This is a genomic window from Streptomyces sp. NPDC046925 (assembly GCF_040644915.1).
Classification (GTDB): domain Bacteria; phylum Actinomycetota; class Actinomycetes; order Streptomycetales; family Streptomycetaceae; genus Streptomyces.
This window is the reverse complement of sequence record NZ_JBEYWZ010000006.1, coordinates 225,813-280,837: the sequence shown is the minus strand read 5'-3', so window position 1 is coordinate 280,837 and position 55,025 is coordinate 225,813. Positions and strand designations below refer to the sequence as shown.

Below are 55,025 nucleotides of genomic sequence, written 5' to 3'. Positions count from 1 at the left end.
GCTCACGAAGGCCCACGAAGTCTCCCCCAAGCCGCCCCCCGGAGCCACTGTCGGTGACCCCACTTAGTATGGCTTGACTGTCTTTTGAGGCTGTCTTCCAAGGGGGGAAGCGCTCCATGCCGCGTCTCGTACGGCCAGCAGCTCTGGCCGCCGCAGGAATACTGCTGGCGGGACTCACCGCCGGCTGCGGCGGCTCCGGCGGGGACAAGGACGACGCGAAGCCCGCGCCGACCGGCCCCGAGCAGTCGCCGAGACCCGACCCCTCCTCGACCCTGCCCGCCTCGCTCACGACCCAGAAGCTCGACTGGGGCGGCTGCAAGGCGGTCGGCGAGGATCCCGCGCCCGGCCCCGAGTGGCAGTGCTCGACCCTCAAGGTCCCCCTGGACTACGAGAAGCCGGACGGCGAGACGATCGACGTCGCGCTGATCCGCACCAGGTCCACCGGCAAGGGCGAGCGCATCGGTTCGCTCCTGTTCAACTTCGGCGGGCCGGGCGGCTCCGGCGTCTCCATGCTGCCGTCCTTCGCCGACATGTACGACTCGCTGCGCGGCCGGTACGACCTGGTGAGCTTCGACCCGCGCGGGGTCGGCGGCAGCGAGGGCGTGCGCTGCCGCAGCGACAAGGAGACCGAGGCCGCGCTGGGGTCCGTCGACATGACTCCGGACACCCCGGCCGAGGAAGCGGCGTACTTCAAGGACGCGGCCGAATTCGGCGCGGGCTGCGCGCGCGACGCGGGCCAGTTCCTCGGACATGTCTCGACGGTCGAGGCCGCGCAGGACATGGACGTGATGCGCCAGGTGCTGGGCGACGAGAAGCTGCATTACATGGGCGTCTCGTACGGCACCGAACTGGGCGGCACGTACGCCCACTTGTTCCCGAAGAAGGTGGGGCGCCTGACTCTGGACGCGGTCGTCGACCCGTCCGCGGACTCGCTGGGCCACGCCAAGAACCAGGCGCGGGGCTTCCAGCGCGCCCTGGAGAACTACCTGAAGTCCTCGGGCCAGGACCCCAAGGCGGGCTCGCAGAAGATCGTGCGCCTCCTCAAGCGCCTCGACTCCGAGCCGCTGCCCGCATCGGGCGGCAGGAAGCTCACCCAGTCCCTGGCGACCACCGGCATCACGGTCACGCTCTACAGCAAGGACAGCTGGCCGGCCCTGACCAGCGGTCTGGAGCAGGCCGAGAAGGGCGACGGATCGGAGCTGCTCCGGCTGGCCGACGCGTACAACGAACGCTCCGCGTCCGGCCGTTACAGCACCGCGAGCCACTCGCAGCGCTCCATAGCCTGCCTCGACGCCAAGGACCGGACGACGCCCGCGCAGGCGAAGGCGCGGCTCGGCGAGTTCCGGGAGATATCACCGGTGTTCGGTGAGTTCATGGGCTGGGACACGGCGGGCTGGTGCCATCAGTGGCCGGTGGACGGGCTGCACGACTCCCCCGACGTGAGCGCTCCGGGCGCGGACCCGATCCTGGTCGTCGGCAACACCGGCGACCCGGCGACGCCCTACGAAGGCGCCCGCAAGATGGCGGACGAGCTGGGCAAGGGGGTCGGTGTCCAGCTGACCTGGAAGGGCGAGGGCCACGGGGCGTACGGCAGCGGCAGCGACTGCGTCGACGACACGGTCAACGCCTACCTCCTGAACGGCAAGGCACCCCAGGACGGCAAGGTCTGCGAGACCTGAGGCCGGGTCTTTCCTCGCAACGAAAGGGGGCCCGCACCTCTCGGTGCGGGCCCCCTTTCCGTTCAGGCGCTACGCCTAGTAGACCGGCTTCTCGGGCTCGATCTGGTTGACCCAGCCGATCACGCCGCCGCCCACGTGCACCGCGTCGCTGAAGCCCGCGGACTTCAGCACGGCGAGGACCTCCGCGGACCGGACACCCGTCTTGCAATGCAAGACGATCTTCTTGTCCTGCGGAAGGCTCTCCAGGGCGGTGCCCATGAGGAACTCGTTCTTCGGGATCAGCTTGGCGCCGGGGATCGAAACGATCTCCCACTCGTTCTGCTCGCGCACGTCGATGATCTCGATCTTCTCGTCCGCGTCGATCCACTCCTTGAGCTGCTTGGGAGTGATCGTCGAGCCGAGCGCCGCCTCCTGCGCCTCGTCCGACACGACGCCGCAGAAGGCCTCGTAGTCGATGAGCTCGGTGACGGTGGCGTTCGGGCCGCAGACCGCGCAGTCCGGGTCCTTGCGGACCTTGACCTGGCGGTACTGCATCTCCAGGGCGTCGTAGATCATCAGGCGGCCGACCAGCGGGTCACCCACGCCGGCCAGGACCTTGATCGCCTCGGTGACCTGGATGGAACCGATGGACGCGCACAGCACGCCGAGCACGCCGCCCTCGGCGCAGGACGGGACCATGCCGGGGGGCGGGGGCTCCGGGTAGAGGCAGCGGTAGCACGGGCCGTGCTCGCTCCAGAAGACGGACGCCTGGCCGTCGAATCGGTAGATCGAACCCCATACGTACGGCTTGTTGAGCAGCACGCAGGCGTCGTTGACCAGGTATCGCGTGGCGAAGTTGTCCGTGCCGTCGACGATCAGGTCGTACTGGCCGAAGATGTCCATCACGTTCTCGGCTTCGAGCCGCTCTTCGTGGAGGATCACGTTCACGTACGGGTTGATGCCGAGGACGGAGTCCTTCGCCGACGCCGCCTTGGAGCGGCCGATGTCGGCCTGGCTGTGGATGATCTGGCGCTGCAGGTTCGACTCGTCGACCTCGTCGAACTCCACGATGCCGAGCGTGCCGACGCCCGCCGCGGCGAGGTACATCAGCGCCGGTGACCCGAGGCCGCCGGCGCCGACACACAGCACCTTGGCGTTCTTCAGCCGCTTCTGCCCTTCCATCCCGACGTCGGGGATGATCAGGTGGCGGGAGTACCTGCGGACCTCGTCGACGGTGAGCTCAGATGCTGGCTCGACCAGGGGTGGCAGCGACACGGAGACTCCGTTGGTCGGTATGTGGAAACGGTTGTTCTGTCCGTAACACTGCCACGCCCCTCTTCATTCCGAGACACCCGTTCCGATGCGCGAGACGATTTCGTCCCAGTACCCGGGCAGTGACTCCCAGGGGTCGGCCGCGCCTCCCACGTCCACCCGGTCGGTGAAGTAGATCGTCGAGGCGCCCTGCCAGCGGGCGATGCGCAGCGCCTCGTCGAGATGGCCGCGCGGCATCCCGTGCACGAAGTGGCAGAAGCGCTCGGGCGGGTAGTCGGCGGTCCACTCGGCAACCTGTGACCAGCGGTAATCGCTCCAGGGGCCGGTGAAGGTCACCAACTGGTCGGCGGATTCGGCGTATCCGGGATACGGATGGGTGCCGTGCCCCAGGACGATGTGGGCGTCGTCGCAGAGCGCCCGCAGCGTCGTGACCGTCCTGCGCACCTCGGGGAGCGCGGCGCGCTCCGTGGGACAGCGGTCGAGGGAGAACCCGTCGACCTGGTACCAGTCGAGGTAGCGGTGGGCGTCGGAGACGAGCTCACCGAAACTGCGCGCCCCGTACGTCACGTCGAGGTGACCGAGAACACGTACGCCCGCGTTCCGCAGCCGCCCCGCCGCCTCCAGGCAGTGCGGGTCGGGGCGGTCCCCCGGCCCCCTGCTCACGTTCAGGACGACCCAGTCCAAGGGGGTACCGGGTCGGGTCAGTTCGGACCATTCGCCCGGTGCGACGAGAGGGTGCGCGAAACCGGGGATGCCGAAGCCGAGACGTACGTCGGTGTGTGCGGTGCCTGTGGCTGTGCTGGTCAGATGCGGCATGCCGCCTCCATCCAGATGTCGGCGAGTGATTCTTCGAGGTTGATCCGGGGGCGCCAGCCGAGCCGGTCGCGCGCGGTGCGCACGTCCGCCTGCTGCCAGCTGCCGCAGCCGTCCGGGTAGGGGTAGGCGGCGGGGTTCCCGTGGTCGGATTCGGTGCGGGGGTGCCCGATGGATTGCCGCAGGGCCCCCTGGTCGAGCTCGTGCAGGGCTCCGCCGTACCCGGCGACGCGCGCGAGGACGGCGGCCGCGTCACGAAGTCGTACGGCACGGCCCGCGCCGATGTTCACGATGCCCTGGGCGGCGGAGAGCGAGGCGGCGTGCACGGCGCGTGCCACGTCGCGTACGTCGATGAAGTCCCGCTGCACGCCAAGGCCCCCGAGCTTGAGCTCGCCGTCACCGGACTGCATGGCGCGCCGCATGGCCTCGGCGAGCCGCCCGAGCGGCGAGCCGGCCGGCGTGCCGGGCCCCGCGGGCGAGAAGACCCGCAGGACGACGGCGTCGAGCCCCGACCCGAGGACCAGCTCGGTGGCGGCGAGCTTGCTGACTCCGTACGGTCCGCCGGGCCTGGGCACGGCGTCCTCCGCGGTGGAGGACCCCGGCTGGCTGGGCCCGTACTCGGCGCCGCACCCGAGCTGCACGAGGCGCGCCCCGCATCCGCTGCGGCGCAGGGCCTCGCAGATCGTGGCGACGGCGACGGTGTTGTGCCGGGTCAGCTCGCGGGCACCGCCGCGGGTGGCGCCCGCGCAGTTGATGACGACTCCCGGGTGCACCGCGTCCAGGAAGCGGGTGAGCGCGCCGGGGCTGCCGCTCGCGAGGTCGAACCGTACGTCCGAGTCGTCTCCGCGGCCGAGCGCGGTGAGCTGCACCGCAGGGTCGGCGAGCAGCCGGTCGGCGACGAACCGGCCGAGGTATCCGTTGGCTCCGATCAGCAGCACCCTCATCGGGCGGCTCCCGGGTCGGTTGCGCGGATACTGGTGGTGCTCATCTGGCTGTCTCCTTCAGGGGTTTGCCGTAATTCACGGGGTAAGGCCCGCGGTGTCGGCCCCGCGGGAGAGATGGTGTGCGAGGGCGTGGCGTCGGGTGAGCCGCGGCCTGCGGCGGGCACACTCACGACGTTCCGCCCGCGTGCGCGGAGGCCCGGCTGAGGACCCGCAGGGAATGGAGCAGCAGCACGGCCGCGGCGGCGCCGCACGCGACGACGGGCACGGCGCCCGGCCCCCAGGCCCGCACCGCCCCTTCCACCGGAGCGGCAAGCCACGCGCATCCGGGCAGCCGCCCCGCGAACACGCAGGCGACGGAGCCCGCCTCCACGGCACCGGCGGCGCCCAGCATCAGCGAGGGCGCCCGCGTGAAGCCGTACGAGGAGAGCAGCCGGGAGAGCAGCAGCAGCGCTCCGAGGGCGCCGGCCCCGGCGGATACCGGCACTCCGCGGACGGCCGCGGCCCCCGCGAGCAGGGCGGCCAGGGCACAGAGGTAGAGCGCGAGCACGCCCAGGAGCAGCGGCCTCACGGAGGCGGTGAATTCGGTGAGCCCCCGGCTGAGCGAGAGCCTCCTGCGCGCCCCCACGGTGAACAGCCGCACGCACCACACCGCGGGCGCCACGGCGAGCGCGAGCCCCAGCGCGGCGGCGGTCGACGGCGCCGGGGGCCCGTCGGGACCGCCCGAGACGGCGTCCAGCAGGAGCCCGTCGCCGAAGAGGGCGTACGCGACGAGAAGGCACGCCCACGCGCGCGTGCCCGGCAGAACCTGGTGCGTGGAACGCAGCGGGCCGTGCCGGAGGACCACCCGCAGCGCGACGGCCACGGCGAGCGCCCCGCCGAGCCATACCGCGAGCCGCGCACGCCCCTCGCTCAGTTCGAGGCCGGCGATCGCGAGCCCGCACGCCGCGCCCGGAAGCAGCGCGAACAGCGCCCAGCCTGCGGGCACTTCGGGTGCGCCCTGCGAGGGAAGCGCCACAGGGACGGCGCGTTCCTCCTCGTCGCGCGGCACGCGCGCGTACATCTCCTCGGCGAGCGCGAACACGTCCCGGTGCCTGAACCGCGCGGCGGTCCTGTCGGTCACTCCGTGCGCTTCGAGGCCTGCGGCGATCTCCAGCGGGTCCACGGCCCGCTCGCACAGTTCCTTGTGCCGGTGCATCAGCGTCTTCACGGGGTCGGCGCCACCGCGCCGCGCGGGCTTGGCGCCGGACCCGGTGCCGGAAGCCGCCGACCGCCAGGCCGCGGGCTCCCGTACGAGGGCGGCGTCGGCCACCAGCTCCTCCGACCGGACGTCCCAGCCGCCGGGGCTCCCCGGAGCCCGTGGCGCGTCGATCTGCTGTTCCTTGCTCATACGCCCGCCTCCTTCAACTGCTCCGGTGCGTCGGTCTCCTGCGCCCAGCTGGGCGCGCCCGTGTCCCCGCCGCCCGCGGCCGCCGCCCCCGCCCAGCGGCCCGGCATGCGGGCCTCCGCCGGGTTGCCGAACGGCACCGGCTCGCCCGCGTCGTCGAGCGTTTCCCTGCGCACCGGGCAGCGCGAGACGATCTCCAGGTAAATGCCGCGAAATGCCTCGATGTTCTGCTCAACGGTGAACAGTTCGAGCGCCCGCGCACGCGCCGCCGCCCCCAGCCGTTCGCGCCGCCCCGCGTCGCGCAGCAGCGCCACGCACGCCTCGGCGAGCGCTCTCGGGTTGCGCGGCGGCACCACGAGCCCCGTGCCGCCGATGACCTCGACGACCGCTCCGACATCCGTGGAGACCGTCGCGCGCCCGCAGAACATCGCTTCGATCAGGCTGATCGGGAAGCCCTCTATGACGCTCGACAGGACGACCACGCTGCCCGCGGCGTACGCGTCTTCGAGCTCGGGCGCCCCGGGCGCGCCGATCTCCTCGAAGGACACGGGGTTGTCGCCGACGGCGTGCGCGCCCTGTGCCTCGTCCGGGAAGAGCTGTGCCGCGAGCGCCTTGCAGTGCGCGAGGTACGCGGCGGCCTCCGGGCCTTCGGCGGGGGCCCCGACGATGCGCAGCCGGGCCTTCGGCTCCTCCTTGCGGACGTCCGCGAAGGCGTGGAGCAGGGAGATCAGGTCCTTGGCGGGCTCGATGCGTCCGACCCAGAGGAGGGTGTCGGGGTCGCCGGGGTCCTCGCGCTCGCCGACCTCCGCGAAGCGGGACGCCTCCATGCCCGGATACACCGTGCGCAGCTTCGTCCGCTCGGCCCCGCACCGCTCCTGCCAGCGGCGGGCGTGCGTGTTGCCGGGCGTGACGACCGTGGCCTTGTCGTACACCTCGGCGGCGAGCCTGCCGTGGAAGGAGGTGAGCAGCGCCCGCGCCGGCGCGCTCAGGGCCTCGTCGCCGGTCGCGAGATAGTGCGCCCGCAGCTGCACGCCGTACTCGGTGACCAGGAGCGGGACTCCGGAGAAGTGCTCGGCGAGAAGGCCGGGGAGCGCGGCGGGGCCGCCGGACGTGGCGTGGCACAGGTCCACCGCGCCGAGGCCGTCGTCGCCGTACCAGTCGAGGGAGAGCGGCCGCAGCGCTCGCTCCAGGAGGCCCGCCACGACGAGCAGGTCGGGCACCCGTGCGGTGCGCGCGGCGCGGAGTGCGCCCGGCGCGCGGCAGGCGCTCTCCAGGACGCGCACGGCCGCTTCGGAACGCAGGGCGCCGACGAGGCCGCCCTCGTCACGGGCGAGTTCGGCGAGGCCGTAGAGCGCACTGCTGAAACGGTCCGCCAACGCGCTGGAGGTACCGGGGGCGGAGTCGCACACCGCCGAGGCCAGTTCGCCGAAGCACTCCGCGAAGCGCCGCCGCGCCCGCCGTCCGTGCCGGGGTGCGGTGACGGTGCCCGCGGTGTCGTCGACCGTCCACAGGGGCGCCGTCAGCACCCGGTTCACCTGGGGCGGCAGCTCGATCCAGCCCTGTGCCTCCTGCCGCTCGCTGCGGCTGAGTGCGTAGACGTCGAATTCGTGCTGCCCGAGCCCGCGCACGAGCCGGTCGCACCAGAGCCTGGCGTCACCGCTCACATACGGATAGCCACCCTCCGTAAGCAGTCCGATGCGCACGCGTACACCCCCGATCTCCCATATGGAGAGCCGCCGTTGGACCAGCGGCTCGCAGCGGGACGAACGTATGCGGACATGAAGGTGGCGTGATGGACGGTTGTCCATCACGCCACCAAAAGGGGTGAACGGCCGTAACTTTCCCGCGCCGGTTGCGTTCCGTCGCGCTATGACGCTCGGAGAGCGCTCTTTCGCTACCGAGCGTTAAGCTGCGGCCAGCTCCCTGCGGGCCGTACGGCGCCGCGCCGCTGCCTCCGGGTCGAGTGCGGGCACGGCCGCCAACAGCTGTTTCGTGTACGCCTGCCGCGGCGCTCCGTACACCTCGTCGACGGAGCCCTGCTCGACGATCCGCCCCTGCCGCATCACCGCGACCCGGTCGCTGACCTGGCGTACCACCGCGAGATCGTGCGCGATGAAGACGAGGGCGAGTCCGTGCTCCTCCTGGAGTTCGGCGAGCAGCGCGGTCACCTGCGCCTGCGTCGTGACGTCGAGCGCCGACACCGGCTCGTCGCACACGATGATCCGGGGCTCGGTGGCAAGGGCCCGGGCGATCCCCACGCGCTGCCGCTGGCCGCCGCTGAACTCGTGCGGATAGCGCCCGTAGTACGCCGGATCAAGCCCGACGCGCTCCATGAGGGCGCGCACGCGAGCGCGCACCACGGAGTCGTCGTGCTCTCCCTTGGCGCGCAGCGGATCGGCGATGGACTCCCCGATGCCGCGGCGCGGATTGAGCGAGGAGACGGGGTCCTGGAACACCATCTGCACCCCGGCCCGTACGCCGCCCGGCGCCGGATCGCCCCCGTGGCGGATCTCCCCCGCCGTGGGATCGAGCAGCCCCACGAGCATCCTCCCCAGGGTCGTCTTGCCACTGCCGCTCTCCCCCACGATCCCGAGCGTCTCGCCCCGGCGGACCGTGAGCGACACCCCGTCGACCGCGGCGAACGCGCGCTTGCCCCGCCCGAACTCCCGCCGCAGCCCATCCGCTTCGAGCACGACGTCGCCCCGCGCGGGTGCCGACGCCTCCCGCGGCGAGTCCACCCGCGGCACCGCCCCGAGCAGCTCCCGCGTGTAGGCCTCCCGGGGCGCCCCCAGGATCTCGCGCACGGGCCCGCGCTCGACGGCCCTGCCGTACCGCATGACCAGGACGTCGTCGACGCTCTCCGCCGCCACGCCCACGTCATGGGTGACCAGGAGCAGTCCCATGCCGGTCTCGGCCCGCAGGGCGTGCAGCAGGTCGAGGATCTGGGCCTGCACGGTGACATCCAGGGCGGTCGTCGGCTCGTCGGCGATCAGGAGTTCGGGTTCGCAGGCGAGCGCCATGGCGATGAGCGCGCGCTGGCGCATGCCGCCGCTGAACTCGTGCGGCCTGGACCGCGCCCTGCGCGCCGCGTCCGGGATGCCCACCCGGTCGAGCACGTCGACGGCACGCGCGCGTGCCGCCCTGCGGGAGGCTCCGGTGTGCACGCGGTACACCTCGGCGATCTGGTCGCCCACCGCGTAGTACGGGTCGAGGGACGAGAGCGGGTCCTGGAAGACCATCGCCGCCTTCCCGCCCCGCAACCGCCGAAGCTCCTGACCGGACGCCTCCTGTACGTCGATGCCGCCGACCCGCACCTCGCCGCCGACGTGCGCGCCCGTGCCCCGGTGGAGCCCGAGCAGCGCGGAGGCCACCGTGCTCTTGCCGGACCCCGACTCGCCGACGAGGCCGAGAGCGGCGCCCTTCTCCAGCGTGAAGGAGACCCGGTCGACGGCGCGGGTCTCCCCGAAGTCGACCACCAGGTCGGTCACTTGAACGAGACCGGCGAGGCTCATGAGAGGACCACCCTTCGGTCGGCCACCGCGTAGAGGACGTCCGCGACGGCGTTGGCGAGCACTACGAAGAAGCCGGTCACCAGGACCATGCCGACCACGACCGGCAGATCGACGACCTTGACCGCGTGCACGAGTTCGCGCCCCATGCCGGGCAGGCCGAAGAGCGTCTCGCTGAGCACGGCGCCGCCGAACAGCGACCCGAAGTCATTGGCGCTGAGCGCGATGACCGGGGCGATCGCGCCGCGCAGGGCGTGCTTGCCGATGATCGAGCGCTCCCCGACGCCGTACGCGCGAAACGTCCGTACGTGGTCGTCGGCGAGGGTCTCCAGCATCGAGGCGCGGGTGAGGCGCGCGTACTTGGCGGCCTCGATCAGCGCCAGGGACAGCCAGGGCAGGAGCAGGTTCCACGCCCACTGCTGGGGGTCGTCGGTGAACGGAACGTACTGCGGGAAGGGCAGCCAGTTCAGCTGGCCGCAGACCACGATCATCAGGAGCAGGCCGATGACGAAGACGGGGGTGGCGGTGCCCGCGAGCGTGACGGCGGTCAGGACGCGCTCGGTGACGCGCCCGCGCCGCCAGGCGGACAGGACGCCGGTGCCGACGCCGAGGATCAGCCACATCACCATGGCGCCGATCGCGAGCGACCCGGTGACCGGGAGCTTCGCCAGGATCAGCTGGGTGACCTGCTGGTCGCTCTGGTAGGAGAGCCCGAGGCAGGGGGCGTCGCAGTGCTCGGTGCCCGTGCCCGTCGAGTAGTCCTGGCCCGCGAAGATGCCCTGGAGGAAGTCCCAGTAGCGGACGTACACCGGATCGTCCAGCCGCAGTTGCTCGGTCACCTGGGCCACCTGGGCCGGTGAGCAGCGCGGCCCGCAGGTGATCTGGGCGACGTCGCCGGGAGCGACGTAGAAGACCGCGTAGATGATCACGGAGATGGCGAGCAGCGTGACCAGGGCGCCGACCGCGCGCCGCAGGAGGAAGCCGGTCATGCCCTGGCCGAGGCCGCTCATGCCGTTGCGGAGGCCGCTCATGCTGTGGCGGAGGCCGCTCATGCCTTGCCCTCCCGCTTCTGTCCGGTGCCGATCCGCAGCCGCGACGCGGCCCGTGGATCGAGCGCGGTCCGTACGCCGTCCCCGAGGACGGTCAGCGCGAGCACCGTCACGAACAGCGCCCCCGCGGGCAGCAGGAGGTACTGCGGCGCGGCCTGGTACCAGATGTCGGCCGAGGTCAGCATCTGTCCCCAGGAGGCGGTCGGCGGTTTGACGCCGACGCCGAGGAAGGAGAGCGCGGCCTCGACCGTGATGTTCAGCGGGACCAGCAGCGCCGCGTACGTGATGACGGGTGCGGCGAGCCCCGGCAGGAGTTCGCGGCGCGCGATGCGCCAGGTGCTCCAGCCGCTGAGCCGGGCGGCGGCCACGTAGTCGAGCTCCTTGAGGGTGATGGTCTGCGCACGGACGATCTTGGCCGTGCTGCCCCAGGCGACGAGCCCGATGACGAGGGCGACCAGGGCGGGGCGCGGGAATCCGCTCGGCACGATCGCCATCAGGGCGAGCGAGAGGATCATCAGCGGCATGGCGACGATGACGTCGGTGGCGCGGCTGAGCACCTGGTCGACCAGGCGGTTGCCGAGACCGGCCGCGATGCCGATGCCGACGCCGAGGAGCACCTGCACGAGGGTCGCGGCGAAGGCGACCCCGAGGGAGACCCGCGCGCCGTACACGAGCCGGGCGAACAGGTCACGCCCGGTCTGCGGTTCGACGCCGAGCCAGTGCTCGGCGCTGATCCCGCCGAACGAGCCGATCGGCACGCCGCCGCGCCCGGAGTCGATGAGGTCGGGGTGGTAGGTACTGGGGTCCTGGCCCTCCACGGCGGTGAGCAGCGGCGCGGCGAGCGCGACCAGGACGAGCAGCGCGACGACGACCGCCGCGACGAGGGCGGCGCGCTGCGTGCGCAGCCGCCGCCAGAACTGACGGGCTCCGGAAGTCGGGGCGGGCGCCGTGGCGCCCGTCCCCGCTCCCGAGGCCAACAGGGCCTCGCTCATGGTGATGTGACCGCTAGCCCTTACTTGACCGCGACCTGCGAGACGTCGAGGACGCCCGTCCAGTCACTGATCACGATGTTCTTGACGTCCTTGCCGTACAGGCGCTTGTAGACCGGGTGGAAGAGCGGCACGGTCAGGGCCTGCTCGCCGATCTTCTTGTCGAGGGCGCCCCAGCGCTTCGCGGCCGCCTCGAGGTCGGTGAGCTTGTTGATCTCGTCGATCTCGTCGTTGACGGACGTGTCGTCCAGGAATCCGGTGTTGAAGTTGGCGCCGTCCTTCACGATCTGCCGGCCGTCGAAGATCGGGGCGAGGAAGGGACCGCCGGAGGGCCAGTCGGCACCCCAGTGCGCGAGGAAGAGACCGGGCTCGTCCTTGGCGCTGTGGATCTTGTCCTTGTAGTCGTTGTCCTCGAGGCCCTGGAGCTTGACGGTGATCCCGGCCTTCTTCAGGGCGTCCTGGATCGACGTGGCGATCTCCGGGCTCGTCTCGAAGTCCTTGGCGTTGGAGTGGGTCAGCGTGATGGTGAGCCCGTCCTTGTGACCGGCTTCCTCCAGGAGCTGCTTGGCCTTCTTCGGGTTGCCGGACTTGCCCGCCGGGAAGTGGTCGTACTTCGTGTATCCGAAGGACTTCTGGTTCGGCAGGTACGTGGTCGCGGGCTCGGCGAGCGACGAGCCGCCTGCCGCGTTGACGACGGACGACCGGTCGACGGCGTACGAGATCGCCTGGCGGACCTTCGGGTCGTCGAAGGGCTTCACCTTCGGGTTGAAGGCGAGGTAGTTCGTGTATCCGAAGTGCCCGGTGCCGACGCGCGAGGCGAGGGCCTTGTCGCCGGTGACCTTGGCGAGTTCGGCGGGGCCGAGGTTCGTGTCGGTGGTGACGGCGGCGGCGTCCGAGCCCTGGCCCGCCGAGAGCCGCTGGTTGATGACGGAGGAGTTGAGGCCGGACCGCACGTCGATCTTGTCCGGGTAGGCCTTGCGCTCGGGGTCGGTCTTCGCCGACCAGTGCGGGTTGCGCTCCAGGGTGAGGCGCTCGCCGTCGTTCTCGTTCTTCACGACCTTGTACGGGCCCGAGGAGACGGGGTGCTCCTCGTACTTGGTGCCCTTGTCCTTGCTCTTGGGGACGGGCGTGAACTGCGTCTGCGTCGCCAGATAGGGGAATTCGCCCTCGGGCTTGTTGAGCCGGAAGACGATCGTCCGCTCGTCCGGGGTCTCGATGGAGTCGAGCCCGCCCTTGTCCTTGTAGGGCCCGGCGTACTTGTCGCCGCCGATCAGCCAGTCCCTCAAGTAGGGCGCGCCGCCGGAGAGTTCACCGGCGAAGGAGCGCTCGATACCGTACTTGATGTCGGCGGAGGTGATCGGCGAGCCGTCCTCGTACTTGAGGCCCTTCTTGAGGGTGTACGTCCACACCGTGGCGTTCTTGTTCGACTTGCCGAGGTCGGTGGCGAGGTCCGGCACGACCTCCGAGCCCTTGGCGCCGTCCTCGCGATTGCGGGTGGTCAGGGTGCGGAAGACGAGCGAGGGGACGTTGCCGCCGCCGGAGGTGTAGAGCCGCGCCGGGTCGAAGTCGACCTGCGGGTCGCTGTTGAGGACGGTGAGCGTGCCGCCCTTCGCGGGCTTGCCGTCGGCACTCCCGGCGCCCTTGCCCCCGGCGTCCTCGGGGCCCGCGCAGGCGGCGGCGCCCGCTGCCAGGACGAGGCTGACGGATGCCGCTGCCACGCGGCGGGCTATGACGGACGGTTGACGCATGATGCGGGGACCTCTCGGGAGCGCTGCGCGCACGGACGTACGGCAGCAGCCAGCAGGGAAAGAGAGCAGAGCTCGCCCCGGGGTCGCCGAGAAAGGTCAGGACCGCGAAAAGGTCATGAGAAAGCGACGCACACGCCAGGGGCGGGCGTCAGCAACAGTGAATGTCGGACACGCAGAGCGCGGTCACGCCGAAGAGCGCCAGCTCAAGGGCTGCGCGCGAGGAGGCGTGACGAGGCGACATGCGGAGAAATATGAACGAACTTGCGGCGGATGTCAAAGCTGCCGATCGAAAAGCGACCGCATTCCGATCACTTCTGTCTCAGCCCTTGAGCTCAACTTTTGGGAAAAGCCCAGGGGTTGGCCTTGCACTTGATTCCGTCGTGGTCGAGGAACTTCGTCTGCTGCTGCATGACCGGCGCGAGCTGGCCGTCCTTCGTGCAGTCCGTGTGGTTGAAGCCGAGCCGGTGACCGACCTCGTGGTTGATCAGCATCTGCCGGTAGGGGTAGATGCGGTCGCCGTAGGTCTTGGCGCCCTGCGCCCACCGATAGGCGTTGATCATGACGCGGTCCGTGGCCGCGGAGTCACAGGAGACGTTCTGCTGGAGGGTGTCGAGACCGGACTTCGCGCACCACTTCCCGGTCGTCCCCGGGCTCGCGAGCGTGATGACGAAATCGGGCTTCCCCGAAGAGATCCGCTCGAAGGTCCGGCCGCCGCCGTGCGCCCAGCTCCGGTCGTCGTTCAGGGTCTTCTGCACGGCCGAGGCGAACAGCTCGCCGTCCAGACCCATGCCCTTCTCGACGTCGACGCGGTAGCGGAACTTCTGCCCCTTGCCGGGCGCCTTGTCGAACCCGGCCATCGCCTCGAAGTCACCGGACGCCGTGAGCTTGGCGTCCAGCGGATACTTCTTCGCCATCTTCGCCTCGTACGTCGCCGGGGCGGACTCCGGGGGCGTGGGCCGGTCGTCCGAGCGGGACGCGTCCTCACCCGCGGCACGCTGCTCCTGGCCCTCCGCGGCCCGCGTCTTGGGGGCGGAATCCGCCGGCCCGTCGGTCACCTGACCGGCCACGACGACCGCGAGAACGGTGGTGACGGCGGCCGCGGCGATCCCGGTGAAGGTGCGGCCCCTGCCGCCCGGCTTGCCGTCCTGCGCCTCGTCGTCCGCGACATCGCCGGGGCCGTCCGAGCCGTCGGCGTCGGACCAGAGCTCTCGGTGCGCCTCCTCGTCCTCGTCGACCGCGCGGCCCCAGTCGGTGACGGAGGCGTACGGGTCGCGGGGCGGGCCGACCGTCGCGCCCTTTACCGCTGGTGTCGCACCGCTGTTGAAGCGGGCGTCCTCGTCGTGCTCGCCGTCGAACGCGTCCACGTACTCACGGCGGGGCCCCGGCATACGGGGCGGCGCGGTCCGCGCACCCGGCACTCCGTGGACGGCGCCCGTGTGCGGCCCGGATCCCCAGCCGCCGCCCGGCTCGCGCTGCTCGGGATGCCCGCCGCGGACATGCGGCGAGCCATGCGGAGGAGTGGCCTGCGGGACTCCGCGCGGAGGCGTGGCCTGCGGGACCCCGTGCGCGGGCGTGCCGCCGTCGCCGGGGGCTCGTCTGCGGCGCCCCGTGCCGGGACCCGGCGTCCGTACGCCCTGCGATGACGCTATGTCGGTGGTGTCCGTGCTGCCCGTGTTGTCGGCGAGGTCGGTCGAACCCCGGCGGCTATGACGTCCCACTCGCCGCCTCAGCTCCCTGCGTCCGACTGACCGGATGCGTGCAATTCGTCCGTGTCCGCGAGCAGTTCGCGGAATGCCGTGGCCACCGTATCCGGATACTCCATCATCGCCACATGTCCCGCGTCCGGCAGGGTGAGCAGCCGCGAGTCACGGAACGCCGCGGCGGCCTTGCGCGCCATACGGTACGAGACGAGCAGGTCCCGGCCGCCGTAGACGAGCAGCGTCGGCGCGAGCACCCGCTCGGCCTGCCGCCACAGCCCCTGCTGGCCGCCCAGCGTGTACGCGTTCACGATGCCGCGTGCCGAGCGTGCCATCGCGTCCCACATGTACGGAAGGGCGAGCCTGCGCTCCATCTCCCGCACGGCCGCGCTGTACCCCTCGGAGGAGACCCGGCCCGGATCGCCGTAACAGAGTGCCATGACGCCGCTGACCCGCTGCTCGGCCGTCCAGTCCTTGGTGAGCCGGGTGAACAGGCTCGCCACTCCGGGCACCGCGAGGAGCCCGGTCGGCAGTGCCGTGCGCTGCACCCGGAGCTCCGGGAGCGCGGGCGAGATCAGCGTGAGGGTGCGGACCAGGTCGGGGCGGACGGCGGCCACGCGGGTCGCGATCGCGCCGCCCAGCGAATTGGCGATCAGGTGCACGGGCGCGTCGTCGCGCGCGTCCAGATAACGGATGACCGCGCGCGCGTGCCCCGTGACCGAATAGTTGCCGTCGTCCGGCGGCGGCGAGTCGCCGAACCCCGGCAGGTCGACCGCCGCACAGTCGACGACGTCCTCGAGCAGCGGCATCAGGGCCGACCAGTTCTGGGACGAGCCGCCGAGCCCGTGCACGAACAGCGCGGGCGGCAGTCCTTCGCGGACGGACGGCCTTGACCGCACGGAAAGCGTGAGCCCCGGCAGGGTGACCGAGTCGAGCCGCTCGCCCGCCGCGACCGCGACGGCACCCGGTTTGGGTGCGACGGAGGCGGCGATCACATGCGGCAGATCGGTCGAAGACATGCGGCAATGTTACGAGACGATCACACGGTGGTTCATGTGTTCGCAGTCACAGATCCAGCCGATGTCGCGCGAAGGTCGTCCAAAGATCGCACAGAGCTCCCACAGAGATCGCATAGCGCCCGCTCCAGCCGTCTCCTAGGCTCGTAGATAGAGAGATAGAAGAAGGTGAACCGGGCACTCGCACCACTAGTCCGCTAGGGAAGAGAGCCACGATGACCGTCGATCCGTCCGACCCCGAGACCTTCGAGGCCGGGGAGACCCCCGAAATCGCCGACCAGAGCCCCGAGGCACCCGAGGCCGATGCCGCGGAGCAGCAGACCGATCTCGCGCCGCGCGAGGACGACTCCTTGCGGGACGTGGATACGGCCGCGGCCAACGAGGCCGACCTGGCCGAACAGGCCCGCGTCGTCAGCATCGACGAAGACGACTACCGCTGAGCTGCCCGTGTTTGCCCTGCTACGCACGGCTTTCCCGGTCATCCAGTCCGTGAAATTCTCAGCTCGTACCGCGCACATCACGGTTACCGAAAAGTACGATGGCCGCGCGGCGCACACCGCACATTCACGATCATGGGAGGCGGCGTGACAGCCATCGAGCAGACAGAGGCAGCGCGCCCGCGGGGCACACGCCTGCCGCGTCGTGCCCGACGCAATCAGTTGCTGGGCGCGGCGCAGGAGGTCTTCGTCGCGCAGGGATATCACGCGGCGGCGATGGACGACATCGCCGAGCGGGCCGGAGTCAGCAAGCCGGTGCTGTATCAGCACTTCCCCGGCAAGCTCGACCTCTACCTCGCCCTGCTCGACCAGCACTGCGAATCACTGCTCCAGTCCGTCCGTACGGCACTTGCCTCGACGTCGGACAACAAGCTGCGCGTGGCGGCCACGATGGACGCCTACTTCGCGTACGTGGAGGACGAGGGCGGCGCTTTCCGGCTGGTCTTCGAGTCCGACCTGACGAACGAGGCCGCGGTCCGCGAGCGCGTGGACCGGGTGACGCTCCAGTGCGCGGAGGCGATCTGCGAGGTCATCGCCGAGGACACGGGGCTGCCCCGTGACGAGGCGATGCTGCTCGCCGTGGGCCTCGGCGGCTACTCACAGGTCGTCGCCAGGTACTGGCTCGCGAGCGACAGCACGGTCCCGCGCGAGAAGGCGGTGGAACTGCTGACCTCGCTGGCCTGGCGCGGTATCGCGGGCTTCCCGCTGCACGGCGTGGACGGCCACTGACCCGGATTCCTCGTTCCGGCATTCTGTTCCCGGTCCCTGTTCGCTACTGGCGTGCAGCGGCGAAGCGTACGCATCGCTTCACCGGGCTAATGTGTGCTGAGTACGGCGCGGACGGCCGCGCACATCACTGACCGTCGGAGGGACAAAGCCGTGGAGGTCAAGATCGGCGTGCAGTACGCGCCCCGCGAGATCGTGCTGGAGAGCGGCCAGAGCGCCGAGGAAGTCGAGCACGCGGTGTCCGAGGCGCTGACCGGCAAGTCGCCGCTGCTGAGCCTCGTGGACGACCACGGCCGCAAGGTCCTGGTTCCGGCCGACCGCCTCGCGTACGTCGAGCTCGGCGAGCCGACCGCACGCAAGGTGGGCTTCAGCGCCCTGTAGTCCAAGGCGCTGCACGCAGAACGAGAAAACGGGAACGGCCCGGTGGTTGCGAACCACCGGGCCGTTCCTTTGCGTTGACGCGCCGTCGACTCTCCCCGCACGGAGGAGTCGAGCGGACCTGGAGGATTGCATTCCGGGCTCCGGGGGTAATACCGGCTACGACCGTTTTGCACCTGGCCGCGAGGGAGGGACACCCTGTGATTCTGGAAGCACTCGGCGCTGCACTGCTCGGTTTCGCCCTGGCGTGGGCCGCGGCCCACCGACTGGCCCACCGGCTCCCCGCACGCAGCCTGGTCCTGTCGACCGGCGCGGCGGGCGGCGTGATCGGCGCCATCGTCGCCCACATGGCCCTCGGCGCGGGCCACGCCGCCGGCACACTCGCGGGCGCGGTCGCCGTGGCAGCGGCCCTGCTCTCACTCCTGCTCCGCCCCACCCGCAGCCGAGTACGCCGTCGCTCAGCGACGGCGTAGGGGCGCCCCGTAGGGGCGCGAGGAACTGCGCGACCGGCCACGACGCACCCGCACAAGCAAGAACCACCTGCACGCCCCGCAAGGGGCGCGGGGAACTGCGCGCCAAGCCACGACCGACCCGCAGGGAAGGCGAACCCGCAGAACAACGGCGCCCCCAGTCCCCGCCCCCTGGAGCCCCGCGACTACGCGGCGAGGCCCAGCGCAGCCATCCGCTTCGTGTGCGCCTCGGTGATCCGCGAGAACATCCGCCCGACCTCGGCAAGGTCGAACCCATCGGCGACGCCCCCGACCAGCATGGTCGACAGGGCGTCCCGGTCGGCGACCACCCGCTGCGACTGCGAAAGCGCCTCGCCCATCAGCCGCCGCGCCCACAGCGCGAGCCGTCCGCCCACCCGCGGGTCCGCCTCGATCGCGGCACGTACCTTCTCCACGGCGAAGCTCGCGTGCCCCGTGTCGTCGAGCACGCCGAGGACGAGACGCCGGGTGTCGACGTCGAGCCGCGCCGCCACCTCGCGGTAGAAGTCACTGGCGATCGAGTCACCCACGTACGCCTTGACCAGGCCCTCCAGCCAGTCGGACGGCGCAGTCTGACGGTGGAAGCCGTCGAGCGCGGCCACGAAGGGCTCCATCGCCTCGGTCGCGTCCGCGCCGATCGCCGTGAGCCGGTCCCGCAACTGCTCGAAGTGGTGAAACTCCGCCGACGCCATCTTCGCCAGCTCCGCCTTGTCGCCGAGCGTCGGCGCCAGCTTCGCGTCCTCCGCGAGCCGCTCGAACGCCGCGAGCTCTCCGTAGGCGAGCGCTCCGAGCAGATCCACGACCGCGGCGCGGTAGTGCGGCTCGTCGGCGGCGGCCTTCCAGTCCAGGGCGGCGATTCCGGTGGGTTCGGCAGGTGTGTCAGCGGCGGTGTCAGGCGTCTCCATAAACCGCACAATAGCCCGCTCGCAGCAACGTGTAAGGGCCTGGTCAGTGACTGTGACGACGGCTACGTGACGAATTCGCCAGACACGGCTGCGAGATTCCGGGGTACAGTGGTAATGCGCCCGCCGAATATTCGTCGGGCCGTACGAATGAGGATGCCCGGTCGGAGGCCCGATCGGCTCCGACCCGACAGCCCTCCAGGCGGCCCGCACAGTGCGGACGGCACGAGGAGGGAACCTCAGCGGTACGAGCGCTCGAGCGCAGGCAGTGGTCCCGCGCCCCCGGCCCCGCCCCCCAAGCAGCCGGCGGTAGTGGCACGGTCACGACCCCCAGCGTTCGCCTCGGGCCGCGTCTCACAGAAGAGGCAATGCTCTGACTACGACTTTCCGCGATCTCGGGATTCTTTCCGAGACGGCCGAGGCCCTTGAAGCCGTCGGCATCACCAGCCCTTTCCCCATCCAAGAGATGACGCTGCCCGTGGCGCTCTCCGGGACCGACGTCATCGGCCAGGCCAAGACCGGCACCGGCAAGACGCTCGGCTTCGGACTGCCGCTCCTGGAGCGCGTCACCGTCCCCGCGGACGTCGAGGCGGGCCGGGCCAAGCCCGAGCAGCTGACCGACGCCCCGCAGGCGCTCATCGTCGTCCCCACGCGTGAGCTCTGCCAGCAGGTCACGAACGACCTCCTGACGGCGGGCAAGGCCCGTAACGTACGCGTCCTCGCCATATACGGCGGCCGTGCGTACGAGCCGCAGGTCGAGGCCCTCAAGAAGGGCATCGACATCGTCGTCGGCACGCCCGGCCGTCTGCTCGACCTCGCGGGCCAGAAGAAGCTCAACCTCAAGCACATCAAGTGCCTGGTCCTCGACGAGGCCGACGAGATGCTCGACCTGGGCTTCCTGCCCGACGTCGAGCGGATCATCAACATGCTGCCGGTGAAGCGCCAGACGATGCTGTTCTCGGCGACCATGCCGGGCGCGGTCATCGGCCTCGCCCGCCGGTACATGTCGCAGCCCACGCACATCCGCGCCACCGCGCCGGACGACGAGGGCCAGACCGTCGCGAACACGAAGCAGCACGTGTACCGCGCGCACAACATGGACAAGCCCGAGATGGTCTCGCGCATCCTGCAGGCCGAGGGCCGCGGACTCGCGATGATCTTCTGCCGTACGAAGCGGACCGCCGCCGACATCGCCGAGCAGCTCGAAAAGCGCGGCTTCGCCTCGGGTGCCGTGCACGGCGACCTCGGGCAGGGCGCCCGCGAGCAGGCGCTGCGCGCGTTCCGCAACGGCAAGGTGGACGTGCTCGTCTGCACGGACGTCGCCGCGCGCGGCATCGACGTCGGCGGCGTGACGCACGTCATCAACTACCAGTCCCCCGAGGACGAGAAGACCTACCTGCACCGCATCGGCCGTACGGGCCGTGCGGGCGCCAAGGGCATCGCGATCACGCTGGTCGACTGGGACGACATCCCGCGCTGGCAGCTGATCAACAAGGCGCTGAACCTCGGCTTCAACGACCCGGTCGAGACGTACTCCAGCTCTCCTCACCTGTACGAGGAGCTGAACATCCCGGCGGGCACGAAGGGCATCCTGCCGCGCGCCGAGCGGACCCGCGCCGGCCTGCGTGCCGAGGAGATCGAGGACCTCGGCGAGACGGGCGGCAAGGGTGGCCCGCGCGGTCGCGGTGGCCGCGACCGGAACCGCGCCGCCGAGCCGGAGCGCGAGCCGCGCGAGCCCCGTGAGGCGCGTACGCCGCGCCGTCGCCGCCGCACGCGTTCGGGCACGCCGCTGGAGGCGCCGTCCACGCAGGCCGCGCCAGTGACCGAGGCCGCAGCCCCCGCCGCGGCCCCCGTGGCCGAGCCGACGGAGCCGCGTACGCCGCGCCGCCGTCGTCGCACGCGCGGCGGTTCGGAGGCCGCTGAGGCCGTGGTCGACACCGTCGAGGCGGTGGAGACGGCGGCGCCCGAGGCCGAGGCCGAGGCTCCCGCCACGAAGCCGCGCCGCCGTACCCGTAAGGCCGCGGAGCCGGTGGCCGAGGTGACCGAAGCCCCCGAGGCCGAGGCCCCCGCCACCAAGCCCCGCCGCCGTACGCGCAAGGCAGCGGAGGCCGCGGAGACCGTGGTCGACACGGTCGAGGCCGAGGCCCCCGCCGCCACGAAGCCGCGCCGCACCCGCAAGGCTGCGGAGCCGGTCGTGGAGGCAGCCGAGGTCACGGCGACGGAGACCAAGCCGCGCCGCCGCACGCGCAAGGCAGCGGAGGCCGTCGTCGACACCGTCGAGGCCGAAGCTCCCGCCGCCACGAAGCCGCGCCGCACCCGCAAGACCGCGGAGCCGGTCGTCGAGGCAGCCCAAGCCACTGAGACCGAGGCCAAGCCCCGCCGCCGCACGCGCAAGGCAGCAGAGGCCGTCGTCGACACCGTCGAGGCCGAGGCCCCCGCCACCAAGCCGCGCCGCACCCGCAAGACCGCGGCGTCGGCCGTCGAGGCGGAGATCCCGGCTCAGCCCACGGAGGAGGCCAAGCCCCGTCGCCGCACCCGCAAGGCTGCGGAGGCTCCGGCGGTCGCCGCGGAGGAGCCCACGGTCACCAAGCCCCGCCGCCGCACGCGCAAGGCGGTCGCTGCCCCGGCAGAGGAGAGCTGAGCGCTCCCCTAGGTCATAACGCAGAAGGCCCGGCCCTCCCCTGACGGAGGCGCCGGGCCTTCCGCGTCCCCTCACACAACCGCCGGCCAGGCCACGGGGTAAACGGGTGGGTGGGAGACGTCCGGCGCGAAGCGCCGGGTCGGTGGAGAGCAGGGCGCAACCCAAGGGCACCCCGCACCCCGCCCCCGCCCAGCGCAGCGCCCCGCGGCTGCGGATAGCCTCAAGGGCATGAGCAGGCCCCCGACCTTCACCCCGCCCCCCGGCGTCGACGCGCGGCGTCTGAGGACCGTGCGCGGCGACTTCGCCGTCCTGGACGCCCGCCCGGCCGGCGAGGCCACAGGCACCGTTCTGCTGCTCCCCGGCTTCACCGGGAGCAAGGAGGACTTCATCGCCCTGCTTAGGCCCCTCTCGGATGCCGGGTATCGCGCGGTAGCCGTCGACGGCCGCGGGCAGTACGAGACCCAGGGCCCCGAGAAGGACGAAACCCCATACGCGCAGGGCGAGTTGGCCCAGGACGTACTCGCCCAGGCAGACGCGCTCACCCGAGCCGACAAACCCTCCGAGGCAGACGCGCTCACCCGGACCAACGAACCCTCCGAGGCCGACGCGCCGCCTCAGGCCGACGGCACCCTCAGCACCCCGCTCCACCTCCTAGGCCACTCCCTCGGAGGCCAGATCGCCCGCGCCGCCGTCCTCAGTGCCCCCGCGGAGACCTTCGCCTCGCTCACCCTCATGGCATCGGGCCCCGCCGCCATCTCACCCCCGCAGCAGGCCCGCGCCAAGATGCTGGCGGACGCACTGGCCGTGATGTCGATGGCCGAGGCCTGGGCCGCCATCCAGGCCTTCGATCCGCCCGAGGACACCGACGTCGACGGTGACGCCCTGCGCGAGCGCTGGCTGCGGCACAGCCCCGCCCAGCTCATCGCGACCGGCAAGCAACTCTGCGTCGAGCCGGACCGCGTCACGGAGCTCGCCGCCCTGCCCCTGCGCAAACACGTCATCTCCGGCGAGCGCGACGACACCTGGCCCGTCCCCTGGCTCGACGAGATGGCCCGGCGTCTCGCGGCCCACCGCACGGTCATCGGCGGCGCCGAGCACTCCCCCAACACCGACCGCCCCGCCGAGACCGCCGCCGCCCTCATCGCCTTCTGGGACCAGTCCCGGGACCAGCCGGGCAGCACCGCCCGCTAGGCCCCGGGGCCCTAGTACTGCGTCTGCAGGTGCTCCCAGAAGCCGTCCCGCAGCGCCCGCCGCAGATCCGACTGCCCCCGCAGCGAGTACGCGAGCAGCTTCTCGGCCTCCACCAGGAGCTCCTGGTCCACCGACCCCGGCAGATACGGATGGCCCGGCAGCAGGTCCACCAGCGCCTCGCGCCCCCGCGCGGCCAGCCACTTCGCGGCGATCTGCGCGCCCACGAACCGCACGTCGTCGCGGGGCGGCCGGGGCGTGCCCGCCGTCTCGTACGACATCGTGACGCTGCGCCGGGACACGTACGGCTTGAAGAAGTCGAGGTCGAACGTGCGCTGGCTGTCGACCTCCCACAGCAGCGGCTCCGCCTGATTGCGGCCCTCGGACGCCTCGATGCCCCACAGATGCACCCGCGCGCCGTACCCCTGCGCGGCCTCCACCGCCGAGACCAGGTCCTCGTCGCCGCCGATCAGCGCCGCGTCGCTGATCGCGCGGTGCCGGGCGAGTGACTCCAGGTCCGTACGGATGAGGGAGTCCACGCCCTTCTGCTGGTTGTTCGCGTTGAGGTTGCCCAGGCGCACCTTGACGTCGGGCAGCTCGGCGATCGACTGCTGCTCCACCGTGTGGATGCGGCGCCGCGCACCGTCGTACCAGTACACGCGCAGCAGACGGCTGTCCGCGAAGATCGTGCGCGCCTTGTCGATGAACGCCTCGATCAGACCCTCCGCGTCCAGGTCGAAGGCCCGCCGGTCCTCCGTGCCCACCGCGAGCCGCCCCGCCGCCGCGTATACGTACCCGGCGTCGACGAAGATCGCGTGCGTGGACGGCGTCTTCGCCACCTCGGCGAGCACGCGCTCGAGGAGTCCGTTGGCGCGCTCCAGCTGGGCGCTGATGGCGGTGATCTCGATCTCGTCGTTCATCGCCTTCATTGTCCCGTTGGTCACGCAGCGAACACAACCGATCTCGCTACTCGTGAGTAATTAGTCTGTCGAAAAATTTCTTTAGCGTAGGGAATGTTTGCTGGGGGCAACTCGTTGTACCCCTATGGAACGCCGGACACAGCTGTCCCGGCGGCCACACACCAGTAGTTCTCCTCAGGAGGATGACCAGACGAAGGGAGAAGCCTCATGCGCTTCGAAATCATGCGACTCGACGACGTCGACGGCGCCGCCGTGGACCGGACCGTCGTAGACGCCGCCTCCGTCAATCGGATCGTGCAGCAGGCCGCAGCGATCGGCCAGCGCATCTATATCCGCCCGGCCGAATCCCCGGCCTCGTAACGCACATGTTGCACATTTAGGTAGCACGTTGCACATATAGGTTGCACGTACAGGTTGAAGGGCCCCCGTACACCGTTGGTACGGGGGCCCTTGGCATGTCCCGGCATCCGTGCGGGCCGCCCCGGGACCGGCGCCCTAGGCGCCGTTGATCACCTGCGTCACGCCGTTGATGATCTGCTGTACCGCGATCGCGGAGAGCATCATGCCCGCGAGCCGCGTCACCAGGACCACGCCGCCGTCCTTGATGACCCGGATGATCAACAGCGAGTAGCGCATCACCAGCCACAGCACGACGTGCATCGCCACGATCGCCGCCCATACGGAGATCTGCGTGCCGAAGCTGTCGGCGTCCTGGACGGCCAGGATGACGGAGACGATCGCGCCGGGCCCCGCGAGCAGCGGCATGCCGAGCGGCACCAGGGCGACGTTGACGTCCTTGGTCTGCGTCGGCTCGTCCGACTTGCCGGTGAGCAGATCGAGCGCGATGAGCAGGAGCAGCAGACCGCCCGCGATCATCAGCGCGGGGACGGAGACGTGCAGGTAGTCGAGGATCTGATGGCCCAGGACCCCGAAGACCGCGATCACGCCGAAGGCGACGCACACGGCCTGGAGGGCCATCTTCCGCTGCACCTTGGCGGGGCGGCCGGAGGTGAGTCCGAGGAAGATCGGGGTGATCCCGGGGGGATCCATGATGACAAAAAGGGTGAGGAAGAGGGATCCGAAGACGGCGACGTCGAACACAGTGATGGCCTTGCGGTGAGTCGTACGAAAGTGCCGCGCGAGGGCGGCGGAAAAGGTGGCGGGGAGGCCCGCGTTACGCAGAGAGGCCCGCGTTACGCGGAGGGCCGTCCGCCCGCGCCCGGCACCGGGAACGCCCCGGTCGCGCGGCGCGTGATCTCCCCGTAGATCTCGGGGTCGGTGGTGAACTCCCCGAGCACACAGGTCTTGCGGCTGCCGTGGTAGTCGCTCGACCCCGTGGCGAGGAGGCCGAGGTCCGCGGCGAGGCCGTGCAGCCGGGTGCGGGTGTCCGGGGCGTGGTCCATGTGGTCGGCCTCGATGCCGTCGAGACCCGCGGCGGCCAGTTCCGCTATCGCGCCCTCGGGCACCACCTGACCGCGCTTGACGGCGGCGGGGTGCGCGAAGACGGTGACGCCGCCCGCGGCCTTGACCAGGCGGATCGCGTCGAAGGGGTCCAGTTCGTGCTTCCCGGCGTACGCGCGGCCGCCGTCGGCGAGCCAGTCGGGCGTGAAGGCGTCCGAGACGGTGGGCACGACGCCCAGCTCCACCAAGGCCTCGGCGATGTGCGGGCGGCCGACCGAGCCGTCGCCCGCGATGCGCGCGACCTGCTCCCAGGTGACCGGAACGCCGAGTTCCCGGAGCTTGCCGACCATCGTCTTCGCGCGGGGCACCCGGTCGTCGCGCACGAGCTCGCGCTCACGGGCGAGTTCCGGCTCGTCGGGGTCGAAGAGGTAGGCCAGCATGTGCAGGCCCACGCCGTCGTGGCGGCAGGAGAGTTCGGCGCCGGTGACGAGGGTGAGGTCCCGGTCGATGTCCGCGAGCGCCGCGACGGCCTCCGCGTGCCCGCGGGTGGTGTCGTGGTCCGTGAGCGCGACGACGTCGAGCCCGGCAGCGGCGGCGTTGCGTACCAACTGCGCCGGGGTGTCCGTGCCGTCGGAAGCGGTGGAGTGGGTGTGCAGATCGATGCGCACGACGCGGACTCCAGGCTCTGGCGGGCGGACGAAGGGGACGCTCAAGGATAACGGGAGCCGAACGCTCCGCCGCCCGCCACAGAGGAGACACCCCTCACCTCACGGCACCCACACCGATCACGCCGTAAGCCGTCACAGCACCCCACCGCCCCGCCGCCCACCATCAAGGCGACAGAATCCGCGGCGAAAGCGCCCCGCACGGCAGCAGGTCCGTCTCGGCACCGGCGTCCCGGAGATCGGTGAGCACCAGCTCGTCGTACATCAGGAGCCCCGACTGCTCCGGCCACGCCACCGCCCACAGCCACAGGCCGCGCGCCTCGCCCGCGAAGACCGCGCGGTCGTCCGGCGTGCCCGCCACATGCCACATCGGGGTCGGCCTGCCCGCCGCGAGCAGCTTGGCCTGCGGCGGCTGCTCGACGTTCAGATAGGGGCCGGGGTCCGGGCCGTCGATGCCCGCATACCGCGCGCCGAGCCCGACACCGAGCTCCTCGGCGACGAGCACCAGCTCACCGATGCCGCCGAGCGGCGCGGGTCCCGAGCAGGCCACGGCGGTCGCACGGCCGCCGCTGCGGTCGTCGCCCGCGCAGGCCACGCCCGTGAACAGCCAGCCGACCGGCAGCGGCCAGGGCATCCAGACCGGCACCTGCGCGCGGTGCACGACCACTTGGAGCGCCTCGACGCTCGGCGGGATCACAGGCTGCAGCGGATGCACGGTCCCGTGCACATCGCACTGCCAGGAGTCGGCAAAGAGACCGGGAGCCCTGACCCGGCCACCACACTTCGGGCAACTGGGTTCGCCCCTCATAACGACCAACGGTCCTCCCCGGTCGTCCCCCCGTCAAGGACGATCACCCGTCCGGTGGCCCTGTCACCAGGAGAAACTAGATGTAGCTTGCATCTTTTAGCTTGGCTAACTAATATGTGTATACGTCAATGAACTCGACGTGAGCCGCTAAGGAGCAGGCATGAACAGCAGCACAGGAGGTCCCGCCGAAGGGGACCCACTGGACAAGGGGGCGACCAGCCTCCTGCGCCAGCCGAAGGCCGTCTGGGCCACCGCGGGCGCGTCCGTCGTCGCCTTCATGGGCATCGGGCTCGTCGACCCGATCCTCCCCTCCATCGCCAAGGGCCTCGACGCCTCGGCAAGCCAGGTCTCCCTGCTCTTCACCTCGTACTTCCTGATCACCGCCGTCGCGATGCTGGTGACCGGGTTTGTCTCCAGCCGCATCGGCGGCAAGAAGACCCTGCTCCTCGGGCTCGCGCTCGTCGTGGTCTTCGCGGGGCTCGCCGGCACCTCGGGGTCGGTCGGCGAACTCGTCGGGTTCCGCGCGGGGTGGGGGCTCGGCAACGCGCTCTTCGTGTCGACCGCCCTCGCGGTGATCGTCGGCGCGGCGGCCGGCGGCAGCGCCGCCGCGATCCTGCTGTACGAGTCGGCGCTCGGACTCGGCATGGCCTGCGGGCCGCTGCTCGGCGCGGTCCTCGGCAACGCGAGCTGGCGCTACCCGTTCTTCGGCACCGCGGTCCTGATGGCGGTCGGCTTCCTCAGCATCACGGCGTTCCTCAAGGAACAGCCGAAGCCCGCGCAGAAGACCTCGCTGCTCGCCCCGATCAAGGCCCTGGGCCACGGCGGGCTCGCCTCCGCCGCCGCCTCCGCGTTCTTCTACAACTACACGTTCTTCACGGTCCTGGCCTTCACGCCGTTCGTGCTGAACATGACCCCGTACAAGTCGGGGGCGATCTTCTTCGCCTGGGGTCTGCTGCTCGCCGTCTTCTCGGTGCTCGTGGCGCCCCGGCTGCAGGCGAAGCTGGGCTCCCTGAAGGTGCTCGGCGGTTCGCTGGTGCTGCTCGCGGCGGACGTGCTGATCCTCGGGTACGGCAACCACGCCACGGCCATCGTCTGCACGATCCTGTCCGGCGCCTTCATCGGTGTGAACAACACCGTCTACACCGAGCTCGCGCTCGGCGTGTCGGACGCGCCGCGCCCGGTGGCGAGCGCCGGTTACAACTTCGTGCGGTGGTTCGCCGCCGCCGCGGCGCCGTTCTTCGCGCCGAAGATCGAGGAGTGGAGCAACATCCACGTCCCGTTCGTGGTCGCGGCCGTCACGGCGGTGCTCGGCGCGGCCGTGGTGTGGGTCCGCAGGGAGGCCCTCACCCACGAGGCCGAGGAGCTCGAACCGCGGCACGCCACGGAGGACAGCGTCACCGTCTTCGCCAACTGAGCTCCGTACGAAGGAACTTCAGTCCAGGGACACGGACTTGCGCAGCGGATCGCGCAGGTCCGTTCCGCTGTTCAGCCAGCGCTCCTGCAATGCCTGCGCGCCGTGCACCCGCTTCCACGCGCCCTCGTTCGGCGTCATGGGCAGCAACGGCAGGAACCGTACGGGCTCCATCGGCTCGTCCAAGTCCAGGTCCTCCACCAGGCCGCCCGGTTCGGCGACGAGGACCGACGTGAACTGCGCGCCGGGCCACAGCGGTTCGCCCGTGTCGAGCGAGGCTCCCGGAGCCACGATCAGGCCCTCGACCTGCGGCGAAGCCGCCAGTACGGCCAGCGGGCGCAGCACCTTGTCCGTGTCGGCGACGCCGGCGCGCACCGAGAGAATCAGCTCCGCGCGCGGGCCCTTGACCGGGTCGGCCAGGGCGGCGGTCGGATCGGCCATCGGCTGCGCCGACATGCCGAGGGTGGCGTATCTGACCAGGTCCCCGTCCGTGAAGCGCAGCACTTCGACGCGGTCGGTGCCGAGGAAGGTCACCGCGGCGCGGGCGTCCGGTTCACCGAGGGCGCTGCGGAGGCGGGCCTCGACCAGAGCAAGAACATCAGCCATCCCGTGAGCATAGAACTCGTCTGTGGCGGGTAAAGACGGGGCTTGACTCTTCAGTCGGCTGATAGTGTTGGCCGCTGGTTCCGGGCAGCACGCAGAGCGCGCTCTCAAGCCCGGGCAGATGACTTCGCGCGCTACGCGCTAGGGACTTCCCCTACGGGGGACCGGCCGGAGGAGGTGGGGCTGCCATGGATCGAAGTCGACCGTGCAGTACCACCCGTTCTTCCGTCTGACACCTCACGCAGCCCTGTAGCTGCCACCGTGCGTCTGTACTCCCCGTGCTTGCGTGCGACGGAAGAGCACTTCGTTTCCACCTGATCTCTCTGAGTTCTTTGATCTGAGTCAGTAGCGAAGCTGCCACCGCGATGGTGCGGTGCTCCCCGCTTTGTGGACGTGCCAAACATCCTCAGCAGGACGTCCCCATTCCGGGTAGTTCCAACCGTCGCCGGCGGCCTCCGTCAAAGGAGCCTGCCCCATGTCGATGATCCGTGACCTGCGCGCCGCCGTCCGTCCCTCGCTCCGCAAGGACGGCGGCGCCTACAGCTCGTACGACACCACCCGTGACCCCACCGCCGCCTCCGCGGTCGTCGACTGCGCGGTCTACCGCGACGGCCGCCGGGCGGCCTGCGACGACACGCTGACGCCGCACGAGGCGATGCTCCAGGTGCGCCGCGAGGGCGGCTTCGCCTGGATCGGTCTGCACGAGCCGACCGAGGCCGAATTCTCCGGTATCGCCGCCGAGTTCGGGCTGCACCCCCTCGCCGTCGAGGACGCGGTGCACGCGCACCAGCGGCCCAAGCTGGAGCGCTACGACGACACGCTCTTCACGGTCTTCAAGACCATCCACTACGTCGAGCACGCCGAACTCACCGCCACCAGCGAGATCGTCGAGACCGGCGAGGTGATGTGCTTCACCGGGCGGGACTTCTTCATCACCGTGCGGCACGGCGGGCACGGCTCGCTGCGCGCCCTGCGGCGCCGCCTCCAGGAGGACCCCGAGCTGCTCGCCAAGGGCCCCTCCGCGGTCCTGCACACCATCGCCGACCACGTCGTCGACGGGTACATCGCGGTCGCCGACGCCATGCAGGACGACATCGACGACGTGGAGAGCGAGGTGTTCTCCGCGCCGAGCAAGGGCAAGGGGACCTCGCGCGGCGTCGACGCGGGGCGGATCTACCAGCTCAAGCGCGAGGTACTGGAGTTCAAGCGGGCCGTGTCGCCGCTCCTGCGCCCGATGCTGCTGCTCAGCGAGCGGCCGATGCGCCTGGTCGACCCCGACATCCAGAAGTACTTCCGGGACGTCGCCGACCACCTCACGCGCGTCCAGGAGCAGGTCGTCGGCTTCGACGAACTGCTCAACTCGATCCTGCAGGCCAACCTCGCGCAGGCGGCGGTCGCGCAGAACGAGGACATGCGCAAGATCACCTCCTGGGCGGCGATCATCGCCGTGCCGACGGCGGTCTGCGGGGTCTACGGCATGAACTTCAAGCACATGCCCGAGCTGGAATGGCGCTACGGCTACCCGATGGTGCTCGTCCTCATCGGCGGCGTCTGCTGGGCCATCCACCGCACCCTGAAGCGCAACGGCTGGCTGTAGACAGCGCTCGATAGGCTGCGCGCATGACAGAAACGCTGCTCGCCCGGGCCCTCGTCGAGGAGGCCACCAAGAAGTCGGGCCTCATCTGGGTGCGCGGCCAGGAACCGGCCCGCGCCCTGTGGCACGTATGGCACGAGGGCGCGGCGCACCTCATCGGCGACGGCCCCGGCGAGCAGCCGCTGCCGGGTCTCGTCGACGGCGGCACCGCCGAGGTGACCGTACGCAGCAAGGACAAGGGCGGGCGCCTCATCGCCTGGACGGCGGAGGTGACCGAGCTCGCGCCGCGCTCCGAGGCCTGGGAGGCGGCCGTCGCCGAGCTCAAGGGCAAGCGCCTGAACGCCCCGGACGGCGAGCGGATGCCGCAGCGCTGGGCGGACGAGTGCCGGGTCGTCCGGCTGACCCCGCGGGACATCAGCACCGACCTGCCCGACGCGTCCCTCGCGGCCCCGCCCCTGCCGACCCCGGCGACCACCCGGCAGCCCGTGCCCGAAGGCCTCCCCCGGCTGCTGTTCAAGAGGAAGAAGCGGCGCGGCTAGACCCGCGCGGCGCGACCGGGCCTGGCGCGCCCTACGACTGGGGCAGCTGCTCTCCGTAGTCCACCATCTCGTCCTTGTCCGGCTCGCTGAGGGTGAAGTCCCTGCCCCAGTCGCTGAGCCGCAGCGTGCCCGCGTCGCCCGCGCGCTTCAGGCGCAGCGGGTAGGGCTTGCCCTCCAGAGAGACGTTCAGGGTGCCGCCCGCGCCCTCGTCGCCGTTGATCTCGATGCTGGGGTTGCCGTCGATCGTGCCGCGGTCACCGGTGGCGAGCTTGCCGTGCAGGGCGAGCATGCCCTCCAGGAGGCTGTCCTTGTCCGTGAAGCCGCTCAGCTGCCGGTAGGCCGCGTCCTCCTCGGGCACCTTCACGTACTTGCCGTCGAGCTTGGCCGCGGCCTGGTCGTCCGCCTGGCCGGGCTTCTCGCCGCCCTTGGCCTCCTCGTGGGTCCAGAAGGCGGAGTCGGCCTTGAGGAAGAGGTGCTTGCCCACGCGAAGGAGCTGGAAGGTCTCGCCCTTGGAGGTGACCGAGCCGGTGCCGCCCTCTTCCTTCAGGCGCATGTCGAGCTTGTACGTGTGGCCTTTGCTGACCAGGGTGCCCGAGAGCCGCACCGCGGGCGCCGCGTCGGCCGCCGCGCGGGTCTTGCTCTGGATCTTCGCGGCGGAGAGTTTGCCCATGCCGTTCGTGCCGGCGTCCGGGTCCTCCTCGCTGCTGCACCCGGTGAGACCGGTGACCCCCACGACGAGACCCGCGCACATCGCGCTCACCAGTGCTGCTCTGCGGGTACGGCGGACCGGGGGAATCGCTGACACAGGGGGCGCTGCCTCTCGTGGGGACGACGGCTACGGCTACGGCAGTACGGCAGCGTACCCGTGCTGACCAGTTGGATCGGCCCCAGTCCGGTCGGCCGCTCCGCCGGGGCGTAACCGACCGGGACGGGCTAGCCTGAAGCCCGCATTACGGGACAGAACGGCATAGACGCTACGAGCGAGGGAGGCGTGTGCGATGGCGGCGAGCGCCTCCCGGGTCTTCGTCTCGCATCTGGCCGGCACCGCCGTCTTCGACCCGAACGGAGACCAGGTCGGACGGGTGCGCGATCTGGTGGCGACGCTGCGGGTGCAGCGCAGGCCGCCCCGGCTCCTCGGCCTGGTCGTCGAGCTGTCCACGCGGCGCCGCATCTTCCTGCCCATGACCCGCGTGACCGGCATCGAGACGGGCCAGGTCATCACCACCGGCGTACTGAACGTACGGCGTTTCGAGCAGCGGCCCACCGAGCGGCTCGTGCTCGGCGAGATGCTCGACCGGCGGGTCAGGCTCATCGAGACGGGCGAGGAGGTGACCGTCCTCGACGTGGCGGTGCAGCAGCTGCCCGCCCGGCGCGACTGGGAGATCGACCGGGTCTTCGTGCGCAAGGGCAAGGGCGGCGCTTTCCGGCGCAAGGGAGAGACGCTCACCGTCGAGTGGTCGGCCGTCGACGGATTCGCCGTCGAGGAGCACGGCCAGGGCGCCGAGAGCCTGCTCGCCACCTTCGAGCAGCTGCGCCCCGCCGACCTCGCCAACGTCCTGCACCACCTCTCGCCGAAACGGCGGGCCGAGGTGGCGGCCGCGCTCGACGACGACCGGCTCGCCGACGTCCTCGAAGAGCTGCCCGAGGACGACCAGATCGAGATCCTCGGCAAGCTCAAGGAGGAGCGCGCGGCCGACGTCCTGGAGGCGATGGACCCGGACGACGCCGCCGACCTGCTCGCCGAGCTGCCCGAGGACGACAAGGAGCGTCTCCTCACGCTGATGCAGCCGGACGACGCCGCCGACGTGCGGCGCCTGATGGCGTACGAGGAGCGCACCGCGGGCGGTCTGATGACGACCGAGCCGATCGTGCTTCGGCCCGACGCGACGATCGCGGACGCCCTCGCGCGGGTGCGCCAGCAGGACCTCTCCCCCGCGCTCGCCGCGCAGGTCTACGTCTGCCGCCCGCCGGACGAGACGCCGACGGGCAAGTACCTGGGCACCGTGCACTTCCAGCGGCTCCTGCGCGATCCGCCGTACACGCTGGTCAGCTCGGTCCTCGACGACGATCTCCAGACCCTCGCGCCGGAGACGGCGCTGCCGCAGGTCGCCGGGTTCTTCGCCACGTACGACATGGTGGCGGCCCCCGTCGTCGACGAGGGCGGCTCGCTGCTCGGCGCGGTCACGGTCGACGACGTGCTCGACCACATGCTGCCGGACGACTGGCGCGAGACGGAGTTCCACCAGGACGAGGAGGCGCCCCGTGCCGCCGGCTGACCGCGAGCGGGACACCCGCGTCGAGCAGCGGCCCGCGCCCCGCTTCCGGCTCGACCAGCCGCGGCCGCCGCGCCGCAGGCTCCTGCCGGAGTACGACCCGGAGGCGTTCGGGCGGCTCTCGGAGCGGATCGCGCGGTTCCTGGGCACCGGGCGCTTCATCGTCTGGATGACGGTCACGATCATCGTGTGGGTCGCCTGGAACGTCTGGGCACCGCAGGCACTGCGCTTCGACCCGTTCCCCTTCCTGTTCCTGACCCTGGCGCTGTCCCTCCAGGCCTCCTACGCGGCGCCCCTGATCCTGCTCGCGCAGAACCGGCAGGACGACCGGGACCGGGTCAACCTCGAACAGGACCGCAAGCAGAACGAGCGCGCGATCGCGGACACCGAATATCTGAGCCGCGAGATCGCCGCCCTGCGCATGGGCCTGGGCGAGGTGGCCACCCGCGACTGGATCCGTTCCGAACTCCAGGACCTGGTCAGGGAGCTGGAGGAGCAGCGGCACGGGGGCCGCGTCGTATTCCCGGCCGAGGAGAGCGGCGGGCGTGATGTAGGCGACCGTTGACGGCTCTTTCCGGGGCAGGGTTACCGCGCCGTACTATCGGTGTTATGGCTACGGAAGACGCGGTGCGGGAAGCACTGGCGACGGTGAACGACCCCGAGATCCATCGACCCATCACCGAGTTGGGGATGGTCAAATCGGTAGATATCTCCCCGGATGGGGCGGTAGCGGTCACCGTGTACCTCACGGTCTCCGGGTGCCCGATGCGCGAGACCATCACGAAGAACGTGACCGACGCGGTCGCCGCCGTCGAGGGCGTCACGCATGTCGACGTCACTCTCGACGTGATGAGCGACGAGCAGCGCAAGGAGCTGGCGAACGCGCTGCGCGGCGGCACCGCCGAGCGCGAGGTGCCCTTCGCCAAGCCCGGCTCGCTGACCCGTGTGTACGCGGTCGCGTCCGGCAAGGGCGGCGTCGGCAAGTCCTCGGTGACGGTGAACCTCGCGGCCGCGATGGCGGCGGACGGCCTGAAGGTCGGCGTCGTGGACGCGGACATCTACGGCCACTCCGTGCCCCGGATGCTGGGCGCGGACGGCAAGCCCACCCAGGTCGAAGACATGATCATGCCGCCGTCGGCGAACGGCGTGAAGGTCATCTCGATCGGCATGTTCACGCCGGGCAACGCCCCGGTCGTGTGGCGCGGCCCGATGCTCCACCGCGCGCTCCAGCAGTTCCTCGCCGACGTCTTCTGGGGCGACCTGGACGTCCTGCTCCTCGACCTGCCGCCGGGCACCGGCGACATCGCGATCTCCGTCGCCCAGCTCGTCCCGAACGCCGAGATCCTGGTCGTGACGACGCCCCAGCAGGCAGCGGCCGAGGTCGCCGAGCGCGCGGGCTCCATCGCGGTGCAGACCCACCAGAAGATCGTCGGCGTCGTCGAGAACATGTCCGGGCTGCCCTGCCCGCACTGCGGCGAGATGGTCGACGTCTTCGGCACGGGCGGCGGCGAGCGCGTCGCCGAGGGCCTCACGAAGACGACGGGCGCCACCGTCCCGGTCCTGGGCTCCATCCCGATCGACGTCCGGCTGCGCGAGGGCGGCGACGAGGGCAAGCCGGTCGTCCTGACCGACCCGGAGTCCCCGGCGGGCTCGGCACTGCGTGCGATCGCCGGCAAGCTGGGCGGCCGTCAGCGCGGCCTCGCGGGCATGACCCTGGGGATCACCCCGCGCAACAAGTTCTGAGGCTTCCCTGCCCTTCTTCCGTACGCCGGTGGGGGCGCCGCTCATGACGAGCGGCGCCCCCATCGGCGTATGTGTGCGGCAGTCGGGCTATCCCGCGTACTCGTGGATGTCCTTGACCACCGAGAAGCCCAGGCCGTACGCGCTCATGCCGCGTCCGTACGCGCCCAGGTGCACGCCCTCCTTGGTGGAACCGGCGAGCACCCAGCCGAACTCGGACTCGCGGTAGTGGAACGAGGTCGGCACGCCGTCCACCGGCAGTGACAGCGTCGACCAGTCCTCGCCCTGCAGATCGTCCGCGAGGACCCAGGCCGTCTCGGTCTGCTGGTCCAGCCAGTCGTCCCGCAGGCTGTGGTCCATCTGGCTGGGCCAGGTGACGGTCAGCAGGCCCACCCCGGCGAGCCAGGCCGCGGACGACACCGACGTCGCCTCCAGCAGGCCCGTGCCGTCCGGGCTGCGTCGCACCGGGTTGGCCGCGACGGTCACCACGGCCGCGAAGCGCTCCTTGTCGCTGTTCCCGAAGGGCCCGTCACTCCGTACCGACGGCTCATCGCCGTGCCCGATGGAGCCGTGCTCCACCGCGCCGTCCGCGGCGGTGCCGACCTGCATCAGCCAGCGCTCGCCCGTGAAGGCCTCGTCGAGGCCGTACCAGGGGAAGGGCGCCAGCAGATAGCTGTCGACCGTGCGCCGGGCGGAGGGCATCGCCTCTGCGGTGCCGTCCGCGGCCGGCGCCTGTGCGCCTACGCGACTTGTCGTCTCCATGTACCCGGCCGCCTCCTCGTTCTCATCGGTCCGCAGGGCCCGCCCCCCTCGGGCGTCCTCAGCCGGACAACAAGGCAGGATAGCCACACCCGTTCCGGAACCCGGGACACCGGTAGGCGTACGAGTGTTTCGGGGAGAGCGCCAGGGGGCGTGTTCAGGGGCGTACCGAGCGTGCCTCGGAGGAGGTCAGGTGGCGTCCGCGTCGTACGGCGGGTGCTCGGGGGGCGCGGCCTTCTCCGGCTTCTTGTCCATGTCGATGCGGCCGTCCTTCTTGGCCATGTCGACACGGCCGCCGGACGTACCGGACGAGCTGTCCGAGCCGGTCGCGCCATCGGCGGATTCGCTCTCACGCCCGTGCACCGCGTCCGTGACCTCGGCCATCTCCTTCTTGAGATCGAAGCCGTTGCGGATTTCCTTCAGACCGAGCTCGTCGTTGTCGAGCTGCTTGCGGATGAAGGTCTTCGGATTCAGGTCCTCGAACTCGAAGTCCTTGAATTCCGGGCCGAGTTCGCTGCGTATATCGGCCTTCGCGCTGTCCGAGAATTCGCGGATCTTACGGATGGTGCGCGAGGCGTCCTGAATCAGCTTGGGCAGCTTGTCCGGGCCGAAAACGAGCACAGCGAGGATGACCAGCGCCACTACCTCGAGCGGGCCAATGTCTGAGAACACCTTGACTCCTTGCCGTCCGGACCGGGTCCACGGTACCCGGCGTTCCTGTCCGTCCGGTAGCCGCTGGGCGACGGACGTGGATCAGTTCCCGCCCGATGCGCCGAGCACCAGCGTCACTTTCCGGTCCTTTCCCGCTCGCTGGACGGTCAATTCGAGACTGTCCTTCGGCCGGTGGGCCCGGATCTTGACGATGAGCTCGTCGCCGGAGTGGATGCGCTGGCCGTCCACCTCGGTGATGACGTCGCCCGGCTTGATTCCGGCGCGGTCGCCGGGGCCGCCCTTGTTCACGGCGGGGCCGCCGCCTTGGCCCTTGTCGCCGACGCGGGCGCCGTCTCCCGTGTACTCCATGTCGAGCGTGACACCGATCACAGGGTGCGTGGCCTTGCCGGTGTTGATCAGCTCTTCGGCGACGCGCTTGCCCTGGTTGATGGGTATGGCGAAGCCGAGCCCTATCGAACCGGACTGGCCGCCGCCGGGCTCCGCGCTGTCGTCGGCGGAGCGGATGGCGCTGTTGATGCCGATGACATGGGCCTCGGAGTCGACGAGGGGTCCGCCGGAGTTGCCCGGGTTGATGGGGGCGTCGGTCTGCAGCGCGTCGACGTAGCTGATGTCACTGCCGTCGCCCTTCTCCCCGCCCGCGGTGATGGGGCGCTCCTTGGCGCTGATGATGCCGGAGGTGACGGTGTTCTCCAGGTCGAACGGGGCGCCGATGGCCACGACGGGGTCGCCCACCTGGACGTTCTCGGAGTTGCCCAGGGGCAGCGGGTTGAGTCCGCGCACCCCGGAGACCTTGACCACCGCGAGGTCGTACCCGGAGTCGCGTCCGATGACCTCCGCCTTGGCGGTCTCGCCGCCGCTGAAGGTCACCGATATCTCGCCGCCGGTCCCCGCGGGCTCCACCACGTGGTTGTTGGTGAGGATGTGGCCCTTGCCGTCGAGCACGAAACCGGTGCCGGTGCCTTGCGCGTCGTCACCGCTGACGTGCAGCGTCACGACGCCGGGCAGGGAGCTCGCGGCGATCCCGGCGACGCTGTCCTTGGCCCTGGCCTTGTCCTGCGCCTTGGCCTGCGGCAGCTCGATGTCCGTGCCGCCGTTGCGCTCCAGATAGGCGCCGAGGGCTCCGCCGATGCCGCCCGCCACGAGCGTGATGACGGCGATCCCGACCAGGATTCCCCGCCGGACCCGCTTCTTCTGCCTCGCCTCGTCGACGGGAACGGCGCCGCTCTGCTGAAGGGGGGCGTTCCAGGGGTCGTAGGGCTGCCGGGGAGGGGCGGGTGCGGGGGCTTGGGTGTGGTGGGGCTGGGGCTGGGGCTGGTGGTGGGGCTGCTGCGGTTGTTGCGGCTGCTGGTGCTGTGCGGGCTGGGGGTGCGCTTGAGGCTGGGGCTGCGGGGCTGTCGGAGGGGCCTGCGGCTGCGGGGCTGTTGGGTGAGCCTGCGGCTGCGGCTGCGGGGCCGTCGGGTGGGGCTGGGGCTGCGGGGTGCCGTGCGGCGGGGTGCCGCTGTGGGCCGCCGCCGGGAGCTGCGTGCCGTGGGCGGGGGTCGCCGCCGGGTGCTGTACGGGCGGGGCGGGGGCCCAGGGGCCGGGCTCGCCGTAGGGCGGGGTGCTGTACGGATCGGGGTCGTGCAGCGGGCGGGGGCGGTCGTCGGGAGCGTCCGCCCGGGTCAGGCCAGGAACGGCCGCGGTCCCGGAGCCGGAGCCGGAGCCGGACGTGAACGCGGAACCCTGCCCCGGCTCAGCACCCGGCACAGAGGGCGCAGAGGGCACAGAGACCCCCTCCGTCACAGGCCCGGGGCCCGGCGCAGAGGCTGACGCCGTCACGGGCCCACCGGGCGCGGACGCAGCTCCGGACGCAGGCCCGGCGCCCGGCGCGGACCCGGACTCCGGGGCGGGCGCAGGGCCCGGCTCAGCGGCAGGCGCGGGTACAGAGAGGCCGGGCTCGGTACCCGGCGTGGAGTCGGCCGGTGGGCTGGCGGCGGCCAGGGTGAAGTCGCCGGACGCGTCTTCCGCTTGCCCGGCGGACCCTGCCGCCCCCGCCCCCGCCGACCTGGGGCGGCTCCACCACTTCGCCTTCGTGGGCTTGCCCTCGTCCATGCTCTCCCCACACCTGGCCTACGGCGGACGCCGTTCACGAGCTCAACTCCGCGCCCGCCACAAGCCTCGGGCAGGCACGGCCCACCCAGGATTCAACCAGGTTCCCGCGCCGAAGCGCAGAGCACGTCAGCGGATCTGCGAAGTGCCCTGCAGCGTGCCCAGGATGGGCGACGACGCCGCCGCGGTGTGCGTCGGCTCGGCCTCGCCGTCCCCGGTCGCCTCGCCCGGTGTCGACGCGGAGCCGACGGGGGAGGTGCCGCCCGGTGTGACGGGAGAGACCGGCCGTATGAAAGGGGACATGACCGCCGCACCCGTCAGCATCGGCGCCGTGACGTCGTGCCGTGCGGTGACGGGCTCGGGCTGCTGGACGCGGGGCCCCCGCGCCGTCACGCCGGGCAGCAGCGGTCCGGTCGCCTGTGTCGGCGCGACCGGCGCCGCCAGGACGCCGGGACGCGGGCCCTGCGCGGACAGCGGGCCGCTGCCACGGCGGCGGACGGAATCGGGAGCCGTCGTGGCACCCGAGCCCGGCGAACGCTGCGGCGACGCGTTGCTGCTGTTGCTCGCGTTGTTGCTGCCCGAGCTGTTGCTGCTGCCCGAGCCCGCGCGCGGGTCACCGGGGTCGGAGGGAATGCCCGTCGTGACGCCGCCCAGGGCGATCGCGGCCAGCGACACCGCACCCGCGGCGGCGAAGGCGAACCGCCTCCCGCGCCAGATCGAGCGCTCGGCCTCGTGCCGACCGACGTCATGCCGGTCGACGTCACGCCGGTCGACGTCATGGATGCGGAAACCGCGCCCCGAGCCGGGCAGCACCGCGGCATGGGCGCCCGAGGGCGCGTAGCCGAAGGTCTCCGGTCTCACGCCGAAGACTCCGGTCGGGGGCAGTCCCGACTCGGTGTCCGAGGTGGCGAAGCCGCCGCTCCCCGGAGGCTTGGGACCGGAGGGAGGCTCGCTGCCACCGCCGGGAAGACCCTGGAGGCGGGCGAGGAAACTCTCGGAGGGAGGCGGCGGCGCCGCCTCTGCGAAGACACTCTTGAGCCGCCGCTGGGCGTCGGCCTCGGTCTTGCACTTCGGACAGGTGGCGAGATGCGCGAGGACTCGCTCGCGCGCGTCATGGCCCAACTCGCCGTCCACCAGGGCTGCGAGCCGGTCCCCCAGATGCTGCTCGGCCAGACGTCGCTCAACAGGATTCGGCCGTGATCCACTCACGCGGTCGCGCCCCCTCCTCCCGGCGCCACGGCTCCTGCGAGCGAGCGACGCTCGGCGCGGGCTTCGGGCGACCGGTGCTGAAGGGCCTTGCGCAGCTGCGAGCGGCCACGGTGGATACGGCTGCGGACCGTGCCCAGCTTGACGCCCAGGGTCGCGGCGATCTCCTCGTACGAGAGGCCTTCGATGTCGCACAGGACCACTGCCGCGCGGAATTCGGGAGCGAGGGTGTCGAGCGCCTGCTGCACGTCCGCGTCGAAATGCGTGTCGTTGAAGACCTGCTGCGGCGACGGCTCGCGGCTGGGGAGGCGCTCCGCCGCGTCGTCCCCGAGGGCGTCGAAGCGGATGCGCTGCTTGCGGCGCACCATGTCCAGGAAGAGGTTCGTGGTGATGCGGTGCAGCCAGCCCTCGAACGTGCCGGGGGTGTAGGTCGACAGGGACCGGAAGACACGGACGAAGACCTCTTGGGTGAGGTCCTCGGCGTCGTGCTGATTGCCGGTCAGGCGGTACGCCAGGCGATAGACCCGTCCGCTGTGCGTGCTGACGATCTCCTCCCAGGTGGGGGGAGTCCACGCCTGCGATTCCGCATCAGCGGCAAAGGTCGCGGTCTGAGCGGAACTGGCAGCGTGGAAACGGTCAGCGGTGTCGGTCACGGATTTCGGCTCACCCGCCAACCCGAGAAAGCGCCTCAGCACTCCTCCCCGATCGCCGGACGCAGCCGCACCTCCCCTGTCGGCTCTGGTGGTGTCCAGTGGAGCCCCTACCATAACCACCTCGCCCGTTAGCTCCGGATAAGCGTTTTTACTGGAATTTGGTACGGGCTTCCTGCCAGGTGTCCTGCCTGGTCGAAGGGCCCGCCGCCAGTCTTGATCCATTCGTTACCCCCGGCGTCCGCTCACCCCTACTAAACGCCCGGTCCCATCTGCGGGTTCCCGCCCCTTACGGATACAGTCACGGCCAGGCACCCGCGGGGACAGGAGAGGGCCATTACCGGCAACCGGCAGACGAGCTGGGCGTTCGCCGACGCCTTTGTCGCCGAGGACGAAGCAGCGCGCTGGGCCCGTGACCGGGCCAGGGACGCGGGCCTGCCCTCGGTGTCTCCCGGTACCGGTGCCGCACTGCGCATGCTGGCCGCCACGGCGGACGCCAAGGCCGTCGCCGAGATCGGAACGGGCACGGGCGTGTCCGGGCTCCACCTCCTGCACGGAATGCGGCCCGACGGCGTCCTGACCACGGTCGACCCCGAGCCCGACCGCCAGCAGTTCGCCAGGGAGGCCTTCCGCGCCGCCGGGTTCGCCGGCAACCGCGCGCGGTTCATCCCCGGCCGCGCACTGGACGTACTGCCCCGGCTCGCCGACGGCGGCTACGACCTCGTCTTCTGTGACGGCGACCGCACGGAGTACCTCGACTACCTCGCTGAATCGTTGCGCCTGCTGCGGCCCGGCGGGCTCGTCTGCTTCGAGGGCGCCTTCTCCGACGGCCGGACCGTGGACTCCGGCCCGCAGCCCACGGAGGTGCTGCACGTCCGCGAGCTGCTGCGCGCGGTGCGGGAGAGCCAGGACCTGATGCCGGCGCTGCTCCCGGTGGGCGACGGGTTGCTCTGCGCCGTCAAACGCTGACGACTCCGCGGGTCGGGCAACACTCACATCTGCGGGCCGGTCGTGGCTGAGCGCGCAGTTCCCCGCGCCCCTTCGGGGCGCTCCTGCCGACCTCGGACATAGCACTGCCCCGGCTCGTCTGGCGAGGCCGGGGCAGTGAAAAAGTGTGGGCGCTTCCGCGTCAGCTGACGACCTTCTTCAGGGCGTCGCCGAGTGCATCGGCCTCGTCCGGAGTCAGTTCGACGACAAGTCGTCCGCCGCCTTCGAGCGGAACGCGCATGATGATGCCCCGCCCCTCCTTGGTCACCTCGAGCGGGCCGTCGCCCGTCCGCGGCTTCATGGCCGCCATGCTCGTTCCCCTTCCTGAAACCAGCTCATCGCAGCCGACAACCCAGGTGTCACCGGCATCGAACACATTGCTTCCAGGCCATTATCCCGCATGGCAGGACCCGATGACCAACATCGGTCTGCATCGCTTGCGCAACGCGCGCCCGCAAAACCACTCAATTCGGCGATGTGGCTGCGATACTTCGCCGCCTCTTACGCCTCCGGGGCCGGGAATTCTTTGACGCAGGTCACATATCTCCCCTCATGTCGGAGCCCGATGATCTCCGTCATGCTGTGCTCGGACAAAGATGACCGCCGCAGGACCACTGGAGGGGATTCACCATGGCCGACACCGTGCTCTACGAGGTGAGCGACGGGCTCGCGACCATCACGCTGAACCGCCCCGAGGCGATGAACGCGATGAACACGGAGGCCAAGGTCGCCCTGCGCGAGGCGGTGCAGTCGGCCGGGTCGGACCCCGCGGTCCGTGCCGTACTGCTCACCGCGACCGGCCGCGCCTTCTGCGTCGGGCAGGACCTGAAGGAACACGTCGGCTCCCTCATGGCGGACCGCGAGGCGGGCACCGGACAGACCATGAGCACGGTGCGCGAGCACTACAACCCCGTGCTGCGCGCGCTCACCGGCATGGCCAAGCCGGTCGTCGCGGGCGTCAACGGCGTCGCGGCCGGTGCGGGCCTCGGCTTCGCCCTCGCCGCCGACTACCGGATCGTCGCGGACACCGCGCGTTTCAACACGTCCTTCGCCGGGGTCGCGCTGACCGCCGACTCGGGCGTCTCCTGGACCCTGCCGCGCCTGATCGGGCCCGGCCGCGCCGCCGATCTCCTGCTCTTCCCGCGCAACATCGGCGCACAGGAGGCGTACGACCTGGGCATCGCCAACAGGGTCGTCCCCGAGGCCGACTTGGCCGCCGAGGCCAAGGAACTGGCCCGCACCCTGGCCGAGGGCCCGACCCTCGCGTACGGCGCCCTCAAGGAGTCGCTCGCCTACGCGGCGGGCCACACCCTGGAGGAGACCCTGGAGAAGGAGGACAAACTCCAGACCAAGGCGGGCGCCTCCGAGGACCACGCGATCGCCGTCCAGGCGTTCCTGGACAAGGCGAAGCCGAAGTACCTGGGCCGCTGAGCCCCTAGGGGCGACCCGCGGGGACGCGGATCACGCAGTCCTCCAGGTGGTCGTTCACCAGGCCGCAGGCCTGCATCAGGGCGTACGCCGTGGTGGGGCCGACGAACCGGATGCCGCGCTTCTTCAGGTCCTTGGACAGGGCCGTGGACTCGGGCGTGATCGCCGGTACGTCGGCCAGGGCGGCCGGGGCCTTGCGGGAAGCGGGGTCCGGTGCGTACGACCAGATCAGCTCGTCCAGTTCGCCGTCGGCCCAGCCGGCGAGCACGCGCGCGTTGGCGAGGGTGGCGTCGACCTTGGCGCGGTTGCGGATGATGCCGGGGTCGGCGAGGAGCCGCTCGCGGTCGGCGTCCGTGAACCGGGCGACCTCATCGATCTTGAACCCGGCGAAGGCGGCGCGGAAGCCCTCGCGGCGGCGCAGGATCGTGATCCAGGAGAGGCCCGACTGGAAGGCCTCCAGGCAGAGCCGTTCGTACAGGGCGTCGTCCCCGTGGACCGGGCGGCCCCACTCCTCGTCGTGGTACGCCACGTAGTCCTCGGTCGAGAGGCCCCAGGGGCAGCGCAGTCTGCCGTCCGGGCCCGCAAGCGCGTCGCCGCTCACCGGTCGTTCTCCTCTTCGACGGCATCCTTCGGGGAGTTCTTCGGGTCGACCCGGTCTTCTTGGTCCTCGGTGAGCGACGCCGGGGCGTGCGTCTTGAGGAGGCCGGGGCCGCCGACCGCGGTGGCCTGGGCGCCGGCGAGCGCCGCCTCCAGCTCCGCGATGTGGGCGTCACGCTCGGCCAGTTCGGCGGCGAGACGGCCGAGGGCGTCGTCCACGTCCGCCATGCGGTAGCCCCGCAGGGTCAGCGGGAAGCGCAGCTCTTCCACGTCCGCGCGGCGCAGGGCGCGGTCGGGGGGCAGCGGGTCGGTGAACCGCTCGGCCGCCACGTCGGGCAGCACGGCGCGCTCACCGCCGCCGACCACGGCCAGCGTCACCGCGCCGACCACCACGACGAGGGCGATGACCAGGAACAAGAACAAGACCATCTCTTCAGGCCCCCACGCTCGACTGCCGTGCTCAAACTGTCAGAGTCTGATCGTGCCATGAGCCTGTGACAGTTAAGGTCGCAGGCGGCCGAAGGACGGCACCGACAGAGGAGGCTCACAGGGGATGCTCAGGCTTGGCAGGCGTGAATTCGACGCGCACGAGCCGGTGATCATGGCGATCGTGAACCGGACCCCTGACTCCTTCTACGACCAGGGCGCCACGTTCCGCGACGAACCCGCGCTCGCCCGCGTCGAGCAGGCGGTGGCGGAGGGCGCCGCCATCATCGACATCGGCGGGGTCAAGGCCGGTCCGGGCGAGGAAGTCACGGCCGAGGAGGAGGCGCGGCGGACGGTCGGCTTCGTCGCCGATGTGCGCAAGCGGTTCCCGGACGTCGTGATCAGCGTCGACACCTGGCGGCACGAGGTCGGCGAGGCAGTCTGCGAGGCGGGCGCCGATCTCCTGAACGACGCATGGGGCGGTGTCGACCCCCGGCTCGCGGAGGTCGCCGCGCGCTACGGCGTGGGGCTGGTGTGCACGCACGCCGGGGGCGCCGAGCCGCGGACCCGCCCGCATCGGGTGACGTACGACGACGTCATGGACGACATCCTCTCGGTCACCGTGGGCCTGGCCGAGCGTGCGGTCTCCCTCGGGGTGCCGCGCGAGTCCGTGATGATCGACCCCGGCCACGACTTCGGCAAGAACACGCGGCACTCCCTGGAGGCGACGCGGCGGCTCGGGGAGATGGTCGACACGGGGTGGCCCGTCCTGGTGTCGCTGTCCAACAAGGACTTCGTCGGGGAGACGCTCGACAAGCCGGTCAAGGAGCGCGTGGTGGGCACGCTGGCCACGACCGCGGTGTCGGCGTGGCTGGGGGCGCAGGTGTACCGGGTGCACGAGGTCGCCGAGACGCGCCAGGTGGTCGACATGGTCGCGACCATCGCCGGGCACCGGGACCCGGCCGTGGCACGGCGCGGGCTGGCGTAGGGCCGGTGACGACCGCCGGGCGGGCGCAGAAGAGGCCGCGCCCGGCGGGAGACCCGGCCCGCTAGCGGCCCACTTCCTTGGTGACCAGGGCGACCGCTTCGTCCACGTCGTCCGTGACGTGGAAGAGGTGTAGATCGTGCTCCGAGGCCTTGCCGCCCGCGATCACCGTGTCGCGGAGCCAGTCGACGAGGCCGCCCCAGTACTGCGACCCGAAGAGGACGATCGGGAAGCGGGTCACCTTGCGGGTCTGGACGAGGGTGAGGGCCTCGAAGAGTTCGTCCAGGGTGCCGAGGCCGCCGGGCAGGACCACGAAGCCCTGGGCGTACTTCACGAACATGGTCTTCCGCACGAAGAAGTAGCGGAAGTTCACGCCGATGTCGACGTGGTCGTTGAGGCCCTGCTCGAAGGGCAGCTCGATGCCGAGGCCCACGGAGACGCCCTTGGCCTCCCGCGCCCCCCTGTTGGCCGCCTCCATGGCGCCGGGGCCGCCCCCGGTGATCACGGCGAAGCCCGCGTCGACCAGCGCCTTGCCGATGCGGACGCCCGCCTCGTACTCGGGCGAGCCGACCGGCGTACGGGCCGAGCCGAAGACGCTGATGGCGCTGGGGAGTTCCGCGAGCGCGCCGAAGCCCTCCACGAACTCGGACTGGATGCGCATGACCCGCCAGGGGTCGGTGTGCACCCACTCCGACTCGCCCTCCGCGTCGGTGTCGAGGAGGCGCTGGTCGGTGGTGCCCGGGGTGATCTGCTCCCGCCGCCGCACCACGGGCCCCAAGTGCTGCTCGTCCCGCGGGCCCTGCCCTTCTGGACTTCCCATGAACATCCCCTTCCGCTGAGGTCTTGCTCGACGTGCCACTTCAGCGTAGGTCTACGGGTGTTACAGGCGGCGCACCCTTAACAGAACTCAGGATGTCAGCCAGGCGCTCAGCCGCTTCTCGGCCTCCGGGATCAGCGACGCCCGCACGCGCTCGTCGACCTTGTGGGCGAGCAGCGGGTTGCCCGGGCTGTAGTTCACGGCGGGCACGCCGAGCGCGCTGAAGCGCGAGACGTCCGTCCAGCCGAACTTGGGCTTCGCCTCGCCGCCGACCGCCGCCATGAAGGCCGCGGCGGCCGGGTGGTTCAGGCCGGGGCGCGCGCCGCCCGTGTGGTCGTCGACGACGAACTCGTCGATCTCGCAGTCGGCGAAGTAGTCGCGCACGAAGGCCTCCGCCTCCTCCTCGGTGCGGTCCGGCGCGTAGCGGAAGTTCACGACGACGGTGCACTCGTCGGGGATGACGTTGGTGGCGACGCCGCCCTCGACGCGTACGGCGTTGAGGCCCTCGTGGAAGCGCAGGCCGTCGACCACCGGTGTGCGCGGCTCGTAGGCGGCGAGCTTCTCCAGGATCGGCGCGGCCTTGTGGATGGCGTTCGAGCCCATCCACGCGCGCGCGGAGTGCGCGCGCGTGCCCTTCGTCTTCAACAGGACCCGCAGCGTGCCCTGGCAGCCGCCCTCGACCTGGTTGTCGGTCGGCTCCAGGAGGATCGCGAAGTCGCCCGCGAGCCAGTCGGGGTGCGCCTCGGCGACATGGCCGAGGCCGTTCAGATGGGCGGCGACCTCTTCGTTGTCGTAGAAGACGAAGGTGAGGTCGCGGTTCGGCTCGGTCACGGTCTGCGCGATGCGCAGCTGGACGGCGACGCCCGACTTCATGTCGCAGGTTCCGCAGCCCCACAGGATGCCGTCCTCGTCCAGGCGGGACGGCACGTTGTCCGCGATCGGGACCGTGTCGATGTGCCCGGCGAGGATCACGCGCTCGGCCCGGCCCAGGTTCGTGCGCGCCACCACGTTGTTGCCGTGCCGGTCGACCGTGAGGTGCGGCAGGCGGCGCAGGGCCGTCTCGATGGCGTCCGCGAGTGCTTTCTCCTCGCCGCTCGGCGACGGGAAGTCGACCAGCCGGGCGGTGAGCGCGGCGGCGTCGAGCGTGAGGTCGAGCGGAGCGTCGTGTGAGGTCTGAGCCATGGTTTCGACCCTAACGCCCCTGGCCGCACCGCCGTGTCGGTGGCCTCCAGTACCTTGGTCGCGTGCCTGAGCAGCCCCCCATCCTCGTCCGGCGCGGCCGCCTCCTGCGCATCGGGGCCGCCGTCGCGGTCCTTGTCGCGCTCGCGGGTTATGTGGTGGTGCAGTACGTCTTCGGGGGCAAGGCCGATCCGCGCTGCAAGGTCGTCTCGGCCAACGGCGACGGGGCGTCGTACGAATTCGGCGCGGACCAGGCGGAGAACGCGGCGACGGTCACCGCCGTGGGCACGTCACGCGGCATGCCGGAGCGGGCGATCACGATCGCCCTGGCGACCGCCCTTCAGGAGTCGGGCCTGCGCAACATCAGCCACGGCGACCGGGACTCGCTCGGCCTCTTCCAGCAGCGCCCTTCGCAGGGCTGGGGGAACGCGCGGCAGATCATGGACCCGGCGTACTCGGCGGCGCGTTTCTACGCCCATCTCGAAGACGTCCCCGGCTATTCGCGCCTGCCCCTGACCGTCGCCGCCCAGCGCGTGCAGCGCAGCGGCTTCCCCCAGGCGTACGCGAAGCACGAGCCGGACGCCGCACTGCTCGCCGCCGCGCTGACCGGCCGCTCCCCCGCCACCCTCACCTGCGAGGGCCGCACGGCCGAGGAGCCTGGCGACCCGGCGAAGGTGCGGGCGGCGCTGATCCGCGACTTCGGCCGCGACGTGGCGCCGAAGGGCGGCCCCGGCGGCACGGTCACCGTGCCGGTGGACGCTCCGGCGGGCGGCGCGGAGGGCGGGGCCGGGCAGCGGGGCTGGGAGCTCGCGCACTGGGCGGTGGCCAGGGCGTCCGCGCTGGGCATCGAGCGTGTCTCGTACGGCGGCCGGGAGTGGGGCACCGCCGACGCCGGCAAGGAGTGGCGCAAAATCGGCGACCCGGCCAAGGCGGACAAAAAGAGCTCCGGCGGGCGGCCCGGCGACCCCGGGAGCGGCACGGACCAGGTCCGAATTGTCGTTGGTCATTAGTGCGGCGCATCACCTGATCGAGCCACGCTGATCACTCAGGGGCGACCTGCCGCCCGGGCTTTCGCGCACGCCACCCCGTACATGCCAAAGCCCTTGCGAACACAGGGCATTGACGATTCAGCAGACCCCGTTGCGGCAAGCCTTTTGCCCGTTTTTATCCACAGAAGATTATGCGATGCATTACTAATTCTTTACGTTCGCCCACCGCAACCTTCGAGGGCTTCGAGCGGTAGTCACTGCGTCCGAGGCGCCGGACCCCATCCGGCCCGGGCACACCAACGTTCTCTCCCGTCTGAAGGAGCATCATGTCCCTCCCCCTGACCCGCCGGATCGCCCGTGCCGCGCTGCTCATCGCAGCGGGGGCGGCTCCCGTGGTCGGTGCGGCCAGCTCCGCAAGCGCCGCCGAGCTTCCGGCCTCCCCCGACCTCGGCGGTGTGAGCTCCCTGGACACCGCAGGTCTGGGCAACACCGTCGACGGCGCCTCCCGCAGCGCCACCGGTCTCGCGGGTGAGACCGGCAGCAAGGCAGTGAAGAAGGGCGTCCCGGCCGCGGGCAAGGTCGTCGGCACGGGCGCCAAGACCACGACCCCCGTGGCGCAGAAGGCCGCGGGCGACCTCGCGGGCAACGCCGGTGACGCGGTCGGCGAGACCACGGACACGGCCACCAAGGGCGGCCTGCCCACCGACACCGTCGGCAAGGGCCTGCCGACGGACTCCGTCACCAAGGGCGGCCTGCCGACCGACCAGCTGCCGGTCAAGAGCCTGCCGCTCGGCTGACCGCCGCACACCCGGAAGGGCCCGGAGCCACTGGCTCCGGGCCCTTCCGGCGTATCAGCCGCGGCTCAGGCGAGCCGCTCGACCGCTGCGGCCACGCGCTCGTCCGTCGCGGTCAGGGCGACGCGCACGAAGCGGTCGCCCGCGGGGCCGTAGAAGTCACCGGGCGCCACGAGGATGCCGAGGCCCGCGAGGTGCCCGACCGTCTCCCAGCAGGACTCGTCGCGGGTCGCCCAGAGGTAGAGGCTCGCCTCGCTGTGCTCGATGCGGAAGCCGCGGCCCAGCAGGGCGTCGCGCAGGGCGGTGCGCCGGGCGAGGTACCGCTCGCGCTGCTCGCGCACGTGCGTGTCGTCGCCGAGCGCCGCGACGACCGCCGCCTGCGTCGGCGCGGACGTCATCATGCCGCCGTGCTTGCGGATCTGCAGCAGCTCGCCGAGGACGTCCGCGTCACCGGCGAGGAACGCGGCGCGGTAGCCCGCGAGGTTCGACCGCTTGGAGAGCGAATGGACGGCGACGATTCCCTCGTACGAACCACCGCACACGTCCGGATGGAGGACCGAGACCGGCTCCGCCTCCCAGCCCAGTTCCAGGTAGCACTCATCGCTCACGAGGAGCACGCCGTGCTCGCGCGCCCAGGCGACCGTGCGGGTCAGCTCGTCCTTGGACAGGACGCGACCGGTGGGGTTCGAGGGCGAGTTGAGCCAGAGCAGCTTGAGGCCGGTCGGGTCCAGGTCGGTCGGGTCGTCGTACGCGACGTACTCGGCGCGGGCCAGCCGCGCGCCCACCTCGTACGTCGGGTAGGCGAGGCGCGGGTAGGCGACGACGTCGCCGGGGCCCAGGCCCAGCTGGGTCGGGAGCCAGGCCACCAGTTCCTTGGAGCCCACGATCGGAAGGACGTTGCGGTGCGTGACGCCGCGTGCGCCCAGGCGCCGCTCGCACCAGCCGGTGATCGCGTCGCGCAGCTCGGGGGTGCCCCAGACCGTGGGGTAGCCCGGTGAGTCCGCCGCCGCGATCAGCGCTTTCTGGATCAGCTCCGGCACCGGGTCGACCGGGGTGCCCACCGACAGGTCGACGATGCCGCCGGGGTGGGCGGCTGCCGTCGCCTTGTAGGGCTCGAGCTTGTCCCAGGGGAAGGTGGGAAGGCGGCCGGAAAGACCTGAGACTGCGGACACGTGCTGACTCCCGTACTGCATGTACGTACTGCCTGTATGGACAAATGCCTCGGCCCCGTACAGCGACATGTGCCGTACGGGACCGGGGCGGCGCTTCAAGCTGCCGTTACTGGTTCTGCGGCGGCAATGCGGCGATGAAGGCGTGGTCGCGCTCGATCAGGCCGAGCTTGCTGGCACCACCGGGCGAGCCGAGCTCGTCGAAGAACTCGACGTTCGCCTTGTAGTAGTCCTTCCACTCTTCCGGAGTGTCGTCTTCGTAGAAGATCGCCTCGACCGGGCAGACCGGTTCGCAGGCTCCGCAGTCGACGCATTCGTCCGGGTGGATGTACAAGGACCGGGAGCCCTCGTAAATGCAGTCGACCGGGCACTCCTCGATGCACGCCTTGTCCTTGACGTCGACACAAGGCTGCGCGATGACGTATGTCACGCTGTCGTTCCTCCTCGATACGGGCGTTGGCGGGCCGTCTTCAGGCTCCGCTCGCCTGGCGCGCGGGAGCGCGGCGTCGTCGATGCCCGCCCCTAGTATCTCCGTTCCCGGGCATGATCCGAACAGGAGGGGCGCACAGAGCTGTGGAATTCACTGCCGGCGGACGGCTCGAGGTCCGCATTACCCCTGCTGACGTGGGCAAACGAGTGTCTGTACGACGCCTCAACGACGGGTCGAGAACGGGTGGCAAGTTCACTGACACGGTGGGTGTTCTCACATCGTGGGACGACGGTGTGGTACTGATCACACGGCGCGACGGTGAGCGTGTCCGCATCGCGGAGAACGCCCTGGTGGCGGGGAAAGTCGTCCCCGCGGCCCCGGCCCGCAGGCGCGGCCCCGCGGCGTCTTACGCGGAGCTGGCCAGGGTCGCCGCCCGTGCCTGGCAGCCCGTGGAGAGCGAGGCGCTCGGCGAGTGGGAGCTGCGGGCCTCCGCCGGATTCACCCGGCGGGCCAATTCGGTGCTGCCGACGGGCGATCCGGGACGGCCCCTCGACGAGGCCCTGGCGTACGTACGCCGCTGGTACGGGGAGCGGGAGCTGCCCGCGTACATCCAGACCGCGACCGGCGCCGAGGGCACCCAGGAACTGCTCTGCGCCGAGCTGGCGGAGCGGGGCTGGGAGCGCGAGGTGAGCTCGGAGATCCACGTCGGTGCTCTCGCGCCGCTCGGCGATCTGGAGGCGCCCGGCGCCGGGGCGGAACAGGTGCGTCTTGCACGCTCATTCGACGAGGCGTGGCTGCGCCGGTACAACCGGTCCAAGGTGCCGGGACCTCATGTGCTCCAGGTGCTGGCGGGCGGACCTTCGGTGTGGTTCGCTTCCGTGCCCGGGTCCTCTTTTGACGCGGGGCCCGCGGCGATCGGGCGGTGCGTCGTGGACGGGCGCTGGGCGGGATTCATGGCGGTCGAGGTGGATCCGGCGCACCGCAGGCAGGGACTGGCGACCGCGGTGATGGCGGCGCTGTCCCGGCAGGCGCTCGCCGAGGGCGCTTCGGCGGCCTGGCTGCAGGTCGAGGACGGCAACGAGGGTGCGCGGGCGCTGTACGGCGGTCTTGGCTTCGCCGCGCACCACACGTACCACCACTATCGATACCCGTCGGCTCGGTAGCTTCTACCGGTCGGCGCGGTAAGTAAGGCACGAGGCACGCATGCACGAGGAGTCAAGGACCGCCGCGTCCCGGCGGCGGTTCGCCGATGAGGCCAGGTCCGAGCGGCCCGACCTGTCCCTGCTGTGCCTCCTGGTGAGCGCGGAGGCGGATCCGGAGGTCTGCGACGACGACATCGACGCGGCGCAGATCGAACTGGACCGGCTCGCCGGACAGCTGCCCTACCGCCCCGGCGGGGCACGGGAGTGGGCGGCCGCGCTCGCCGAACTCCTGGGCGCGCAATGCGGGTTCATGGGAACGCCCGCCGACTACCAGCGCCTGGAGTCCTCCCTCCTCCACGAGGTCCTCCGGCGCCGCCGCGGCCTGCCGATCCTGCTCTCGGTGGTGTGGATCGAGGTGGCGCGCCGGGCGGGCGCGCCCGTCTACGGCGTCGCGCTGCCCGGCCACTTCGTGGTCGGCTTCGGCGCGCGCGAGGAGCAGGTGCTCACCGACCCGTTCGCGGGCGGGCGGATCCTGACGGGCGAGGACGCGGAGGAGCTGGTCGCGGGGGCGTCGGGCGGCACGGTGACCCCGTCGATGCTGACGCCCACCGATCCGCTGAACATCGTGCTGCGCATCCTGAACAACATCCGCGCCTGGGCCGCGGCCCGACCCGAGCGCTCGGACGTCGCACTCTGGGCGGTCGAACTCTCCCTCCTTCTGCCCGCCCATCCGGCCCGGCTGCGTTACGAGCGTGCCCAACTCCTCGTTCAGCGCGGGGACTTCCTCGCGGGCGCCGCGGAGCTGGAGACGTACGCCGATGTGGTGACGGCGGTGGAGCCGACCACGGCGGACCGGGTGCGGGACCAGGCGCGGGCCGCCCGGGCGATGCTCAACTGACCCGGCCCGCCCGGCCACCGGCTCCCGTACGGGCGTAGCGCCCCGGTGCGATGCCCACGACCCGCTTGAAGTGCCGGGTGAGGTGCGACTGGTCGTAGAACCCCGTGGTGGTCGCCACCTCGCCGGCCGGCTGCCCCGCCAGGAGGAGCCTGCGGGCGCGGTCGACGCGGCGGGACATCACGTACTGGTGCGGGGCGATGCCGAAGGCCCCGCTGAAGGCGCGTACGAGATGGCTGGGATGGGCGTGGACCAGGCGTGCGGCCTCGTCCAGGGTCAGGCCGTCGGCGAGCCGCTCGTCGAGCAGATCGCGGAGGTCGTGGGCGAGGCCGCGGCCGGTGCGGCCGGGGGCGGCGGGGGTGAGCGCGGGGCGCAGGTGGCCGCGCAGCCGCTCGCCGATCAGCGCGAGGCGGCTCTCGGCCTCCAGCTCGTCGCCGGGGTGCGCGAGGGCCGCGTGCAGCTGGCCCACGCGTCTGCGCAGGACGGGGTCGACCAGGTCGGGGCCGTCCACCGCGGGGCCGATGTAGCTCTCGTCGAGCTGGGTCATGTCCAGGTAGAGCACGCGCTTGCGGAAGCCGTCGGGGGTGGCGGGCGAGCCGTTGTGCGGGATCTGCGGCGGGAGCAGCGAGACGGTGTCGCCCGGTGTGCCGTGCGCGTGGCGCTCCAGGTCGTAGCGGACGGCCCCGTCGTCCACGATCAGGAGGGTCCACGCGTCGTGGACGTGCATCGGGTACGCGTGCTCGGTGAAACGGGCGTGGAAGACCTCCACGACACCCGCTACCGGCGGGCGCCATGCGCGGATCTCCTGCCGGGCCACCATGCAAGAAACGTACAAGACGGGCGGTCGGGCGGCCCGGCAGTCTCGATGCATGAGAACCACCGCTGAGACAGCCACCGCAGCGCCCGGGAACGCCGGGGCGCAGACCGCCGGGATCACGGGCGAGGCGCCCGTCCGCTTCGACACGAAGATCGCCGTCCTGCTCCGCGACGACCTGGAGACCTGGCAGCGCCTCAACGTGACGGCGTTCCTGGTCAGCGGGCTCGGCACGGCGGCGCCCGAGGTGATCGGCGAGCCGTACGAGGACGCCGACGGCACCCCCTACCTGTCCATGATCCGCCAGCCCGTACTGGTCTTCGAGGGCTCCAAGGAGACGCTGACCGCCGCGCACGGCCGCGCGCTGTCCCGCTCGCTGCCGCGGGCGGTGTTCACGTCGGACCTGTTCACCACCGGCAACGACCGGGACAACCGGGCGGCGGTGCGCGCCGTGCCCGCGGACCAGCTCGACCTGGTGGGGCTGCTCGTCCACGGGCCGCGCAACGCGGTCGACAAGGTCCTCAAGGGCGCCCGGATGCATCCCTGAGCGACGCGGCCCGGCGCGGGAACGCCGGAGCGAGCGACGCACCCGGCAGCGCGGCACGAGATCGGAGCGCTATCGATCGGCCGGGCCGGGCACGAAGGACCTATGCACCCCCAATCCCCCGAGCGGCGACGCCTCTTCGCCGATCAGGTACGGTCCGCGCGGCCCGATCTCGCGCAGCTGTGCCTGCTGATCGGCGCGGAGGCGGACCCCGAACTCGACGACACGGACATGCGTGCGGCACGGCGCATCCTCGACCGCCTCGCCGACCAGCTGACCGAGCTGCTCTCGGACCGGCCGCGCGGACCCCGGTCCCTGGCGCTGGCCCTGGCCGAGCTGCTCGGCACCCGCTACGGGTTCAGGGGCAGGCCCGGCGACTACCAGCACCTGAGCTCCGTGCTGCTGCACGAGGTGCTGCGCAGGCGCAGAGGCCTGCCCATCCTGCTCTCGGTGGTGTGGATCGAGGTGGCCCGGCGCGCGGGCGTGCCCGTCCACGGGGTGGCCCTGCCCGGCCATTTCGTGGTCGGCTTCGGCACCCGTGACGAGCAGGTGCTCGCCAACCCCTTCGCGGGCGGGCAGGTGCTTTCCCGTGCGGACGCGGAGTTGATGGTAGCGGGGGCCACCGGCGCCCCGCTCGCGCCGTCGATGCTGAACCCCGCAGGGCCCCTCGACATCGTCCTGCGCATCCTCAACAACGTCCGTGCATGGGCGGCGACCCGCCCCGAGCGCTCGGACGTCGCGCTCTGGGCGGTCGAACTCTCCCTGCTTCTGCCCGCGCACTCCGACCGGCTGCACTACGACCGGGCCCAGCTCCTCGTCCAGCGGGGCGACTTCCTCGCCGGTGCCGTGGAGATCGAGACGTACGCCGACACCCTGGCCGCCACCGACGAGGCGGCGGCGGTGCTGCTGCGCCGGGAGGCGCACGGTGCGCGGGCGATGCTGAACTGAGTGCGTGGCGAGCGTGGTTCAGGGGTTCTTGGCGAGCGTCGTTCAGAGCCAGCCCTTGTCGCGGGCGACGTTCACCGCCTCGGCGCGGTTGCGGACGGCCAGCTTCTGGATCGCCGTCGAGAGGTAGTTGCGGACCGTGCCCGCGGAGAGGTGCAGGGCGGTGGCCAGTTCGGCGTTGGTGGCGCCGTCGGCCGCCGCGCGCAGGACCTCGCGCTCGCGGTCGGTCAGCGGGTTCGCGCCGCCGGCGAGTGCCGCCGCCGCGAGCGTGGGGTCGATGACCCGCTCCCCCGCGAGGACCTTGCGGACCGCCTCGGCGAGCTGGGCCGCGGGCGCGTCCTTGACCAGGAAGGCGTCGGCGCCGGCCTCCATGGCGCTGCGGAGATAGCCGGGGCGGCCGAAGGTCGTCAGGACGACGATCTTCAACTCCGGGAACTCCGCGTGGAGTCCGGCCGCCGCCTCGATGCCCGTGAGGCCCGGCATCTCGATGTCGAGCAGCGCCACGTCCACCGCGTGCTCGCGCGCCGCCGCGACGACCTCGTCGCCGCGGGCCACCTGGGCGACCACCTCGATGTCCGGCTCAAGGCCGAGCAGCGCCGCGAGGGCCTCGCGGACCATCGACTGGTCCTCGGCGAGGAGCACTCTGACGGGGGCGT

Annotated in this window: 56 protein-coding genes (1 of these 56 only partly in view); 23 read left to right on the top strand and 33 right to left on the bottom strand. The window is 71.3% G+C overall.

Annotation, left to right across the window (positions count from 1 at the left end; translation table 11 throughout):
• Window positions 1–116 precede the first annotated feature (116 nt).
• Window positions 117–1,679 carry an alpha/beta hydrolase gene (locus tag ABZ906_RS25665; protein WP_361386321.1) on the top strand — a complete coding sequence of 521 codons (1,563 nt, stop codon included), beginning with the start codon at window positions 117–119 and terminating at the stop codon, window positions 1,677–1,679.
• A gap of 75 nt (window positions 1,680–1,754) precedes the next feature.
• Here the strand turns inward: ABZ906_RS25665 and moeZ are convergent, their stop codons facing one another.
• The 12 genes from moeZ to ABZ906_RS25605 all read right to left on the bottom strand — a co-directional run bounded on the left by moeZ (window position 1,755) and on the right by ABZ906_RS25605 (window position 16,082).
• Complete coding sequence (gene moeZ, locus ABZ906_RS25660) at window positions 1,755–2,933, bottom strand: adenylyltransferase/sulfurtransferase MoeZ (RefSeq protein WP_361181683.1); 1,179 nt, start codon at window positions 2,931–2,933, stop codon at window positions 1,755–1,757.
• A 63-nt stretch (window positions 2,934–2,996) separates the two neighbouring features.
• The gene (locus ABZ906_RS25655; protein ID WP_361181685.1) at window positions 2,997–3,746 is read right to left on the bottom strand and encodes a spherulation-specific family 4 protein; all 750 of its coding nucleotides are present in this window, start codon (window positions 3,744–3,746) and stop codon (window positions 2,997–2,999) included.
• On the bottom strand, window positions 3,734–4,687 hold the full coding sequence (locus ABZ906_RS25650; protein ID WP_361181687.1) for an NAD-dependent epimerase/dehydratase family protein: 954 nt from the start codon (window positions 4,685–4,687) through the stop codon (window positions 3,734–3,736). Before ABZ906_RS25650 ends, ABZ906_RS25655 begins: the two co-directional genes overlap by 13 nt.
• 166 nt (window positions 4,688–4,853) lie before the next feature.
• Window positions 4,854–6,074: a hypothetical protein gene (locus tag ABZ906_RS25645; protein WP_361386318.1), complete on the bottom strand. Its 1,221-nt coding sequence runs from the start codon at window positions 6,072–6,074 to the stop codon at window positions 4,854–4,856.
• On the bottom strand, window positions 6,071–7,774 hold the full coding sequence (locus tag ABZ906_RS25640) for a DUF3492 domain-containing protein (RefSeq protein WP_361386315.1): 1,704 nt from the start codon (window positions 7,772–7,774) through the stop codon (window positions 6,071–6,073). The genes ABZ906_RS25645 and ABZ906_RS25640 overlap by 4 nt, the downstream gene beginning before the upstream one ends.
• A 201-nt stretch (window positions 7,775–7,975) precedes the next feature.
• The gene (locus ABZ906_RS25635; protein ID WP_361386311.1) at window positions 7,976–9,583 is read right to left on the bottom strand and encodes an ABC transporter ATP-binding protein; all 1,608 of its coding nucleotides are present in this window, start codon (window positions 9,581–9,583) and stop codon (window positions 7,976–7,978) included.
• Window positions 9,580–10,569 (bottom strand): ABC transporter permease, encoded by a 990-nt coding sequence (locus ABZ906_RS25630; RefSeq protein ID WP_361182466.1) that lies wholly within the window; start codon window positions 10,567–10,569, stop codon window positions 9,580–9,582. The genes ABZ906_RS25635 and ABZ906_RS25630 overlap by 4 nt, the downstream gene beginning before the upstream one ends.
• Window positions 10,570–10,628: 59 nt before the next feature.
• Complete coding sequence (locus ABZ906_RS25625) at window positions 10,629–11,621, bottom strand: ABC transporter permease (protein WP_361386308.1); 993 nt, start codon at window positions 11,619–11,621, stop codon at window positions 10,629–10,631.
• A gap of 20 nt (window positions 11,622–11,641) precedes the next feature.
• Window positions 11,642–13,366 (bottom strand): ABC transporter substrate-binding protein, encoded by a 1,725-nt coding sequence (locus tag ABZ906_RS25620; RefSeq protein ID WP_361386305.1) that lies wholly within the window; start codon window positions 13,364–13,366, stop codon window positions 11,642–11,644.
• Window positions 13,367–13,514: 148 nt separating this feature from the next.
• On the bottom strand, window positions 13,515–13,607 hold the full coding sequence (locus ABZ906_RS25615) for an Ms4533A family Cys-rich leader peptide (protein ID WP_344520500.1): 93 nt from the start codon (window positions 13,605–13,607) through the stop codon (window positions 13,515–13,517).
• A gap of 91 nt (window positions 13,608–13,698) precedes the next feature.
• The gene (locus tag ABZ906_RS25610) at window positions 13,699–15,084 is read right to left on the bottom strand and encodes a DUF3152 domain-containing protein (protein ID WP_361386302.1); all 1,386 of its coding nucleotides are present in this window, start codon (window positions 15,082–15,084) and stop codon (window positions 13,699–13,701) included.
• 8 nt (window positions 15,085–15,092) lie between these two features.
• The gene (locus tag ABZ906_RS25605) at window positions 15,093–16,082 is read right to left on the bottom strand and encodes an alpha/beta hydrolase (protein ID WP_361386299.1); all 990 of its coding nucleotides are present in this window, start codon (window positions 16,080–16,082) and stop codon (window positions 15,093–15,095) included.
• Window positions 16,083–16,294: 212 nt separating this feature from the next.
• Between ABZ906_RS25605 and ABZ906_RS25600 the strand changes: the two genes are divergently transcribed.
• The 4 genes from ABZ906_RS25600 (at window position 16,295) to ABZ906_RS25585 (ending at window position 18,153) form a co-directional block, all read left to right on the top strand.
• Window positions 16,295–16,519: a hypothetical protein gene (locus ABZ906_RS25600; protein WP_361181703.1), complete on the top strand. Its 225-nt coding sequence runs from the start codon at window positions 16,295–16,297 to the stop codon at window positions 16,517–16,519.
• 144 nt (window positions 16,520–16,663) lie between these two features.
• The gene (locus ABZ906_RS25595) at window positions 16,664–17,305 is read left to right on the top strand and encodes a TetR/AcrR family transcriptional regulator (protein WP_361181705.1); all 642 of its coding nucleotides are present in this window, start codon (window positions 16,664–16,666) and stop codon (window positions 17,303–17,305) included.
• Window positions 17,306–17,455: 150 nt separating this feature from the next.
• Window positions 17,456–17,683 carry a DUF3107 domain-containing protein gene (locus ABZ906_RS25590; protein ID WP_055565193.1) on the top strand — a complete coding sequence of 76 codons (228 nt, stop codon included), beginning with the start codon at window positions 17,456–17,458 and terminating at the stop codon, window positions 17,681–17,683.
• A 197-nt stretch (window positions 17,684–17,880) separates the two neighbouring features.
• Window positions 17,881–18,153, top strand: a complete 273-nt coding sequence (locus ABZ906_RS25585; protein WP_361181708.1) for a hypothetical protein — start codon at window positions 17,881–17,883, stop codon at window positions 18,151–18,153.
• Between the two features lie 182 nt (window positions 18,154–18,335).
• Here ABZ906_RS25585 and ABZ906_RS25580 read toward each other — a convergent pair whose 3' ends face one another.
• Window positions 18,336–19,073, bottom strand: coding sequence for a ferritin-like fold-containing protein (locus ABZ906_RS25580; RefSeq protein ID WP_361386296.1), 738 nt, complete (start codon window positions 19,071–19,073; stop codon window positions 18,336–18,338).
• A gap of 463 nt (window positions 19,074–19,536) precedes the next feature.
• Between ABZ906_RS25580 and ABZ906_RS25575 the strand changes: the two genes are divergently transcribed.
• Together ABZ906_RS25575 and ABZ906_RS25570 are read left to right on the top strand one after the other, a co-directional pair.
• Window positions 19,537–21,711, top strand: coding sequence for a DEAD/DEAH box helicase (locus ABZ906_RS25575; protein ID WP_361386293.1), 2,175 nt, complete (start codon window positions 19,537–19,539; stop codon window positions 21,709–21,711).
• A 228-nt stretch (window positions 21,712–21,939) separates the two neighbouring features.
• Entirely contained in the window at window positions 21,940–22,902 is a 963-nt protein-coding gene (locus ABZ906_RS25570) for an alpha/beta hydrolase (protein ID WP_361386290.1), read from the top strand.
• An 11-nt stretch (window positions 22,903–22,913) separates the two neighbouring features.
• On the opposite strand, the gene ABZ906_RS25565 is transcribed toward ABZ906_RS25570, so the two are convergent.
• The gene (locus ABZ906_RS25565) at window positions 22,914–23,819 is read right to left on the bottom strand and encodes an NYN domain-containing protein (protein ID WP_361386287.1); all 906 of its coding nucleotides are present in this window, start codon (window positions 23,817–23,819) and stop codon (window positions 22,914–22,916) included.
• 207 nt (window positions 23,820–24,026) lie between these two features.
• Here ABZ906_RS25565 and ABZ906_RS25560 point away from each other — a divergent pair, with 207 nt between their 5' ends.
• Window positions 24,027–24,179: a hypothetical protein gene (locus ABZ906_RS25560; protein ID WP_167829028.1), complete on the top strand. Its 153-nt coding sequence runs from the start codon at window positions 24,027–24,029 to the stop codon at window positions 24,177–24,179.
• A gap of 135 nt (window positions 24,180–24,314) precedes the next feature.
• Here the strand turns inward: ABZ906_RS25560 and ABZ906_RS25555 are convergent, their stop codons facing one another.
• From ABZ906_RS25555 to ABZ906_RS25545, 3 genes are all read right to left on the bottom strand, one after another.
• Window positions 24,315–24,920, bottom strand: a complete 606-nt coding sequence (locus ABZ906_RS25555; RefSeq protein WP_361386284.1) for a MarC family protein — start codon at window positions 24,918–24,920, stop codon at window positions 24,315–24,317.
• Window positions 24,921–25,012: 92 nt separating this feature from the next.
• Window positions 25,013–25,888: a PHP domain-containing protein gene (locus ABZ906_RS25550; RefSeq protein WP_361386281.1), complete on the bottom strand. Its 876-nt coding sequence runs from the start codon at window positions 25,886–25,888 to the stop codon at window positions 25,013–25,015.
• Window positions 25,889–26,051: 163 nt separating this feature from the next.
• Window positions 26,052–26,693, bottom strand: coding sequence for a DUF6758 family protein (locus ABZ906_RS25545; protein WP_190082082.1), 642 nt, complete (start codon window positions 26,691–26,693; stop codon window positions 26,052–26,054).
• A gap of 160 nt (window positions 26,694–26,853) precedes the next feature.
• On the opposite strand from ABZ906_RS25545, the gene ABZ906_RS25540 reads away from it, so the two are divergent.
• Complete coding sequence (locus ABZ906_RS25540; RefSeq protein ID WP_361386278.1) at window positions 26,854–28,107, top strand: MFS transporter; 1,254 nt, start codon at window positions 26,854–26,856, stop codon at window positions 28,105–28,107.
• A gap of 18 nt (window positions 28,108–28,125) precedes the next feature.
• On the opposite strand, the gene ABZ906_RS25535 is transcribed toward ABZ906_RS25540, so the two are convergent.
• Entirely contained in the window at window positions 28,126–28,710 is a 585-nt protein-coding gene (locus ABZ906_RS25535; protein ID WP_361181722.1) for a suppressor of fused domain protein, read from the bottom strand.
• A 472-nt stretch (window positions 28,711–29,182) separates the two neighbouring features.
• Here ABZ906_RS25535 and ABZ906_RS25530 point away from each other — a divergent pair, with 472 nt between their 5' ends.
• A complete protein-coding gene (locus tag ABZ906_RS25530; RefSeq protein ID WP_361181723.1) occupies window positions 29,183–30,304 on the top strand; it encodes a magnesium and cobalt transport protein CorA in 1,122 nt (373 codons plus the stop codon).
• Window positions 30,305–30,327: 23 nt separating this feature from the next.
• A complete protein-coding gene (locus tag ABZ906_RS25525; protein ID WP_361386275.1) occupies window positions 30,328–30,840 on the top strand; it encodes a hypothetical protein in 513 nt (170 codons plus the stop codon).
• A gap of 31 nt (window positions 30,841–30,871) precedes the next feature.
• On the opposite strand, the gene ABZ906_RS25520 is transcribed toward ABZ906_RS25525, so the two are convergent.
• Complete coding sequence (locus ABZ906_RS25520; protein WP_361386794.1) at window positions 30,872–31,591, bottom strand: hypothetical protein; 720 nt, start codon at window positions 31,589–31,591, stop codon at window positions 30,872–30,874.
• A gap of 247 nt (window positions 31,592–31,838) precedes the next feature.
• Between ABZ906_RS25520 and ABZ906_RS25515 the strand changes: the two genes are divergently transcribed.
• From ABZ906_RS25515 to ABZ906_RS25505, 3 genes are read left to right on the top strand one after another with little or no spacing between them, the layout of a single operon-like run.
• On the top strand, window positions 31,839–33,116 hold the full coding sequence (locus tag ABZ906_RS25515) for a CBS domain-containing protein (protein ID WP_361181725.1): 1,278 nt from the start codon (window positions 31,839–31,841) through the stop codon (window positions 33,114–33,116).
• A complete protein-coding gene (locus ABZ906_RS25510; protein ID WP_361181726.1) occupies window positions 33,103–33,678 on the top strand; it encodes a DUF1003 domain-containing protein in 576 nt (191 codons plus the stop codon). The genes ABZ906_RS25515 and ABZ906_RS25510 overlap by 14 nt, the downstream gene beginning before the upstream one ends.
• A 44-nt stretch (window positions 33,679–33,722) precedes the next feature.
• Complete coding sequence (locus tag ABZ906_RS25505) at window positions 33,723–34,856, top strand: Mrp/NBP35 family ATP-binding protein (protein WP_361386272.1); 1,134 nt, start codon at window positions 33,723–33,725, stop codon at window positions 34,854–34,856.
• An 87-nt stretch (window positions 34,857–34,943) separates the two neighbouring features.
• Here the strand turns inward: ABZ906_RS25505 and ABZ906_RS25500 are convergent, their stop codons facing one another.
• The 5 genes from ABZ906_RS25500 to sigE all read right to left on the bottom strand — a co-directional run bounded on the left by ABZ906_RS25500 (window position 34,944) and on the right by sigE (window position 40,345).
• Entirely contained in the window at window positions 34,944–35,615 is a 672-nt protein-coding gene (locus tag ABZ906_RS25500) for a hypothetical protein (protein WP_361181728.1), read from the bottom strand.
• A 186-nt stretch (window positions 35,616–35,801) separates the two neighbouring features.
• On the bottom strand, window positions 35,802–36,284 hold the full coding sequence (locus ABZ906_RS25495) for a sec-independent translocase (protein ID WP_361181729.1): 483 nt from the start codon (window positions 36,282–36,284) through the stop codon (window positions 35,802–35,804).
• Window positions 36,285–36,365: 81 nt separating this feature from the next.
• Window positions 36,366–38,375 (bottom strand): trypsin-like peptidase domain-containing protein, encoded by a 2,010-nt coding sequence (locus tag ABZ906_RS25490; protein ID WP_361386269.1) that lies wholly within the window; start codon window positions 38,373–38,375, stop codon window positions 36,366–36,368.
• A gap of 126 nt (window positions 38,376–38,501) precedes the next feature.
• Window positions 38,502–39,581 (bottom strand): zf-HC2 domain-containing protein, encoded by a 1,080-nt coding sequence (locus ABZ906_RS25485; RefSeq protein WP_361386266.1) that lies wholly within the window; start codon window positions 39,579–39,581, stop codon window positions 38,502–38,504.
• The gene (sigE, locus tag ABZ906_RS25480; protein ID WP_361181732.1) at window positions 39,578–40,345 is read right to left on the bottom strand and encodes an RNA polymerase sigma factor SigE; all 768 of its coding nucleotides are present in this window, start codon (window positions 40,343–40,345) and stop codon (window positions 39,578–39,580) included. The genes ABZ906_RS25485 and sigE overlap by 4 nt, the downstream gene beginning before the upstream one ends.
• Before the next feature lie 153 nt (window positions 40,346–40,498).
• On the opposite strand from sigE, the gene ABZ906_RS25475 reads away from it, so the two are divergent.
• Window positions 40,499–41,197: an O-methyltransferase gene (locus ABZ906_RS25475; RefSeq protein ID WP_361182469.1), complete on the top strand. Its 699-nt coding sequence runs from the start codon at window positions 40,499–40,501 to the stop codon at window positions 41,195–41,197.
• 160 nt (window positions 41,198–41,357) lie between these two features.
• On the opposite strand, the gene ABZ906_RS25470 is transcribed toward ABZ906_RS25475, so the two are convergent.
• Window positions 41,358–41,525: a DUF3117 domain-containing protein gene (locus ABZ906_RS25470; protein ID WP_361181733.1), complete on the bottom strand. Its 168-nt coding sequence runs from the start codon at window positions 41,523–41,525 to the stop codon at window positions 41,358–41,360.
• Between the two features lie 320 nt (window positions 41,526–41,845).
• Between ABZ906_RS25470 and ABZ906_RS25465 the strand changes: the two genes are divergently transcribed.
• A complete protein-coding gene (locus ABZ906_RS25465; RefSeq protein ID WP_361386263.1) occupies window positions 41,846–42,646 on the top strand; it encodes an enoyl-CoA hydratase-related protein in 801 nt (266 codons plus the stop codon).
• A gap of 4 nt (window positions 42,647–42,650) precedes the next feature.
• On the opposite strand, the gene ABZ906_RS25460 is transcribed toward ABZ906_RS25465, so the two are convergent.
• Together ABZ906_RS25460 and ABZ906_RS25455 are read right to left on the bottom strand one after the other, a co-directional pair.
• The gene (locus tag ABZ906_RS25460) at window positions 42,651–43,244 is read right to left on the bottom strand and encodes a DNA-3-methyladenine glycosylase I (protein ID WP_361386260.1); all 594 of its coding nucleotides are present in this window, start codon (window positions 43,242–43,244) and stop codon (window positions 42,651–42,653) included.
• Entirely contained in the window at window positions 43,241–43,669 is a 429-nt protein-coding gene (locus tag ABZ906_RS25455) for a DivIVA domain-containing protein (RefSeq protein ID WP_361181736.1), read from the bottom strand. Before ABZ906_RS25455 ends, ABZ906_RS25460 begins: the two co-directional genes overlap by 4 nt.
• 124 nt (window positions 43,670–43,793) lie before the next feature.
• Between ABZ906_RS25455 and folP the strand changes: the two genes are divergently transcribed.
• Window positions 43,794–44,654: a dihydropteroate synthase gene (folP, locus tag ABZ906_RS25450; protein ID WP_361386257.1), complete on the top strand. Its 861-nt coding sequence runs from the start codon at window positions 43,794–43,796 to the stop codon at window positions 44,652–44,654.
• 61 nt (window positions 44,655–44,715) lie between these two features.
• Here folP and ABZ906_RS25445 read toward each other — a convergent pair whose 3' ends face one another.
• Together ABZ906_RS25445 and dapE are read right to left on the bottom strand one after the other, a co-directional pair.
• Complete coding sequence (locus ABZ906_RS25445) at window positions 44,716–45,471, bottom strand: TIGR00730 family Rossman fold protein (protein ID WP_361181739.1); 756 nt, start codon at window positions 45,469–45,471, stop codon at window positions 44,716–44,718.
• Between the two features lie 87 nt (window positions 45,472–45,558).
• Window positions 45,559–46,650, bottom strand: a complete 1,092-nt coding sequence (dapE, locus tag ABZ906_RS25440; RefSeq protein WP_361386254.1) for a succinyl-diaminopimelate desuccinylase — start codon at window positions 46,648–46,650, stop codon at window positions 45,559–45,561.
• An 80-nt stretch (window positions 46,651–46,730) separates the two neighbouring features.
• Between dapE and ABZ906_RS25435 the strand changes: the two genes are divergently transcribed.
• Complete coding sequence (locus tag ABZ906_RS25435) at window positions 46,731–47,657, top strand: heavy metal transporter (protein ID WP_361386791.1); 927 nt, start codon at window positions 46,731–46,733, stop codon at window positions 47,655–47,657.
• Window positions 47,658–47,962: 305 nt separating this feature from the next.
• The gene (locus ABZ906_RS25430) at window positions 47,963–48,433 is read left to right on the top strand and encodes an ATP-binding protein (RefSeq protein WP_361386251.1); all 471 of its coding nucleotides are present in this window, start codon (window positions 47,963–47,965) and stop codon (window positions 48,431–48,433) included.
• A 65-nt stretch (window positions 48,434–48,498) separates the two neighbouring features.
• On the opposite strand, the gene ABZ906_RS25425 is transcribed toward ABZ906_RS25430, so the two are convergent.
• Both ABZ906_RS25425 and fdxA read right to left on the bottom strand, forming a co-directional pair.
• Entirely contained in the window at window positions 48,499–49,602 is a 1,104-nt protein-coding gene (locus ABZ906_RS25425; protein WP_361386248.1) for a bifunctional succinyldiaminopimelate transaminase/glutamate-prephenate aminotransferase, read from the bottom strand.
• Window positions 49,603–49,708: 106 nt separating this feature from the next.
• Entirely contained in the window at window positions 49,709–50,029 is a 321-nt protein-coding gene (fdxA, locus tag ABZ906_RS25420) for a ferredoxin (protein WP_030573070.1), read from the bottom strand.
• A gap of 143 nt (window positions 50,030–50,172) precedes the next feature.
• Here fdxA and ABZ906_RS25415 point away from each other — a divergent pair, with 143 nt between their 5' ends.
• A complete protein-coding gene (locus ABZ906_RS25415; RefSeq protein ID WP_361181746.1) occupies window positions 50,173–51,192 on the top strand; it encodes a GNAT family N-acetyltransferase in 1,020 nt (339 codons plus the stop codon).
• A 40-nt stretch (window positions 51,193–51,232) separates the two neighbouring features.
• On the top strand, window positions 51,233–52,069 hold the full coding sequence (locus ABZ906_RS25410) for a transglutaminase-like domain-containing protein (protein ID WP_361386245.1): 837 nt from the start codon (window positions 51,233–51,235) through the stop codon (window positions 52,067–52,069).
• Here ABZ906_RS25410 and ABZ906_RS25405 read toward each other — a convergent pair.
• On the bottom strand, window positions 52,062–52,886 hold the full coding sequence (locus ABZ906_RS25405; protein ID WP_361181749.1) for an AraC family transcriptional regulator: 825 nt from the start codon (window positions 52,884–52,886) through the stop codon (window positions 52,062–52,064). The two genes, ABZ906_RS25410 and ABZ906_RS25405, sit on opposite strands and share 8 nt — an antisense overlap.
• A gap of 49 nt (window positions 52,887–52,935) precedes the next feature.
• Here ABZ906_RS25405 and ABZ906_RS25400 point away from each other — a divergent pair, with 49 nt between their 5' ends.
• Together ABZ906_RS25400 and ABZ906_RS25395 are read left to right on the top strand one after the other, a co-directional pair.
• Window positions 52,936–53,427 carry a DUF2000 domain-containing protein gene (locus ABZ906_RS25400; protein ID WP_361386241.1) on the top strand — a complete coding sequence of 164 codons (492 nt, stop codon included), beginning with the start codon at window positions 52,936–52,938 and terminating at the stop codon, window positions 53,425–53,427.
• 102 nt (window positions 53,428–53,529) lie between these two features.
• On the top strand, window positions 53,530–54,372 hold the full coding sequence (locus tag ABZ906_RS25395; protein WP_361386238.1) for a transglutaminase-like domain-containing protein: 843 nt from the start codon (window positions 53,530–53,532) through the stop codon (window positions 54,370–54,372).
• Between the two features lie 42 nt (window positions 54,373–54,414).
• On the opposite strand, the gene ABZ906_RS25390 is transcribed toward ABZ906_RS25395, so the two are convergent.
• Window positions 54,415–55,025 carry the 3' portion of a response regulator transcription factor gene (locus ABZ906_RS25390; RefSeq protein ID WP_361386235.1) on the bottom strand. The gene runs 19 nt beyond the window's last position, so only the last 611 of its 630 coding nucleotides appear in the window; its start codon lies off the right edge, out of view; its stop codon occupies window positions 54,415–54,417.

Bases quoted from the DNA above. Each gene is read 5' to 3' on its own strand.
- ABZ906_RS25665 (WP_361386321.1), top strand. From the start codon at position 117: ATGCCGCGTCTCGTACGGCCAGCAGCTCTGGCCGCCGCAGGAATACTG.
- ABZ906_RS25655 (WP_361181685.1), bottom strand. From the start codon at position 3,746: ATGCCGCATCTGACCAGCACAGCCACAGGCACCGCACACACCGACGTA.
- ABZ906_RS25650 (WP_361181687.1), bottom strand. From the start codon at position 4,687: ATGAGGGTGCTGCTGATCGGAGCCAACGGATACCTCGGCCGGTTCGTC.
- ABZ906_RS25645 (WP_361386318.1), bottom strand. From the start codon at position 6,074: ATGAGCAAGGAACAGCAGATCGACGCGCCACGGGCTCCGGGGAGCCCC.
- ABZ906_RS25635 (WP_361386311.1), bottom strand. From the start codon at position 9,583: ATGAGCCTCGCCGGTCTCGTTCAAGTGACCGACCTGGTGGTCGACTTC.
- ABZ906_RS25630 (WP_361182466.1), bottom strand. From the start codon at position 10,569: ATGACCGGCTTCCTCCTGCGGCGCGCGGTCGGCGCCCTGGTCACGCTG.
- ABZ906_RS25625 (WP_361386308.1), bottom strand. From the start codon at position 11,621: ATGAGCGAGGCCCTGTTGGCCTCGGGAGCGGGGACGGGCGCCACGGCG.
- ABZ906_RS25620 (WP_361386305.1), bottom strand. From the start codon at position 13,366: ATGCGTCAACCGTCCGTCATAGCCCGCCGCGTGGCAGCGGCATCCGTC.
- ABZ906_RS25615 (WP_344520500.1), bottom strand. From the start codon at position 13,607: ATGTCGCCTCGTCACGCCTCCTCGCGCGCAGCCCTTGAGCTGGCGCTC.
- ABZ906_RS25605 (WP_361386299.1), bottom strand. From the start codon at position 16,082: ATGTCTTCGACCGATCTGCCGCATGTGATCGCCGCCTCCGTCGCACCC.
- ABZ906_RS25600 (WP_361181703.1), top strand. From the start codon at position 16,295: ATGACCGTCGATCCGTCCGACCCCGAGACCTTCGAGGCCGGGGAGACC.
- ABZ906_RS25580 (WP_361386296.1), bottom strand. From the start codon at position 19,073: ATGGAGACGCCTGACACCGCCGCTGACACACCTGCCGAACCCACCGGA.
- ABZ906_RS25575 (WP_361386293.1), top strand. From the start codon at position 19,537: ATGACGCTGCCCGTGGCGCTCTCCGGGACCGACGTCATCGGCCAGGCC.
- ABZ906_RS25570 (WP_361386290.1), top strand. From the start codon at position 21,940: ATGAGCAGGCCCCCGACCTTCACCCCGCCCCCCGGCGTCGACGCGCGG.
- ABZ906_RS25565 (WP_361386287.1), bottom strand. From the start codon at position 23,819: ATGAACGACGAGATCGAGATCACCGCCATCAGCGCCCAGCTGGAGCGC.
- ABZ906_RS25560 (WP_167829028.1), top strand. From the start codon at position 24,027: ATGCGCTTCGAAATCATGCGACTCGACGACGTCGACGGCGCCGCCGTG.
- ABZ906_RS25545 (WP_190082082.1), bottom strand. From the start codon at position 26,693: ATGAGGGGCGAACCCAGTTGCCCGAAGTGTGGTGGCCGGGTCAGGGCT.
- ABZ906_RS25540 (WP_361386278.1), top strand. From the start codon at position 26,854: ATGAACAGCAGCACAGGAGGTCCCGCCGAAGGGGACCCACTGGACAAG.
- ABZ906_RS25535 (WP_361181722.1), bottom strand. From the start codon at position 28,710: ATGGCTGATGTTCTTGCTCTGGTCGAGGCCCGCCTCCGCAGCGCCCTC.
- ABZ906_RS25530 (WP_361181723.1), top strand. From the start codon at position 29,183: ATGTCGATGATCCGTGACCTGCGCGCCGCCGTCCGTCCCTCGCTCCGC.
- ABZ906_RS25525 (WP_361386275.1), top strand. From the start codon at position 30,328: ATGACAGAAACGCTGCTCGCCCGGGCCCTCGTCGAGGAGGCCACCAAG.
- ABZ906_RS25520 (WP_361386794.1), bottom strand. From the start codon at position 31,591: ATGTGCGCGGGTCTCGTCGTGGGGGTCACCGGTCTCACCGGGTGCAGC.
- ABZ906_RS25515 (WP_361181725.1), top strand. From the start codon at position 31,839: ATGGCGGCGAGCGCCTCCCGGGTCTTCGTCTCGCATCTGGCCGGCACC.
- ABZ906_RS25505 (WP_361386272.1), top strand. From the start codon at position 33,723: ATGGCTACGGAAGACGCGGTGCGGGAAGCACTGGCGACGGTGAACGAC.
- ABZ906_RS25500 (WP_361181728.1), bottom strand. From the start codon at position 35,615: ATGGAGACGACAAGTCGCGTAGGCGCACAGGCGCCGGCCGCGGACGGC.
- ABZ906_RS25490 (WP_361386269.1), bottom strand. From the start codon at position 38,375: ATGGACGAGGGCAAGCCCACGAAGGCGAAGTGGTGGAGCCGCCCCAGG.
- sigE (WP_361181732.1), bottom strand. From the start codon at position 40,345: ATGGTAGGGGCTCCACTGGACACCACCAGAGCCGACAGGGGAGGTGCG.
- ABZ906_RS25470 (WP_361181733.1), bottom strand. From the start codon at position 41,525: ATGGCGGCCATGAAGCCGCGGACGGGCGACGGCCCGCTCGAGGTGACC.
- ABZ906_RS25465 (WP_361386263.1), top strand. From the start codon at position 41,846: ATGGCCGACACCGTGCTCTACGAGGTGAGCGACGGGCTCGCGACCATC.
- ABZ906_RS25455 (WP_361181736.1), bottom strand. From the start codon at position 43,669: ATGGTCTTGTTCTTGTTCCTGGTCATCGCCCTCGTCGTGGTGGTCGGC.
- folP (WP_361386257.1), top strand. From the start codon at position 43,794: ATGCTCAGGCTTGGCAGGCGTGAATTCGACGCGCACGAGCCGGTGATC.
- ABZ906_RS25445 (WP_361181739.1), bottom strand. From the start codon at position 45,471: ATGGGAAGTCCAGAAGGGCAGGGCCCGCGGGACGAGCAGCACTTGGGG.
- dapE (WP_361386254.1), bottom strand. From the start codon at position 46,650: ATGGCTCAGACCTCACACGACGCTCCGCTCGACCTCACGCTCGACGCC.
- ABZ906_RS25430 (WP_361386251.1), top strand. From the start codon at position 47,963: ATGTCCCTCCCCCTGACCCGCCGGATCGCCCGTGCCGCGCTGCTCATC.
- ABZ906_RS25410 (WP_361386245.1), top strand. From the start codon at position 51,233: ATGCACGAGGAGTCAAGGACCGCCGCGTCCCGGCGGCGGTTCGCCGAT.
- ABZ906_RS25405 (WP_361181749.1), bottom strand. From the start codon at position 52,886: ATGGTGGCCCGGCAGGAGATCCGCGCATGGCGCCCGCCGGTAGCGGGT.
- ABZ906_RS25400 (WP_361386241.1), top strand. From the start codon at position 52,936: ATGAGAACCACCGCTGAGACAGCCACCGCAGCGCCCGGGAACGCCGGG.
- ABZ906_RS25395 (WP_361386238.1), top strand. From the start codon at position 53,530: ATGCACCCCCAATCCCCCGAGCGGCGACGCCTCTTCGCCGATCAGGTA.